Genomic DNA, 57,037 nt, shown 5'->3' on the forward strand with positions numbered 1-57,037 from the left:
GCGAACTCGGCTTCGAGATCGAGGCGATCCGTACCCTGCTGCGCCTGCAGGACGAGCCGGACCAGTCCTGCGCGGCGGCGGACGCCATCGCCCGCGATCACCTCGTCGCGGTGGAGCGGCGCATCGCCAGCCTCACCGCGCTGCGGGCCGAGCTCGCGCGCATGGTGGAAGGGTGCTCGCATGGCCATGTCTCGGAGTGCCGGGTGATCGAGATTCTCGCCGATCACGGCGAGTGCCGGCACCATCACGGGGGGCGGTTGGACGCGGCAGGCGGATTGTAGTGACACGCCCGGCGAACGCGGCGTCAATAACGGTATAAAACTACCCTACATGCACGGAGAACGTGTTTCTCCGGTAACACTTTCGTCACATCGACGTCGATTGCCGCATGGTCACTTCCGCAGCGGCGCCTGAGCAACTATGCCGACATTCAAACTAACTTCGACACAATTGCGCACTCTGGCCGCCCAGCGAGTTTCATGCACCGCCGTCGCTTCATCGCCGGTCTTGCCGCGAGCAGTCTTGGCCTGTCGATGGCACGCGCCTCGACGGACCAGGGTGCGCCGGCGGCGGAGTCGGCCGGCGTACCTTTGACGATCCTGCTGCCGGTGCCGGACGGCGGCGGGCTCGGCCGGCTTGGCCACCGGCTGGCCGACTGCCTCGGCAACACGGAGGTCGCCTCCCTCGTCACCGAGGGGCAGCCCAGCGCGCCCCACGCGATCACCCGCTTCATCGACGATTTTTCCCGGCGCGGCGACGTCGTGCTGCTCGCCGGCGCCAGCCTGATCGGCGCCGCCATCGCCGTACGGCAGGCCACCAGCCTCGCCGATCTCACGCCGGTGGCCCGGCTGACCACGGAATATATCGGCTGCGCCGTACGGCCGGATTCCCCCTTCGCCACCCTCGCCGACCTCGTCGCCGCCATGCGCGAGACGCCGGACCGCGTGTCGTTCTGCGGCGGCTCGCGCGGCAGCTTCGACTACATCCTCGCCGCCATGATCAACCGCCATGCCGGCCTGCCGGCGCGCCAGCTGCGCTACCGCTCCTTCATCGGCGGTGTCGGCACGATCGACGCGGTGCTCGCCGGCACGCAGAGCTGTGCGTGCGGGGGGGTCGGCGAATTGCAGGACCATCTGGCGGCGGGCCGGATCAGGCTGCTCGGCCTTGCCGCGCCGCAGCGCCTGCCGGGACTGCCGGCGGCGACGCTGATCGAGCAGGGCCTCGATATCTCCCTGGCCAACTGGCGCGGCGTCTTCGCCCCGCCGGGCATCGCCGGGCCGGCGCTCGACCGGCTGATCGCCCGCATGGACGCGACGGTCGGCGGCGGCGACTGGCGGGCGACGCTGTACCGCTACAACTGGACCGGCGACTATCTCGCGGGCGAGGCCTTCGGCGCCTTCGTGCGCGAGGACACGCAACGCCTGCGGGCGCTGCTGTCGCAGTTCGGTCTTTAGCCCGCCTCAGGCGGCAGCCGGTTCGGGCGCGCGCGGCTCGGCGACGAAGCAGGCCCGCTCCTCGCGCACCTCGCCCGCGATGAAATCCTCCACCTCGCGGACGCGCCTGAGGTCGCGAATGTCGGCATGGGTCACCAGCCAGTAGGACCGGCGGAACGCCATCTCCGGCAGCAGCCGCACCAGCTCGGGATGCGCCCGCGCCGCATAGTCGTGCAGGATACCGATGCCCGCGCCCGCGCGTACCGCCTCCATCTGGCCCACCACGCTGGCGCATTCCAGTCGCCGTGCCTCGATCTCGCGGAACGCCTCGAAATAGTCGAGCGCCGGCGAATAGACGAGATCGGCGACATAGGTCACGAGAAGCCGCCCGGCGACGTCGGCGAGCGTCTCCACCGGGCCGGTGCGTTCCAGATAGCGGCGCGCGGCATAGACGCCGAGCGTGTAGTCGGTGAGCTTGCGCGCCACCAGCCGCCCTTCCGCCGGCCGCTGCAGCGTCACCGCGATGTCCACCTCCCGCTTGGGCAGCGAGAAGCTGCGCGGCAGTGGCGCGAGCTGGATTGCGAGGCTCGGGTGCTCTTCCGCCAGCCGCCCGAGGCGCGGGGCGAGGAAATAGGTGCCGAAGCCGTCCGGCGCGCCGATGCGCACCGTGCCGGCCAGCGCAAGGTCGACATTGCCGAGCGTCGACTGCGCCTGCAGCATCTCGGTCTCCACCCGCTCGGCATGGGCGAGCAGGCGCTCGCCGGCGGCGGTCAACTCGCTGCCGGTGGTGCGCCGCTCGAACAGCTTGGTGCCGAGGCTCGCCTCCAGCGCCCCGAGCCGGCGGCCCACCGTGGCATGGTCGAGCCCGAGCTGGCGGCCGGCCGCCAGCATCTGCCCCGCCCGCGCGACGGCGAGGAAGATGCGCAGGTGATCCCAGTCCATGACGTCTCCCCTTGGCGGACGGGCTCTTGTCGAAATCCCGCACAACGGTTTGGGAAACATGGTCGTTGAAGTGCAGCCATTCGACAAGCACAACGTTGGCATCGGCTCAAGGGCGAGCAAGGAGACAAAGCTCATGGCGGTCATCGGTCACTATATCGGCGGCAAGGCCGTCAACATTGCGGGCCGTACGGCGCCGGTCTTCGATCCTTCCACCGGCGCGCAGTCCGGCGAGGTTTTGCTCGCCACCGCCGCCACGGTGGGCGAGGCGGTCGCCGCCGCCGCCGCCGCCTTCCCCGGCTGGGCGGACACGCCGCCGCTGACCCGCGCCCGCATCATGTTCAAGTTCAAGGCGCTGCTGGAGCGCGACATGGACGCGCTCGCCGAGGCCATCACCCGCGAGCACGGCAAGACCTTCGAGGACGCCAAGGGCGAGGTGACGCGCGGCATCGAGGTGGTCGAGTTCGCCTGCGGCATCCCGCACCTCGTGCGCGGCGACTTCACCGAGCAGGTGGCGCGCGGCGTCGACGTGTTCTCCGCCCGCCACCCGGTCGGCGTGGTGGCCGGCATCACGCCGTTCAACTTCCCGGTCATGGTGCCGATGTGGATGTTCCCGGTGGCGCTGGCCTGCGGCAACAGCTTCGTGCTCAAGCCCTCCGAGAAGGACCCCACCCCCTCGCTGATGCTGGCCGAGCTGCTGGCCGAGGCGGGCCTGCCGGCTGGCGTGTTCAACGTGGTGCAGGGCGACAAGGAAGCCGTCGACACGCTGCTCACCCACCCCGACGTCGCCGCCGTGAGCTTCGTCGGCTCCACCGCCATCGGCGAATATGTCTACAAGACCGCCGCCGCCGCGGGTAAGCGCGCGCAGGCCCTGTGCGGCGCCAAGAACCACCTCGTCGTCATGCCCGACGCCGACCTCGACAAGACCGTCGACGCGCTGATGGGCGCGGGCTACGGCTCGGCGGGCGAGCGCTGCATGGCGGTGTCGGTGGCGGTCGCGGTGGGCGGCGTCGGCGACGCGCTGCTGGAGAAGCTCGTGCCCAAGGTGCAGGCCCTCAAGGTCGGCCCGGGCCTCGATCGCGACAGCGAGATGGGCCCGCTGGTGACGAAGGAGCACCTCGCCAAGGTGCGCGGCTATATCGACGACGGCGTCGCCGCCGGCGCGAAGCTCGTCGTCGACGGGCGCGACCTGAAGCTTCAGGGCTACGAGAACGGCTACTTCCTCGGCGGCACGCTGTTCGACGAGGTGACGCCGCAGATGAAGATCTACAAGGAGGAGATCTTCGGCCCGGTGCTCTCGGTGGTGCGCGTGCCACGCTACGACGACGCGCTCAAGCTGGTCAACGACCACGAATATGGCAACGGCGCCGCCATCTTCACCCGCGACGGCGACGCCGCCCGCGCCTTCGACCGCGACGCGAAGGCCGGCATGATCGGCATCAACGTGCCCATCCCGGTGCCGGTGGCGTTCCATTCCTTCGGCGGCTGGAAGCGCTCGATCTTCGGCGACCGCAACGTCTACGGCATGGAGGGCGTCGGCTTCTACACCAAGCTGAAGACCACCACCGCGCGCTGGCCGACCGGCATCCGCGAGGGCGCCCAGTTCGTCATGCCGACCAGCGGCTGACACGACGACCAGCTATGGCCTGCGCCGCGCGGCGTCCGTCGCGCGGCGCAGGCTGCTGCCATTATCCGGCAGTGGCGGATGCGAGTAGGATCGCCGCATGTCCCGCTCCGAGCGCCTTTTCGACCTGTTGCAGCTCCTGCGCCGCCACCGCCATCCGGTGAGCGGGCGGGTGCTCGCGGACGAGATCGGGGTGAGCCTGCGCACCCTCTACCGCGACATCGCCGCCTTGCAGGCGCAGGGCGCGACCATCGAGGGTGAGGCCGGTGCCGGCTATGTGCTGCGGCCCGGCTTCCTGCTGCCGCCGCTGATGTTTCCGCCCGAGGAGATCGAGGCGCTTGTGCTCGGCTCGCGCTGGGTGGCCGGGCGCGCGGACGGCCGGCTTGCCGAGGCGGCGCTGTCCGCCCTCGCCCGCATCGGCGCCGTGCTGCCGGTGGAACTGCGGGCCGAAATGGAAGCTTCCGCGCTGTTCGTCGCGCCCGGCGCGCCCATTCCCGCCGATTCCATCGACCCGGCCCTGCTTCGCAAGGCGATCCGCACCGAGCGCAAGCTGACCCTCGCCTATCGGGACGCCGGCGGCGTGGCGAGCGAGCGCGTCGTCTGGCCCTTCGCGCTGGCCTTCTTCGACCAGGTGCGGCTGCTGATCGGCTGGTGCGAGCTGCGCGGCGACTTCCGCAGCTTCCGCACCGACCGCATCGCGAAGGCGCTGCTGATGGAAGCGCGTTACCCCGCGCGGCGGGCGGAGCTGATCCAGCGATGGAAGCAGGCGAAGCACGCGGCCGAGGCGCAGAAGCTCGACGCATGCTGACATAAATTGGCAGCATGCCCGCCTAGGGTGCCGCCTCGATCCATCGATGGGGGCCACCATGACCGATGCCAGCAACATACTTCTCTATGTGAACGACGCGCCGGCGAGCGCCCGCTTCTATGGCGCGCTACTGGAGCGCGAGCCGGTTGAACAGAGCGCGACCTTCGCCCTGCTGCCGCTGGCGCCGGGCATGATGCTCGGCCTGTGGCAGCGCGACGGGGTGACGCCGAGGCCGCATCTGCGCGCCGGCGGCAACGAGATCGGCTTCAAGGTCGCCGATCCCGCTGCGGTCGACGCGGCCTACGAAGACTGGGCGACGAAGGGGGTGCCGATCGCCCTGCCGCCGACCGACCTCCCCTTCGGCCGCAGCTTCGTCGCGCTCGATCCCGACGGCCATCGCCTGCGCGTCTATGCGCGGAACGGGGTGCGCTAGGCGCGGGAGGCGCCGCGCCTCAATCGTGCGTGCGGCCGAAGTCGGGCGCGGCGGTCTCCTGGCCGATCTCGATGATCGAGCGGCGGATGGCGCGGGTGCGGGTGAACAGGTCGAACAGCTTGTCACCCTCGGCCCAGCGTATCGCCCGTTGCAGCGCGATCAGGTCCTCGGTGAAGCGGCCGAGCACCTCGATCACCGCCTCGCGGTTGTTGAGGAACACGTCGCGCCACATGGTCGGGTCGGAGGCGGCGATGCGGGTGAAGTCGCGGAAACCGCCCGCCGAGTACTTGATGACCTCGGACTGCGTGACCGCTTCGAGATCCGCCGCCGTGCCGACGATGTTGTAGGCGATCAGGTGCGGCACATGCGAGGTGATGGCGAGCACCAGGTCGTGGTGCTCGGGCGTCATGGTCTCGACATTGGCGCCCATCGCCGTCCACAGGGCGGCAAGGCGCTGCACCGCCGCCGGGTCCGTGCCTTCCGGCGGCGTGAGGATCGACCAGCGGTTCTTGAACAGCGCTGCAAAGCCCGCATCCGGCCCCGAATATTCCGTGCCCGCCACCGGATGCCCGGGGACGATGTGCACGTTAGCCGGCAAATGGGCGCGCAGTGCGCTGACCACCGCCCCCTTCACCGAGCCGACATCGGAGACGATGGCGTCCGGCTTCAGATGCGGCGCGATGGCGGCCGCCACCGCCCCCATGGCGCCGACCGGCACGCACAGGATCACGATATCGGCGTCGCGCACCGCCCGCTCCGGCGTCGCCGCGACGAGATCGGCGAGGCCGAGCGCCAGCGCGCGGTCGCGCACGGCCTCCGCGCCGTCATAGGCGACCAGCGTGCCGGCCAGCCCCCGCGCCTTCGCCGCGCGCAGGATGGACGAGCCGATCAGCCCGACGCCGATAATGGTGAGCCGGCCAATGATCGGAGCCGACAGCGGCGGATCAAGCACCATCGCCGGCTCCCACCTTGCCGAGGAACTCCGCCAGCACCTCGACCAGCAGGCGGTTCGCCTCCTCGGTGCCGATGGTGAGGCGCAGCGCGCCCGGCAGACCATAGGAATCCACCCGCCGCAGGATCAGCCCGCGCGCGGAAAGAAAGGCGTCGGCGTCCTTCGCGGTGCGGCCTTCCACATCGGGGAAATGCACCAGCAGGAAGTTCGTCACGCTCGGCGTCACGGTGAGGCCGAGCGCGGTGAGCTTCTCGGTCAGCCACGGCAGCCAGGTTTCGTTATGCGCGATCGCGGCCTCGACATGGGCGGTGTCCTCCACCGCCGCGGCGGCCGCGGCAAGGCCGGGCGCGGAGACGTTGAAGGCGCCCCGGATGCGGTTGATCGCGTCCACCACCTCGGCCGGCCCGTAGAGCCAGCCCACGCGCAGCGCCGCCAGGCCGTAGATCTTCGAGAAGGTGCGCAGCATGACGACGTTGGAGCAGGTCGCCACCAGTTCGATGCCGGCCTCGTAGTCGTTGCGGCGGACATATTCGGCATAGGCGGCGTCGAGCGCCAGCAGCACGTTCGGCGGCAGGCCGCGCTGGAGGCGGCGCACCTCGTCAAAGGGAATGTAGGTTCCGGTGGGGTTGTTGGGGTTGGCGAGGAACACGACGCGCGTACGCTCCGTCACCGCCGCCAGGAGCGCGTCGACATCGGTGCGGTAGTCCTTCTCCGGCGCCACCACCGGCGTCGCCCCCGCCGCCAGCGCGGCGATGCGGTAGACGAGGAAGCCGTGCTGCGAGAACAGCACCTCGTCACCCGGCCCGGCAAAGGCGCTCGCCGTCAGCATCAGCAGCTCGTCCGAGCCGGTGCCGCAGACGATGCGCGCCGGATCGAGCCCATAGGCGCCGGCGATGGTCTCGCGCAGCTTCAACGACGAGCCGTCGGGATAGAGCTCCAGCGCGTTCGCCGACTGGAACGCCGCCACCGCCTTCGGGCTCGGCCCGAGCGGGGTCTCGTTGGCGGAGAGCTTGTGCACCTTCACGCCCGCGCCACCCTGCGACTTGCCGGGCACATAGGCCTCGATGTCCAGCACGCCGGGACGCGGGACGGGACGATTGGGAAGCGGGGCGGACGACATGACGGAACTCCGGCAGGCGCTGTCGAGGCGGGAGGATTGGGAGGCGATCAGCCTTGCGGCGTGTGGGTATAGCGGCTCGCATGGCTGCCGACGAGAGCCGCCGCGCGCACCGAGACCCCGCTGGCGCGCAGGGCCGCCAGCACCGTGTCGAGGCTGGCCTCGGCATCGAGCGGGATGGAGGCGAGCAGTGCCGCGCCGTCGAGCCCGCGATCGGGCACCGCGACGATCTCGGCGAGCGGGGCGAGGGCGCGCGCCGCCTGCCCGTTCCAGCCGGAGACGTGCAGGCTCCACACCTCGACTTCCGTCACCGCGCCGTCCGTCACCGGATGGGCGATGCAGAACACCGGCAGCCCGGCGGGGTGGTCGGCCCGCTCGACGAAGGGCAGGCGGGCGATGATCTTGGGCGCGTGCTCGCCTTCCAGCGCCGTCCACCAAGCCCCCGCGCCGGGCGCGGCGAAAGCCGGCACCAGACCGAGATCGCCGCGCGAGCGCGCCACCGCCGAAACGACGCCGCCCGCCCCCATATGGCCGATGAAGGGCACGGTGAAGCCGAAATGGAAGCGTGAGGTGTCGCGCATCGCCGGCTCGCCCGAGGCGAGATCGGCATGCACGGCATAGGGCGCCTGCACATAGGTGAAGGTGGAGATGATGACGCGCCAGATGCCCTCCACCGTGTCGAGCGGCAGGATGCCCCTGTGCCGGTCGACGATGCGCCGCATCATCGACGCCTCGCGCGCCGGGCGGAAGGCGGAGCCCGACTCGGCGCCGCGCGCCCGCTTCACCGCCACCAGCCGGTCGATGATCTGGCTGCGCTCGATCAAAAGCGCGTGCATCGCCGCGTCGATCCGGTCGATCTCCTCGCGCAGCACGCCGAGATCGGCCACCGCATCGGCGGGGGCCGGGGAAATCGCGCCGGACGGCGCCGCGGGAGCATTGGCGATCTTGTCCATCGGCGGATGTCCTAGAGCATTTCAGGCCCCGGTGGAATTGCCCGATGACGCCGCGCCGCCGGCAAAATCGGCGCATGGCCGATATTGACAAGAGGCCCCTGTAGGATCATCGCATCGTCCGGTAAAAAGAACTCTTCGTCCGGTAAGACGGTTGCAATGTCCGATACCACGGTGACACCAGAGATTTCGGCCCCCGATGCCGCGCTCGACAGCTCCCGGCTGGTCGAGGCGGCGCGCGGCGAGGCGGACCATCCCCATTCAGCGCTGGTGCGCTTCGGCGCGGAGCGGCCGCTCACGCTCGATTCCGGCGCCGTGCTCACCCCCTTCCAGATCGGCTACCAGACCTATGGCACGCTGAACGCGGCGCGCTCCAACGCCATTCTGGTCTGCCACGCGCTGTCGGGCGACCAGCACGCGGCGAATGTGCATCCCGTCACCGGCAAGCCCGGCTGGTGGGAAACGCTGGTCGGCCCCGGAAAGCCGGTCGATACGGATCGGTTCTTCGTCATCTCGTCCAACGTCATCGGCGGCTGCCTCGGCAGCACCGGGCCCTCCTCCACCAATCCGGCGACCGGCCAGCCCTACGGGCTCGACTTCCCCGTGCTCACCATCGCCGACATGGTGCGCGCGCAGGCCATGCTGGTGGACCATCTCGGCATAGACCGGCTGCTCGCCGTGGTCGGCGGCTCCATGGGCGGCATGCAGGTGCTGCAATGGACGGTGAGCTATCCCGAGCGCGTGGTCGCCGCGATGCCCATCGCCACGGCGGCCCGCCACTCGGCGCAGAACATCGCCTTCCACGAGGTCGGCCGGCAGGCGGTGATGGCCGACCCGGACTGGCGGGCCGGGCGCTATCTCGCGGAGGGCACCAGCCCGCGCCGGGGCCTCGCGGTCGCGCGCATGGCCGCGCACATCACCTACATGTCGGACTCATCGCTGCACCGTAAGTTCGGCCGCAACCTGCAGGACCGCGCGGGGCGCACCTTCTCCTTCGACGCGGACTTCCAGGTGGAGAGCTATCTGCGCCACCAGGGCGAGGCGTTCGTCGACCGCTTCGACGCCAACTCCTATCTCTACGTGACGCGGGCGATGGATTATTTCGACCTGGCGTCGGACTATGGCGGCGTGCTGGCCAACGCGTTCAAGGGAACGAAGACGCGCTTCTGCCTCGTCTCCTTCACCTCGGACTGGCTGTTTACCACCGCCGATTCGCGCGCCGTGGTGCACGCGCTCAACGCCGCCGGCGCGCCGGTCTCCTTCGCCGAGATCGAGAGCGACAAGGGCCACGACGCCTTCCTGCTCGACGAGCCGGAATTCTTCGCCATCGCGCGCGGCTTCATCGATTCCGCCGCTCGCACCATCGGGGTGAACTGATGTCGCCGCCCGACCAGCCCTCCCCGGCCGCCACGGGGCGCGACCTCACCATGCGCGAGACGGTGCGCGCCCCCTCCGGCACGCGCGTCGACCTGCTGCTGATCGCCGAGATGGTGCGGCCGGGCTCGCGCGTGCTCGACGTCGGCTCGGGCGACGGTGAGCTACTGGAACTGCTCGCTACCACGCGCGGCTGCGACGCGCGCGGCATCGAACTGTCGCGCGAGGGCGTCAATGCCGGCGTGGCGCGCGGCCTCGCCATCATCCAGGGCGACGCCGACATCGACCTCGCCGACTACCCCGACAATTCCTTCGACTATGTGATCCTGTCGCAGACCATACAGGCGACGCGCCGGCCGAAATGGGTGCTGGAGCAGATGCTGCGCGTGGGCACGCGGGCCATCGTCTCCTTCCCCAATTTCGGCTTCTGGCGCATGCGGCTGGACCTTCTCGTCAACGGCAAGATGCCGAGCACCGAGAACCTGCCCTATCGCTGGCACGACACGCCGAACATCCATTTCTGCACCATCCGCGATTTCGTGGATCTGGTGGCGGAAGTCGACGCGCGCATCGACCGCGCCATCGCGCTGGACGCCTCCGGCCATCCCGTGCGGTTCAACCTGCCCTGGGCCGTGTGGAACCTGCTCGGCGAGCAGGCGGTGTTCCTGCTGTCGCGGGGGAAGTAGGGCCAACAGCGCCGCCGAGGCGCGGCCTCACCCTCCTACCGGGCTGGGGACCAGCACCGGCTGCAGCACGCGCAGGCGCGAGCGGCGCTTGGTCGCCACCGGCTTGTAGACCTGCTTGGTCGCCTCGACGATGTGCACGCCGGCGAAGGGAAGCGAGGCCGTCGCGCCGACCCGCTCCCACGCCACCGCCGAGCGCAGGAACCAGTGCCGCGCAACGGGGGGCATATAGAGCGCCTCGCCCCAGCTCACCGGTGTGAACAGCGCCCCGCGCAGCAGGTCGGTGATCTGCGTGCGCGAGAACGGGCGGCCATGGCCGAACGGGTTGTTCTCGGTGCGCGCCCACACGCCGCGCCGGCTCGGCACCACGCAGAGCAGCCGCCCACCCGGCGCCAGCACGCGCCACACCTCGCGCAGCACCTCCTGCGCGTCGGGCGTCATCTCCAGCAGATGCACCGCGATCACCCGGTCGATCATGCCGTCGCGCAGCGGCAGCTCGCTCTCGTCGACCAGCGCGGCGAGCGTCGGCGCGGCGGAAGGCCAGCGCGTCACCCCCTGCGCGCCCGGCATGAAGGCGAGCGCGCGCTCGCACTCCTCGCGGAACACGCCGAGATAGGGCGTGGCATAGCCCATGCCGAGCACGGAGAGGCCGCGCACATTGTCGAAGCGCGCGCGGATGGCGCGCCCGACGAGGCGGCGCGTCACCACGCCGAGCGGCTGGGCATAGAAGCTGCGGAGACCGACGACATCGGGATACATGGATCAATCTTATAGCCGCATACGAAGACGCCTTGAAATCACCACCCTTTTAGGCCACATAGGCGGCGCATACGGAAACGTGTCCGTATTCGGGGCCGCGTCGCTCGATGTCCGCTTCGGCTTGGTGAGGAATTCCTCGCTCCGTTGGCCGCAGCTGTCTTCAGCCCCTGATCATCCGACAACGCCGACGTCCCAGGCTACGCGGGGTGTCTCACCGCCCCCGTGATTTGCGGTTCGCGCCCGAAGTGCGCGCGGACGCGATCGCCCATGAAAGAACCCTACTTGACCAGTTTCAACGAACTCGGCCTTGCCGAGCCGATCCTGAAGGCCCTCGCGGAAGCGAACCACACCACCCCCACCCCCATCCAGATGCAGGCCGTGCCGCAGGTGATCGCCGGGCGCGATCTCGTCGGCATCGCCCAGACCGGCACCGGCAAGACCGCCGCCTTCGCGCTGCCGATCCTCCAGCATCTCGTGGTCAACCGCTTCCGCCCCGAGCGCCGCTCGGCCCGCGCGCTGGTGCTGAGCCCGACCCGCGAGCTCTCCGGCCAGATCCTCGACAGCTTCCGCCTCTACGGCAAGCATGTACGCCCCTCGACCGCGCTCGCCATCGGCGGCGTGCCGATCGGCCGGCAGGCGCGTGCGCTGGCCGGCGGTGTCGACGTGCTGGTGGCCACCCCCGGCCGCCTCGTCGACCTGCTGGAGAACAATGCGGTCCGTCTCGACATGGTCGAGGTTCTCGTGCTCGACGAGGCCGACCAGATGCTCGACATGGGCTTCATCCACGCCATCCGCGCCATCGTCGCGCGGCTGCCGAAGAAGCGCCGCAACCTGTTCTTCTCGGCCACCATGCCGCGCGAGATCGAAAAGCTGGCGGAATCGCTGCTCACCGATCCGGTGCGCGTGGCGGTGACGCCGGTCGCCAAGACCGCCGACCGCATCGAGCAGAAGGTGTTCCTCACGGATCGCGCCGGCAAGCCGAACCTCCTCGTCGAGGTGCTGGCCGAGCCCACGCTCGACCGCGCGCTGGTGTTCTCGCGCACCAAGCACGGCGCCGACCGCGTGGTGAAGGGCCTGTCCGTTGCCGGCATCGCCGCCGAGGCGATCCACGGCAACAAGTCTCAGCCGCAGCGCGAGCGCGCGCTCGCCGCCTTCCGCCAGGGCACCGTCAAGGTGCTGGTGGCGACGGACATCGCCGCGCGCGGCATCGACGTGCCGGGCGTCAGCCACGTCATCAACTACGACCTGCCCAACGTGCCGGAGAGCTATGTCCATCGTATCGGCCGCACCGCGCGCGCCGGCCGCGAGGGCATCGCGATCTCCTTCTGCGACGGCGAGGAGCGCGCCTTCCTGCGCGACATCGAGCGGCTGATCAAGATCACCATCCCCTCGGTCGACCGTCGCGGCGAAAGCCGCCGCGAGGGCGCGGTGCGCCTCGAAGGCTTCCGCTCCGACGGCCCGCGCGAGGAGCGCCGTGACGGCGGTCGTGGTGAGGGCAACCGCAGCGAGGGCAACCGCTTCGGCGGCCGTGGCCCGCGCGAGGGCGAGCGCCGCGAAGGTGGCGAGCGTCCCGCCCGTCCGTTCCATCGCGGCCCGCGTCCCGAGGGACGCCCCGGCGAGGAGCGTGGCGGCTTCCGCCCCGAGCGCGCGGCGCAGGATGGCCAGCGTCGCGACGAGCCCCGCCGTGACGATTTCCGTAAGGATGGCCGCCGGCCCGAAGGCCGCCCCGACGCCCGCCACGAAGGAGGCCGTCACGAGGGTGCGCGCCATGAAGCGCCGCGTCATGAAGGGCCCCGGCAGGAAGGGCCGCGCGAGGGTCAGCGCCCGCCGCGCCGCCGCTCCTTCCGCAGTGCTCCCTGAATGAAGACCCGACCGCGCGCCGGCAACGGCGCGCGGTTGTTCGCGTTGTACTGGCGGGTTGTGGCCCGCTGCGTTATCTGAGCAAGACAAAAGCGGCCCGCCGGGGTATTGGCCTGTCAGCGAAGCGTGACGGCACTACTGGCGGCAGCCTGTACGAGGAGAGCCATTAATGGCGAAAGAGGAACTGCTCGAGTTCGACGGCACCGTGACGGAAGTTCTGCCCGACGGCAACTTCCGCGTCGTGCTCGACAATGAACACGAGATTCTCGCCTATGCGGCGGGCAAGATGAAGAAGAACCGCATCCGCACCATCGTCGGCGACCGCGTCGTCGTCGAGATGTCGCCTTACGACCTCGAGCGTGGACGCATCAATTTCCGCCACAAGACCGGTGGCCCGACCCCGCCGATCGGCAGCGGCCAGCGTCGCCCGCCCCCGGGCCGTCGCCGCTGATTCGCACCCTATCTCTGCGCACGCCTACCTCCGCGCACGCCACTCCGTTCGCCTGCCGGACCCGCCTCAGCGGGCCGGCCGTGCGCGCGGGGTGAAGCCGAGCGCCTGCGCCAGTCCTTCGGCCGGACCTGCCGGCTCGCTCAGTTCGAGATCTGCCGCCACATGGGCGATGTGCTCGCGCATCAGCCGCGCGGCCGCCTCCGGCTCGCCGCGCCCGATGGCGGCGACGATGGCGCCATGGTCGCCGCGCGGGCAGGCGGTGCGCCCGCCCTGCGCGTAGAGCAGGATCGAGAGCGAGCTCAGCGCCTGCAATTCGGTGAGCAGGCGCACGAAGACCGGGTTTCCCGCCACCTCCGCCAGCATCACATGGAACTCGCCGGTGAGCCGCACGAGGCTCGCGCGGTCGTCCGCCGCGCGCACCTCGTCCTCGCGGGCGATGTGACGGCGCAGCCTTTCCAGCCCATGCGCGTCGCAGCCGCAGGCGGCCGCCTGCGCCACTTCCGGCTCCACCACGGCCCGCGCTTCCATCACATGGCGCGCATCGGTGCGGCTGGGCGCGGCGACGAAAGCCCCGCGATTGGGATGCAGCTCGACAATGCCGTCCTGCGCCAGCCGCGCCAGCGCCTGCCGCACCACCGTGCGGCTCACCCCGAACAGTTCGGCGAGCCGGTCTTCGGTCAGCTTCTCGCCCGGCGTGAGGCGGCGCTCGAAGATCGCCTCGAGGATACGCGCGCGGATCACCTGCTCGGAGCGCCCCCGCGCGGTGGCGGGCGGCTCGGCGCCCGGAACCGGGCTGGATAGCGGAATGGGGCTGCTCATGGGTCCGTCGGCAAACAGGCCCGCCATTCATGCACGATTCCGGCCATCACGCCACGAGGACACCTCCGGTCGGCCGGCGCACTCAGACCGGCCAGTCGGCCAGCCGCCAGGCGGAATCCCAGAACATCCATTCGAGCTGGGTGGCGTGCCGGTAGGCGGCGTGCATGCGGGTGAGCTCGCCCGGCGAGGCGGCCGCCGCCGCCCTGTCGGTGGTGGCGATCACGGCCCGCACCGCCTCGTGGAACTCCTCGCCGGCATAGGTGTCGATCCACGCATCGTATGGATTGGGCCGCACCGCCCGGCCGAGAATGTCGCGGCCGATCTCGGCATAGATCCAGAAGCAGGGCAGCAGCGCCGCCAACGCCACCGGATAGGGTTCGGCATGGGCGGTGGCGATCAGGAAGCTCGAATAATGGTGGCACACCGGCGACATCGGGGTGCGGGCGAACTCGTCGCCGCTGACGCCGAAGCTCTCGAAGAAGTCCGCGTGCAGCGAGCGCTCGACGACCACGGCGACCTTGGCGGCCTCGGCGAACTGCACCAGCCCGTCCGGGTCGTCCGCCTTGCCGGCGGCGATAGCCAGCGCGCGGCCGAAGGCGATCAGGTAATGCGCGTCCTGGATCATGTAGTGCCGGAACTGCTCCGGCGACAGCGTGCCCGCCGCCAGCGCGTCGTTGAACGGCATGGTGCGGATCGCCTCGTAGGTCGGCAGGTTGCGGCCCCAGGCATGCGCGCTGAAGGAATGCGCGCTGAAGGTCGATCCGTCGCTCATCGGTGTCTCCTGCGGAAATGAAAAGGGCCGCTGCTGACAGCGGCCCGGATCATAAGGCTCTCACGCGCCGACGGAAGCTCAATGCGAGGTGCGCGAATCCGCCTCTATGGCCGCGGCCGCCGACTTGAGCTGCTCAAGGAAGAGCTGGCGGCTGGCCCTGGTGGCCTCGTCGCGCGCGTCCTCGACGTCTTCCTGCGCGTCCTTGATCATCTGCGCGAGGTTCTCGGCGCGGATCTCGGCGAGCGGGATGGCGGTCTCGGCGAGCACGGTCAGACCGGCCGGGTTCGCTTCGGCGAAGCCGCCGCGCACGAACAGCTTGCGGGGGGCGCCGTCGCCCTTGATGGTCAGCACGCCGGGCTTCAGCGTCGACACGAAGGGCGAATGGCCGGCGAGGATGCCGAACTCGCCCTCGGTGCCCGGAACGATGACCTCGGTCACCGAGCCGGAATAGACCAGACGCTCGGGGGAGACGAGTTCGAACGGGAAGGTGGCCATGGGTCCTCCAGGGGATGCGTCAGCGTCAGGGATCGACGCCCCGGGCCGTCACCGGCCGGGGCGCGCGGATCACGCCGCCTCGGCAGCCAGCTTCTTGCCCTTCTCGACCGCCTCTTCGATGGTGCCGACCATGTAGAAGGCCTGCTCCGGGAGGTGATCGTACTTGCCTTCCACCAGGCCCTTGAAGCCCTTGATGGTGTCGGCGAGGTCGACGAGCTTGCCGGGCGAGCCGGTGAAGACTTCGGCGACGTGGAAGGGCTGCGACAGGAAGCGCTCGATCTTGCGGGCGCGGGCCACGGTCGTCTTGTCCTCTTCGGACAGTTCGTCCATGCCCAGGATCGCGATGATGTCCTGCAGCGACTTGTAGCGCTGCAGCGTCTGCTGCACCTGGCGCGCGACATTGTAGTGCTCGTCGCCGATGATCAGCGGCGAGAGGATGCGCGAGGTGCTGTCGAGCGGGTCGACCGCCGGGTAGATGCCCTTTTCCGCGATCGAGCGCGACAGCACGGTGGTGGCGTCGAGATGCGCGAAGGAGGCGGCCGGGGCCGGGTCGGTCAGGTCGTCGGCGGGCACGTAGATGGCCTGCACCGAGGTGATCGAACCCTTGGTGGTGGTGGTGATGCGCTCCTGCAGCGCGCCCATGTCGGTGGCGAGCGTCGGCTGATAGCCCACCGCCGAGGGGATGCGGCCGAGCAGCGCCGACACTTCCGAGCCCGCCTGGGTGAAGCGGAAGATGTTGTCGACGAAGAACAGCACGTCCTGGCCCTGGTCGCGGAAATGCTCGGCGACGGTGAGGCCGGTCAGCGCGACGCGGGCGCGGGCGCCCGGGGGCTCGTTCATCTGGCCGTAGACGAGGGCGCACTTCGAGCCGGCCGAGGAGCCGCCATTCTCGTGCGGATCGACGTTCACCTTGGACTCGATCATCTCGTGGTAGAGATCGTTGCCCTCGCGGGTACGCTCGCCGACGCCCGCGAACACCGAGTAGCCGCCGTGCGCCTTCGCGATGTTGTTGATGAGCTCCATGATGAGCACGGTCTTGCCGACGCCGGCGCCGCCGAACAGGCCGACCTTGCCGCCCTTGGAATAGGGCGCCAGCAGATCGACGACCTTGATGCCGGTGACGAGGATCTCGGCCTCGGTCGACTGCTCGGCATAGGTCGGGGCGGGCTGGTGGATGCCGCGGGTGGTCTCGCCGACCAGCGGGCCGGCCTCGTCCACCGGCTCGCCGATGACGTTCATGATGCGGCCGAGCGTGGCGGCGCCCACGGGAACGGAGATCGCCGCGCCGGTGTCCTTCACCTCGGTGCCGCGCACCAGACCCTCGGTGGAGTCCATCGCGATGGTGCGCACGGTGTTCTCGCCCAGATGCTGGGCGACCTCGAGCACGAGGCGGTTGCCGTTATTGGTGGTCTCCAGCGCGTTCAGGATCTCCGGGAGGTGATCCTCGAACTGCACGTCCACGACGGCGCCGATGACCTGCGTGATGCGTCCGACCTTAGCCATGTTCGTCGTCCTTCCGGTGCCTAGCGGGTCCCTTGCCTCACAGCGCCTCGGCGCCGGAGATGATCTCGATCAGTTCCTTCGTGATCATCGCCTGACGGGTGCGGTTGTAGGTCAAAGTCTGCTTCTTGATCATTTCACCCGCGTTGCGGGTGGCGTTGTCCATCGCGCTCATGCGCGCGCCCTGCTCCGAGGCGCCGTTTTCCAGCAGCGCCTTGAAGATCTGCACCGCGAGGTTGCGCGGCAGCAGGTCGGCGAGGATCTCGGCCTCGCCGGGCTCGTACTCATAGACCGCCGCAGCGCCCGAAGCGGCCTCGGAGGGCGCCTCGAAGGTGGCGGGGATCAGCTGCTGCGCGGTCGGCGTCTGCGAAATGACCGACTGGAAGCGGCTGAAGAACTGGGTGGCGACGTCGAACTCGCCGGCGGCGAACATGGCGCCTATCTTGTCGGCGACCGCCTGCGCGTCGGCGAAGGTCACGCCCTTGTTGGCGCGCAGCTCGACGACGCCGACGATCTGCTTCTCGAACTGGCGGCGCAGCGCCTCGTAGCCCTTGCGGCCGACGCAGAAGATCTTGACCGTCTTGCCCTGACCCATCAGCGACAGCGCGCGCTCGCGGGCGAGGCGCACGATCGACGAGTTGAAGGCGCCGCACAGGCCGCGCTCGGCGGTCAGCACGAGGAGGAGATGCGTCTGGTCCTTGCCGGTGCCGGTCAGCAGCAGCGGCGCGTCCGGGCCGCCGGAGATGGCGCCGGCGATGTTGCCGAGCACGCTCTCCATGCGCTGCGCATAGGGGCGCGCAGCCTCGGCGGCCTGCTGGGCGCGCCGCAGCTTGGCGGCGGCCACCATCTGCATCGCCTTGGTGATCTTCTGCGTCGCCTTCACCGAAGCGATGCGATTGCGCAGATCCTTAAGGCTGGCCATGTGCCCGCGTGCTCCGCTCTGCCGTTCAGGCGAAGGTCTTCGCGAAGGCGTCGATGGCCTTCACGAGCTTCTCGGTGGTGTCCTTCGACAGCTCCTTGGAGGTGCGGATGGTGTCGAGGATATCGGCGTGCTTGGAGCGCAGCGCCAGCAGGAGACCCTGCTCGAACTCGCGAACCTTGGAGACCGGTAGCGCGTCGAGATAGCCGTTGGTGCCGGCATAGATCACCACCACCTGCTCCTCGACCTTCAGCGGCGCGAACTGCGACTGCTTCAGCAGCTCGGTCAGGCGGGCACCGCGGTTGAGCAGCTTCTGCGTCGAGGCGTCGAGGTCCGAGCCGAACTGGGCGAAGGCGGCCAGTTCGCGATACTGGGCGAGCTCGCCCTTGATCTTTCCGGCGACCTGCTTCATCGCCTTGATCTGCGCGGACGAGCCGACGCGCGACACCGAGAGGCCGACGTTCACCGCCGGGCGGATGCCCTGGAAGAACAGGTCGGACTCGAGGAAGATCTGGCCGTCGGTGATCGAGATCACGTTCGTCGGGATATAGGCCGACACGTCGTTGGCCTGGGTCTCGATGACCGGGAGGGCGGTCAGCGAGCCGGCGCCGTTCTCGTCATTGAGCTTGGCGGCGCGCTCCAGCAGGCGCGAGTGGAGATAGAACACGTCGCCGGGATAGGCTTCGCGGCCCGGCGGGCGGCGCAGCAGCAGCGACATCTGGCGGTAGGCCACGGCCTGCTTGGACAGGTCGTCATGAATGATGAGGGCGTGCATGCCGTTGTCGCGGAAGAACTCGCCCATGGCGGTACCGGCGAACGGCGCCAGGAACTGCATCGGCGCGGCGTCCGAGGCGGTGGCGGCGACGACGATGGAATATTCCAGCGCGCCCTGCTCTTCCAGCACCTTCACGAACTGCGCGACGGTGGAGCGCTTCTGGCCGACCGCGACATAGACGCAGTAGAGCTTCTGGCTTTCCGGGGCATCGCCGGCGTTCAGCGGCTTCTGGTTGAGGATCGAGTCGAGCGCGATCGCGGTCTTGCCGGTCTGGCGGTCGCCGATGATCAGCTCGCGCTGGCCACGGCCAATCGGGATCAGCGCGTCGATGGCCTTGAGGCCGGTCTGCATCGGCTCGTGCACCGACTTGCGCGGAATGATGCCCGGGGCCTTCACGTCGACGCGGCGGCGCTCGGTGTACTCGATCGGACCCTTGCCGTCGATCGGGTTGCCGAGGGCGTCGACGACGCGGCCGAGCAGGCCCTTGCCGACGGGGACGTCGACGATGGCGCCGGTGCGCTTGACGGTCTGGCCTTCCTTGATCTCGCGGTCGGAACCGAAGATCACGACGCCGACATTGTCGATTTCGAGGTTCAGCGCCATGCCGCGCGTGCCGTTCTCGAACTCGACCATCTCGCCCGCCTGGACGTTGTCGAGACCGTAGACGCGGGCGATGCCGTCACCGACGGACAGAACCTGGCCGACCTCGGAAACCTCGGCTTCCTGGCCGAAATTCTTGATCTGTTCCTTGAGGATCGCGGAAATTTCAGCGGCGCGGATACTCATCAGCGAACCTCTTTCATCGCATGGCGGATCGAGTTGAGTTTGGTCTTGAGCGAAGCGTCGACGAGCTTCGAGCCGATCTTGACCTTGAGACCGCCGAGCAGCGAGGGATCGACCTCGACGGCAAGCTTCACGTCCTTGCCGGTCAGCGCGTCGAGCGCCTCCTTCAGCGTGGCGGCGTGAGCCTCGGACAGCGGCTGGGCGACGGTGACTTCGGCCACCACTTCGCCCTTGTAGGCGGCAACCAGCGCGTCGAAGCCGCGGATGATCGCCTCGACGGTGAACAGCCGGCGATTGGCCGCCACGGTCTTGAAGAAATTGCCCGCGAGCCCGCCGATGCCGGCCTTGTCGAGGAGGGCGGCGATCGCCCTCTCCTGCTCCTCGGACGTGAACACCGGGCTGCGCACGAGGCGCTTGAGATCGTCGCTCTCGGCGATCAGGGCGGTGAACCGCGCCAGATCCGCCTTCACCGCATCGACGGCGCCGGCATCGCGGGCCAGCTCGAAAAGAGCCGTCGCGTAGCGCCCCGCCACTCCGGATACGTAGGTCTCGGCCACTGTGCCTCTCTCGGGGTTGTCCAGCGCGATGCCCGCGAAGGCGGAGCGTCAGCTTCCGGACTGGAAAGATACAGCCTCGGGGCGGCACAGGAGTTTCCCTTACCCACCCTCAAGGTCGGCGGTTCCCTAACACGGCTCCGGGCGTGCTGCAACACGAGGACGTGAGGGAGGAAGGGGGCCAAATGACGTAGCGGCCCCCTGATCGCCTGCGGGCACGCATATCACGACATTTCAAGGCTTTGCGGTCCCTGCGGCGCATTGCTGCACCGCCCTTGCGCGCCGGCGGCTGGCCGCGCGCCCGGCGCCGCGCGCGCCCCTGCGCGAGGATGTCGCGCTTCTGGCATACCAGAATTGTGGTGGCGCACCGGCGTGGTGCATCCGGCGCCCTCAGTCGCGCGTCACCCGCAGCGCGGCGGCGGCGGCGACGGGGCCCAGCACCATCGCCGCCAGAGACAGCCCGGCGAGGATGCGGAAGGGCGTGCCGAAGGGCACCGTGCCGCCGAGCGCGGTGGCGGTGGCGGCCACGCCGAAGATCAGCACCGGGATGGTCAGCGGCATTACCAGCACCGCGACCAGCAGCCCGCCGCGCCGGAACGCCGCCGCGAAGGCCGCGCCAATCAGCCCGAGAAAGGTGATGGCCGGCGTGCCGACCAGCAGCGTCAGCGTCAGCGCGCCGATCGAGGCCGGCTGCAGGTTAAGCAGCAGCGAGAGTACGGGTGCGGCGATCACCAGCGGCAGGCCGGTGGCGATCCAGTGCGCCAGCCCCTTGGCGGCGGCGACCAGCTCCAGCGGCAGGGCCAGCGTGCCGAGCACGTCGAGCGAGCCGTCCTCGGCGTCGGCGGCGAACAGCCGGTCGAGCCCGATCAGCGAGGCGAGCAGCGCGCCGATCCACAAGATGGCCGGCCCGATGCGCGCCAGCAGCACGAGGTCCGGCCCGATGGCGAAGGGTGTCACCACCACCACGGCGAGGAAGAACACCACGCCCAGCCCCGCACCCCCGCCCGCCCGCAGGGCGAGGCGCAGGTCGCGCAGCACGAGGGCGAGGAAGGCCCGGCTCATGCCGGCACCGGGGCCGGCTCGACGGTCGGCGAAGCCGGGCGCCAGGCGCCGAGGTCGAGCGCGTCGGATGGGCCGAAATCGAGCGGGGCGTGGGTGGCGGCAACAATCATCCCGCCTCTTTCGACGTGCGCGCGCGCGAGGGCGGCGAAGCGCGCCTGCGCCGACACGTCGAGCGCCGTGGTCGGCTCGTCGAGCAGCCAGAGCGGGCGCTCGGCAACGAGGAGGCGGGCGAGCGCGAGGCGCCGCTTCTGCCCGGCGGAGAGCACGGCGACCGGCAGCCGCTCCAGCCCGCCGAGCCCGACCTCCCCCATGGCCTCGGCGACGCCGAGCGCCGGGCGGCCGAGCAGGTCGCGCCAGAAGGCGAGGTTCTCCGCCGCGCTGAGCGAGGCCTTGTGGGCGTCGAGATGGCCGAGATAGTGCACCTCCTCGGCGAAATCCTCCGGCTCGGCGGCGCCCTCCAGCCGCAGCGCGCCGGCCGCCGGCCGCGACAGGCCGGCGAGAATGCGCAGCAGCGAGGATTTTCCCGTTCCATTGGGGCCGGTGACGATGAGCGCCCGCCCTTCCGCAAGGGAGAAGCCGAGCCCCTCGAACAACAGCCGCGCGCCGCGACGGCACGCAAGCCGTTCGACCACAAGGCGCTTCACGAATTCCACTCCCTTACCGCTGCCCCGCGCCGCACAATTTTCCGATGCGGCGCGCCATGCCCTCTAGGATCGGAGTTTGAAATGGCTCTATATAGAATTCTGAACGATGCGCCCCATGCCGCGACCAGGGCCGCGCGAGCTATAGCCCGCAACGCCTCCCACCTCAAAGGCCCGGCGCGTCCTTGTCACACCAATGCGGGGATCAGTCTGCCGTGACGTCGCTCGACAGCTTCAAAAGCCGTAAAACCCTCACCGTTGGAAGCAGGACCTACGTCTATTACAGCCTGCCGGATGCCGAGAAAAACGGGCTGGACGGGGTCTCCGCCCTGCCCTTCTCGATGAAGGTGCTGCTGGAGAATCTGCTCCGCTTCGAGGACGGGCGTTCCGTCACCAAGAACGACATCATCTCGATCAAGGACTGGCTCATCAACCGCGGCAAGGAAGAGCGCGAGATCGCCTATCGCCCCGCCCGCGTGCTGATGCAGGACTTCACCGGCGTGCCCGCCGTGGTCGACCTCGCCGCCATGCGCGACGCCATGGTGCACCTGGGCGGCGACCCCAAGCGCATCAACCCGCTGGTGCCGGTCGACCTCGTCATCGACCATTCGGTGATCGTCAACTTCTTCGGCAACAACGCCGCCTTCGGCAAGAATGTCGAGGAGGAGTACAAGCAGAACCAGGAGCGCTACCGCTTCCTGAAATGGGGCCAGTCGGCCTTCGACAATTTCCGCGTGGTGCCGCCGGGCACCGGCATCTGCCACCAGGTGAACCTCGAATATCTCGCCCAGACCGTCTGGACGAAGGACGAGGACGGCGCGACCGTCGCTTATCCCGACACCTGCGTCGGCACCGACAGCCACACCACCATGATCAACGGCCTGGGCGTGCTCGGCTGGGGCGTGGGCGGCATCGAGGCGGAAGCGGCCATGCTCGGCCAGCCGGTCTCCATGCTCATCCCCGAGGTCATCGGCTTCAAGCTGACCGGCCAGCTGAACGAGGGCATCACCGCCACCGACCTCGTGCTCACCGTCACCCAGATGCTGCGCAAGAAGGGCGTGGTGGGCAAGTTCGTCGAGTTCTTCGGCCCCGGCCTCGATCACCTCTCCCTCGCCGACCGCGCCACCATCGGCAACATGGCGCCGGAATACGGCGCGACCTGCGGCTTCTTCCCGGTCGATTCGGAAACCATCGCCTATCTCGACGAGACCGGCCGCACCGACGAGCGCATCGCGCTGGTCGAGGCCTATTCGAAGGCGCAGGGCATGTGGCGCAAGGCGGACACCCCCGACCCGGTGTTCACCGACGTGCTGGAGCTCGACATCTCCACCGTGCTGCCCTCGCTCGCCGGCCCCAAGCGCCCGCAGGACCGCGTGCTGCTCTCCGGCACCAAGCAGGGCTTCCTCGCCGCGCTGGAAGGCGAGTTCAAGAAGGCGGGCGAGACGGCCAAGCGCGTGCCTGTCGCCGGCACCGACTATGATCTCGGCCATGGCGACGTCACCATCGCCGCCATCACCTCCTGCACCAACACCTCGAACCCGAGCGTGCTGATCGCCGCCGGCCTGCTCGCCCGCAACGCGGTCGCCAAGGGCCTGAAGTCGAAGCCGTGGGTGAAGACCTCGCTGGCGCCCGGCTCGCAGGTGGTGGAAGGCTATCTCGCCTCCGCCGGCCTGCAGGACGACCTCGACGCGCTCGGCTTCAACCTCGTCGGCTTCGGCTGCACCACCTGCATCGGCAATTCCGGCCCGCTGCCGGAGGCGATCTCGGAAGCCATCAACACGAACGATCTCGTCGCCGGCGCCGTCATCTCCGGCAACCGCAACTTCGAGGGCCGCGTGAACCCGGACGTGAAGGCGAACTACCTCGCCTCTCCGCCGCTGGTCGTCGCCTACGCCATCGCCGGATCGCTGCAGATCGACCTGACCACCGAGCCGCTCGGCATCGGCTCGGACGGGCAGCCGGTGTTCCTCAAGGACGTGTGGCCGTCCAACCAGGAGATCGCGGCCTTCATCCGCGAAAACGTCACCAAGAAGATCTTCCTGGAGAAGTACTCCGACGTCTTCAAGGGCGACGAGAACTGGCAGAAGATCGCCATCCCGGTCGGCGAGACCTATGCCTGGGACGACCGCTCGACCTATGTGCAGAACCCGCCCTATTTCGAGGGCATGAAGATGGAGCCCGAGCCGGTCACCGACGTCATCAAGGCGCGGATCATCGGGCTGTTCCTCGACTCCATCACCACCGACCACATCTCGCCCGCCGGCTCGATCAAGGAAGCCAGTCCGGCCGGCGCCTATCTGCGCGACCATCAGGTCCGCCCGGCCGACTTCAACCAGTACGGCACGCGGCGCGGCAACCATCAGGTGATGATGCGCGGCACCTTCGCCAACATCCGCATCAAGAACCAGATGCTGACCGGCAAGGAAGGCGGCTTCACCAAGCACTGGCCGGATGGCAACGAGCTGCCGATCTACGACGCCGCCATGCTCTACAAGCAGGAAGGCGTGCCGACCGTCGTGTTCGCCGGCAAGGAATACGGCACCGGCTCCTCGCGCGACTGGGCGGCCAAGGGCACCGGCCTGCTCGGCATCCGCGCCGTCATCGCCCAGAGCTTCGAGCGCATCCATCGCTCGAACCTCGTCGGCATGGGCGTGGTGCCGCTGGTGTTCCAGAACGACGAGTCCTGGCAGTCGCTCGGCATCAACGGCGACGAGACCGTCACCATCCGCGGCATCGAGGGCGACCTCAAGCCGCGCCAGACGCTGATCGCCGAGATCGTCTATGCCGACGGCACCATCAAGAACGTGCCGCTGACCTGCCGCATCGACACGCTGGACGAGCTCGACTACTTCCGCAACGGCGGCATCCTGCCCTACGTGCTGCGCAACCTCGCGGCCTGAGGCACGGTCCCGGAAATGTGAGGCCGGCGCGGGATCGCTCCCCGCGCCGGCCTTTTCCTTTGGCGGTGCACCGCCCGTCCCGTTGCCCTGCGCCATTGCCCTTCCGGCTGCCGCTGCGGCATAGCGGCGACACCTTCCCGGCCTCGGCGGGGCGACACCCGAATGTGACTGGTCGGACCGCGCGCGCCGTCCTATTGGCTAGGTCGGATCCGGCCGGGACATCCCCCGGCGGGGTCCGTCCCTGGGCTCAGCGACGAAGCCGCCGCCGCGCGCACGCGGGGCGTCCGGCCGGCCGCTCTCCGTGCCCGCGAGCCCGCGACAAGGACGACACGCCGGACATGTCCGTTTACGCCGCCTCCGCCCGCCGCCCCGAAAGCCGCTTCGCTGGCCACATCGCTGGCCGTCTGCCCGGCTCCGCGCCGGCGGCTCTGGCGCGCTGCCTCGGAATGCTGGCGCTGGTGCTGGTGCTGCCGGTGGCGGCGCAGGCGGGCTCCCCCGCCGGGGACGACGCGGCCAAGCCCGTCGCCGCCGTGACCGCGCCGAAGGCGATGATCGAACTCTTCACCAGCCAGGGCTGCTCCTCCTGCCCGCCGGCGGACAAGCTGATGAGCGAACTGGCCGAGCGGCCGGACGTCATCGCCCTGACGCTCGCGGTCGACTACTGGGATTATCTCGGCTGGAAGGACACGCTGGCCAAGCACGGCCATTCGCTGCGCCAGAAGGCCTATGCCCGCATGCGGGGCGACGGCAAGATGTTCACGCCGCAGGCGGTGGTGAACGGGCGCGTCATGGCCATCGGCTCGGACCGCGCGATGCTGGAGCGCACCGTCGCCTCCATCTCCCGCCCGGCCGTGCCCGTGAGCGTGATGGCCGAGGGCGACCGCGTGCGCGTGAAGGTCGGCCCGGCGGGCGGCGCGGATTCCGGCGAGGTCTGGCTGTGCCCGGTCGCCTCGCGCATGAAGGTCGACATCGGCCGCGGCGAGAACGAGGGCACCAGCATGACCTACCACAATGTGGTGCGCGGCTGGGTGAAGCTCGGGGACTGGACCGGCGACGAGGCGCGCTTCGAGGCGACGCTGCGCCGCCTGCCCGGCGACCCGACCGATTCCGTCGTCGTCTTCGTCCAGTCCGGCTCCTCTACCGAGCCCGGCCCCATCCTCGGCGCCGCGCTCGAACCGCTGCCCTGAGCACACCCGATTCCCGTCGCGCTGGACAGAAAAAAGGCCCGGCGGTTAAGCCGGGCCTCAAGAGCAATTCGGGGATTGAACCTAGAACGTAACGTCAGGCCGGTCCACGAGCGCCGCGGGGGGCTGGGGGGCTGGGAAACCGATGCGCCACGTGCACCGGCCCAACGCTATGGTGAGACATTGGAAGCCAGCCACGGCATCGCAACGGCCGAATTCGGGCGGCCGTGTGAAATCCGTTAACGAGGCCGTGAACGGCGCGTGGCCGGGCACATCGGAGCCCGGTCATGCGAAAGGCGCTTGAAGGCGCCGGCCGCGAGGTGGATCATGACAGGCGAGTGACGCGTTCCGGACGGCGGGCCCCGCCGCCGCGCCGGACCAGCCGGAGGAGCCGCGTGGCGGAAACCGATCCCATAGCCTTGCCGGTCGGCACCAAGGTCGACCTTGTGACTTTCGACCGGCGCGAGCTCGACCTCATCCTCGACATTTACGGGCGCATGGTGGCGCTCGGCGAGTGGCGCGACTACGCCATCGACTTCTCCCGCGACAAGGCGGTGTTCTCCATCTTCCGCCGCGCCGCCGAGGTGCCGATCTACCGTATCGAGAAGGACCCGCGCCTCGCCCGCCGGCAGGGCGCCTACACGGTGGTGTCGCAGACCGGCCTCATCCTCAAGCGCGGCCACGAGCTTCGCCGCGTCGTCGCGGTGCTCGAAAAGCCGCTGCGCGCGGTCAACTGACGCCGCTGATCCCACCGAACCGACCGGAGAACATGATGCGCAGCCTGACCGTCGCCGCCACCCAGATGCGCTGCGACTGGGACATAGAGGCCAATATCGCCCGCGCGGAGGCGCTGGTGCGCGAGGCCGCCGGACGCGGCGCCAGGCTCATCCTGCTGCAGGAGCTGTTCGAGACCCCCTATTTCTGCCAGGACCAGCTCTACGAGTTCCTCGACCTCGCCGCCCCCTTCGAGGGCAACAGGCTGGTCGCCCATTTCGCGAAACTCGCGAAGGAGCTCGGCGTCGTGCTGCCGGTCTCCTTCTTCGAGCGCGCCGGGCAGGCGACCTTCAATTCCATCGCGGTGGTGGACGCGGACGGCTCGGTGCTCGGGCTCTACCGCAAGAGCCACATTCCCGACGGGCCGGGCTACACCGAGAAATTCTATTTCTCGCCCGGCGACACCGGCTTTCGCGTGTGGGATACGGCGGTCGGGCGCATCGGGGTCGGCATCTGCTGGGACCAGTGGTTTCCCGAATGCGCGCGCGCCATGGCGCTGCTCGGCGCCGAGGTGCTGCTCTATCCCACCGCCATCGGCTCCGAGCCGCACGATTCCGGCCTCGATTCCTCCGGTCACTGGCAGCGCGTGATGCAGGGCCATGCGGGCGCCAACCTCACCCCGCTGATCGCCTCCAACCGCATCGGCACCGAGCCGGGGCGCAACGGGACGCAGATCACCTTCTACGGCTCCTCCTTCATCGCCGGCCCCACCGGCGAGAAGGTCGCCGAGGCGGGCCGCACAGATGAGACCGTGCTCACCGCCACCTTCGACCTCGACGGCATCGCCCGCCAGCGCCAGAGCTGGGGTGTGTTCCGCGACCGGCGGCCGGAGCTCTATGCCCCGCTGCTGTCGCTCGACGGGCGCGCACCCACCCGCCGGATCGGATGAGGCTCGGATATCGATGAGCGAGACACTGACCACCCTGCCCGCCGCCGACGGCTTCCGCATGCCCGCCGAATGGGAGCCGCATGCCGGCACCTGGATGATCTGGCCCGAGCGACCGGACAATTGGCGCGAGGGCGCCGGCCCGGCGCAGGAGGCCTTTGTCGGCGTCGCCAGCGCCATCGCCCGCTTCGAGCCCGTCACCATGCTCGCCAGCGCGCGGCAATGGCGCCACGCCCGCGCCGCGCTGCCGCCTTCCATACGCGTGGTGGAAGCGGCCTCCGACGATTCCTGGTGCCGCGACAGCGGCACGACCTTCCTCACCGACGCGGCCAGCCGGCTGCGCGGCGTCGACTGGGGTTTCAACGCCTGGGGCGGGCTCTACGCGCCCTGCGACCAGGACGAGATGATTGCCGCCAAGATGCTGGAGATCGAGCGCGCCCCGCGCTATGCCGCCCCGCTGATTCTCGAAGGCGGCTCGATCCATGTCGACGGCGAGGGCACGGTGCTGACCACCGAGGAATGCCTGCTCAATCCCAACCGCAACCCGGACCTTTCCCGCGAGGAGATCGAGCAGCACCTGAAGGACTATCTCGGCGTCTCCCGGGTGCTGTGGCTCGGCGCCGGCCTCGTCAATGACGAGACCTCCGGCCATATCGACAACCTCGCCTGCTTCGTGCGCCCCGGCGTGGTCGCGCTGACCTGGTGCGAGGACCCGCTGGACCCGCAATACGCCATCTCGCGCGACGCCTATGAGCGCCTGTCGACGATGACCGATGCGCGCGGGCGCACCATCGAAATCGTCAAGCTGCCGCTGCCCGGCCCGCTCTACCGCGCCGCCGGGGAGGTGATCGACCTCGGCCCGCATGAGGGCTCGATGTCGCGTGGCCTTGGCGAGCGGCTCGGCGCCTCCTATGCCAATTTCTACATCGGCAACGGGCTCATACTGATGCCGCTGCTCGACCCCGCGCATGACGAGGCGGCGCGCAACATCCTCGCCGGCCTGTTCCCCGACCGAGAGGTGGTGGGCGTGCCGACGCACGAGATCATCCTCGGCGGCGGCAACATCCACTGCATCACCCAGCAGCAGCCTCTGGGCACGCCGGGCTGAGGCGGCGGCTTCCCTCCCACCGTCATCCCGGACGGCCTGCAGGGCCGATCCGGGATCGCGGGCAGGCTGGCGAGCGATCCCGGCTCTCGCTACGCTCGGCCGGGATGACGGCGAACGGGGTAGCGACGGGAAACGAGGGACCGCGCAAGTTACCCCTTTACCAGCTCCAGCCGGATCAGGCTCTCGCCGGTGGCGGCGATGGCCTCGTCCGCCGGGCGCGGGGTCCAGCCGAGGAGGCGCCGCGCCTTGTCGCTGCTAGCGTTGCGCACGATGCCGAGCTGCGGCAGCGCCGCCCGCGCCATCGGCACGAAGGGCGCGGCGAGCCGTACCATGAGGTCGGGCATCTCGAAGCGCGGCACGCGCCGCGCCGCCGGGCCGAGACGCGCCCGCAGCGTGCGCGCCACCTCGATCAGCGGGACGCAGTCCCCTGCCGTGGCGAGAAAGCGCTCGTCGGCCGCCTGCGGCGCGGTCATGGCGCGCAGATGCAGCTCGGCGACGTCGCGCACGTCCACCACGCCGAAATAGATGCGCGGGCAGGCCGGGATCGCCCCTTCCAGCATCGCCTTGACGAGCCGGGTGGAGGTTGACAGGTCCGGCCCCGCCACCGGCCCGAACACGCCGACGGGGTTCACCGCGACCAGCTCCATCCCGCCGCCCTCGCGGGCGACGAACTCCCACGCCGCCCGCTCGGCCAGCGTCTTGGAGACCATGTAGGGCTGCGCGTCGGCGCCTTCCGGATCGGTCCAGTCGCTCTCGTCGAAGCGCGGCTTGGGCGTCGCGTGGCCATAGCCGACGGCGGCGAAGGAGGATGTGACGACGACGCGCTGCACGCCGGCATCGCGCGCCGCCCGCAGCACGCGCACCGTGCCCTCCCGCGCCGGGCGGATCAGTTCGTCGGCATCCGCCGGCACGCCGGCGGGAAAGGGCGAGGCGACATGCATCGCATAGTCCACGCCGGCCGCCGCCGCGTCCCAGCCGGCATCGTCGAGCAGATCGGCGACGGCCACCGTGAGCCTCCCGCCCGCCTGTACACCGAGCGAGCCGAGTGCCGCCCGCAGCTCACCCTCGCGCGCCGGATTGCGCAGGCTCGCGCGCACCTCGTGCCCCTCGGCGAGCAGCCGGGAGATGAGGTGGGTGGCGATGAAGCCGGTTCCGCCGGTGACGAGCACACGTGCCATTGGGCCTCCTGCCATTGGGCCTCCTGCCGTTCAGCCGCGCGGGATGCCCAGCATCTTGATCGCGGCGCAGGCGGCGCCGAAACCATTGTCGATGTTCACCGTGACGACGCCCGGCGCGCAGCTCGCCAGCGCGGAATGGAGCGCCGCGCGCCCGCCCTCGGCGACGCCGTAGCCGACCGAGCTCGGCACCGCGATCACCGGCGCGCTCACCAGCCCACCCAGCACGGAGAACAGCGCGCCCTCCATGCCGGCGACCGCGATCACCACCCGGCAGGCGCAGATTTCCTCGATGCGCGCCATCAGCCGCCACAGCCCGGCCACCCCGACATCGGCGATCAGCAGCGCCTCATGGCCGGAAAAGGCGAGCGTGCGCGCCGCCTCGCGCGCCACCGGGAGGTCGGAGGTGCCGGCCGCCACGATGGCGACGGCGCCCGCTTCGGTCGGCACATCCCCGCCGAGCACGGCGCTGCGCGAGAGCGGGTCGTAGTCAAGGCTGTACCGCGTTTCCCCGTCCAGGGCGGCGAAGGCCTCCGGCTCCAGCCGGGTCAGCAGCAGGCGCGTGCCGCGCGCGCGCGCCTCACCGACGATGAATCCGATCTGCGCCGCGCTCTTGGCAGCGCACAGCACCGCCTCGGGCACGCCGGTGCGGGCGGCGCGCTGCCAGTCGAACTCGAACTCCATAGGCTCAGCTCCTGACGAACATCGCGCCGCGCCGATAGGCCCGCGTGCCGGCGAAGCTTCGCGCCTCCCCGGCGCACAGCTCCGTCATCAGCGCAGCGACGCCCGGCGCCTCGCCCATCAGGGCCTCGTCCAACTCGACGACGACGCCCTCACGGGTGATCCGGCAGCGCAGCGTGCCGCCGCCCAGCAGCGCAGCGAGGCGGCGCTCGGCGGTCTCGACGAAGGCGAGGTCTGCGGCGTCGATGGCGATGCCGGTCTCGACCCGGCTGGCAAGGCAGGGCTGCGCCGGCAGTTCGGCGATGTCCGGCAGGCCCAGCGCGCGGGCCAGCGCCCGCACATCGGCCTTGGTCATCCCCGCCTCGATCATCGGATGCACGACGCGGCGCTCGGCGGCGGCGGTGAGGCCGGGCCGGTAGTCGCCGAGATCGTCGAGATTGGCGCCGGAGGCGATGGGCCGCGCGGTCAGGCCGGCGATGCGGTCATAGAGATTGGTCTTGCAGAAATAGCAGCGGTCCACCGGGTTGTCGCGGTAGCGAGGATCGTCGAATTCGCCGGTGCCGGTGACGACGAGATCCCAGCCTTCCGCTGCCGCGAGGGCCCGCACCCGTGCGGTCGCCTCGGCCGGCACGGCGGGCGAGACGGCATGGATGACGGTGAGCGGAACCCCGTGACGATGTGCGAAGGTGGCCAGCGTGAGCGAATCGACGCCGCCACTCACCGCCACCGCGAGCGCCTCGAAACGGGCGAGCACCCGCGCCAGCGCCGCGCCCTCGGGCAGCGCATCCGGCAGCCGAGGCAGGACGGCCTCACGCATCGCGATCCTCCGCTGCCTGCCCCGACGGTGCTTCGGCGCGAACCTTGGCGGCGCGGCGCGCGGCCAGCGTGGCGCCGGTCAGCGCGTCGCTCTCCGCCTTCGCCGTCGCCCCGCCGGGCCGCGCCACACGCTTTACGTCGACGCCGGCGATCTCCCCGGCCGCGCGCGCCAGCGTCAGCCGGCGCTCCTCGGTGAGCCTGAGCCCGATGGTCGATGTCTGCTCGAAACAGGCGCGGGCCACCGCGTCGGCCGCATCGGGCCGGGCCAGCAGGCGGAAGGCGGTCGCCGGGCGCCCCTTCTTGCCCTGAAGCTGGCCGAGGCTCACGTCGAGCACCCCCGGCGCGGCGCGCAGCCGCTCAGCGGCGGTGCCGATCTCCTCGCCGGTCATGTCGTCGACCTCGAAGGCGATCACCGCCACCGTGTCGCGGTCATAGCTATCATCAGGCGACGCCTCTTCGAAGACGAGCGCGCGCAGCACGTTCGGCATGCCGCGCAGGCTTCGTGTGCCCGCCCCAGTGCCGCTGGCCATGAGCCGCCCGCCGGCGGGACGGCCGGGCCGCGCCAGATGCCGGAGGATCGCCGCGCCGGTCGGGGTCACGCGCTCGCCGGCCACGCCGTCGTCGCGCCAGTCGAAGCCCTCCAGCAGGGCGGCGGTGGCCGGCGCCGGCACCGGGAGCATGCCGTGCTGCGTCCTCACCAGCCCGCCGCCGAGCGGCAGCGGGGAGACGGTCCATTCCGCCCCGTCGAGCGCGGCGGCGAGGCTGCCGGCCGCCACCACGTCGAGCAGCGAATCCCAGTCGGCGATCTCGTGGAAATGCACGTCCTCGATGGCGACTCGATGGATCGCCGCCTCGGCGCGGGCGAGCAGGGCGAGGATCGCCGCCGCGTGCGCCGCCGTGCCCGGATGCAGCGCGGCGTTCGCGATGCGCGCGCGCATGTCGGGATAGGTGCCGGCATGGGCCGGCAACTCATTTGCCGGCTTCGCAACGGGCGCGACCGCCGCCTCGCCATGATCGTGAAGATGGCCATGGTCGTGGTCGTGAGCGTCCCCACGTGTCGGGGCATGATCCTGCGTGCGGGCATGGCCGCGAGCATGGGTGCGCCCCGCTCCGGCGCCCGCCTGCAGGCCGAAGCGCAGCGCCCGCACCGCGCCGCTTTCGCCCTCGGTGAGCACGGCGACGCCGACGCCCGCCGGCAGCACCGCGCGGGCATCGTCCATCACCCGCGCATGCAGCTCGGGAAACGCGTCGAGCAGCGCGGCGACGAACATGTCGCCGGCCACGCCGCCCACGGCGTCGAGATGAATGCGCTTCACGCCGACGGGATTCGTACCGCCGGCCGTCACGCCGCCGCCTGCCGCTCCCGGCAGACCGGGATCACATAGGGCCCCTCCGGCACGATGGCGAGCGAGTCGTCGCCCGAGCGCGCCAGGCTCTGCGCGATCGCCTCGTTGATGTCGGGCACGATCTCCACCCCCGTGACGCGGCGCTCCTCGTCGGTCAGCCCCGTCGTGTAGAGCTGGATGCGCCCCACCCGCATGGGCTTGAGCTGCATCTCGGTCTGCCACTCGTCGACATCGGCCAGCGTCTTGGCGGTCAGCGTGGCGAGGAAGCGCTCCGGCCCGAGCTCGACGAGGCGGGCCTGCGCCGCGCGGAACTCCTCGCTGCCGAAGCCTTCCGAGCATTCGGAGGCGATGATCAGCGTGCCGCCCGGGGCGAGGATGTCGAGCGGCGTCACCATGCCCTTGACGGTCTGGTAGTAGGTCTTGTCGAGCGGATAGCCGGCCGAGGACGTCACCACCGTGTGGAAGCGGCGCGGCACCTCGATGACGGTGGCGTCCTCGACATAGTCGACCGCCGCCAGATGGCTGGCGATGATCTCCCCGAACGACACGAAGACGAGGTCGCGCGCCTCGTCCAGCACGGTGTTGAGCGCATAGATCTCGCCGACCTTGCGCACGATTTCCAGCTGCTCCTCATGCAGCGGGTTGCCGACGAGGTTGCACTGCACCGCCAGCGGGTCTTCCATGAAGCGGGCGGAATGGAAGGTGCGGATGGTCTGGTGCCCGGCGACGCCCGGCGCCACCACCTTGCGCCCGCCCGACCAGCCGGCCATGAAATGCGGCTCCACCAGCCCGGTGGCGATGCGCAGATCCGCCTCGGCGAAGCGGCGGTCGATGAAGACCGGCGTGCCGCGCGTCGGCGTCGGCCCGAGATCGACATGGGCGGCCTCGTCGCGGGCGAAGTGGTTGACGACGCTCACCCTCTCCAGCACCCACGGATCGCCGATCAGCTCGGCCAGCTCCTCGCCCTCGTTGGGGCGGTGCAGGCCGGTCGCCACCAGCACGGTGATGGCATCGGCCGGAATGCCGCCGGCCAGCATCGCCTCGATCATCGGGCGCAGGAAAAGCCGGTTCGGCACCGGGCGAGTGATGTCGCAGACGAGGATGCAGGCGCTCTTTCGCCCCTTCACCAGCTCGGCCAGCGGCGCCGAATTCACGGGATGCGCGAAGGCGTGGCGGATCGCGGCGGCGTTGTCCGGCAGCTTCGGCAGATCGGCCTTGCGCAGCACGGTGGGGCGCGCCCGCGCCGGCAGGCTGAGCGGCAGCGTGCCGCGACCGAAGGCGAGTTCAAGAGCCGTGTCGTGCATGGTCGATCCTTAACGTTCGTCGCGGCGGTAAGCTCGCCTTCCCGTCCGGTTCAAAGATTATGATATCCCGCTGGAGGGCGGTCATAAACCGGCAAGGTGGCGAGGAGAAGCCGCGTTTATCGCTCGATGGACTTCATCCTGAGAGCCGAGACCCGTAGTCCCGAGCCGTAGAGCAAAATGCCCAAGAGTCTTGTGCTGGGTCCCGGCTCTGCGTTTCGCCTGCGGCGTCACTTTGTCGGGACACATAGCTGCTTGTTCCCCGGACAAGCTGCACGAAGTGCAGCGCTGATCCGGGGTCCAGCGCACGACTCTTCAGCAATTTACTCCCCGACTCGGCCAGTATGGGCCAAACTCTGAGGTGCTCGGCCAATGGCCGAGCCTCAGGATGAGCACGCATTGCGGAGTGGTCTCAAACCACCGCCACCGCCGGCTCGCCTTCCGCCGCCCGGCCGATGATCGCCGCGCGCGGATAGCCCGCCGCCTGCACCTGCTGGAGAACGCGCTCCGCCGCCTCCGGCGCCACCGCCACCAGCAGCCCGCCGGAGGTCTGCGGGTCGGTGAGCAGGTGGCGGCGCCACTCGGGCAGGCCGTCGGGCAGGCGCACCGCCTCGCCATAGCTCGCCCAGTTGCGGTGCGAGGCGCCGGTGACATGGCCGGACTGCACGAGCGCCGCCGCCTCGCCGAGCAGCGGCAGCGCGTCCGCCTCCAGCGTGAGCGCGAGACCGGAGCCCCGCGCCACCTCCAGCGCGTGGCCGAGAATGCCGAAGCCGGTCACGTCGGTCACCGCATGCACCGCCGCGTCCTTGCCGAGCTCGGCACCGATGCGGTTGAGCGTCGTCATCGAGCCGATCATCTCGGCATAGGCGGCATCGGCCAGCACGCCCTTCTTGAAGGCGGCGGAATAGACGCCGACGCCGAGCCCCTTGGTGAGGATCAGCACGTCGCCGGCATGGGCCGTGCTGTTCTTGCGGATCGTCTCCGGCCGCGCCGTGCCGATCACCGCGAGGCCGTAGATCGGCTCGGGCGCGTCGATGGAATGGCCGCCCGCCACCGGGATGCCCGCTTCCGTGGCGATGGAGACGCCGCCCTTGAGGATCTCGCGCACCATCGCCGGCTCCAGCTTGCCGAGCGGCATGCCGAGAATGGCGAGCGCCAGTAGCGGCTTGCCGCCCATGGCGTAGACGTCAGAGATGGCGTTGGTGGCGGCGATGCGGCCGAACTCGAAGGGATCGTCCACCATCGGCATGAAGAAGTCGGTGGTGGCGATCAGGCAGGTCTCGTCGTCGAGCTGCCAGACCGCCGCGTCGTCGCCGGTCTCGGTGCCGACCAGCAGCCGCTCGAAGGGCGAGCCCGGCGGCTGCTCGGCCAGCAGCTCGCGCAGCACCGAGGGCGCCAGCTTGCAGCCGCAGCCGCCGCCATGGGCGAGGCTGGTGAGGCGGAACGGAGCGGCGGCGTTCGGGGTGTCGAGCATGGTGCGAACCTCTGTCGGACGTCATCCCGGACGGCCGCGAGGCCGATCCGGGATCGCGTAGTGGCAGGAGAACGATCCCGGCTCTCGCAGCGCGCGGCCGGGATGACGATCAGGGGTGGATCACGCCGAGACTTCGCTCGCCTTGATCACGTAGGTGAACGCGTCGGGGTCGAGACAGTCATGGCGCAGGCTTGCCACCTCGGCCTGCGGGTACATCAGGAAGCCGAGCTTCGGCCCGTTCGAGCCCGGCAGGGCGATGTCGTGGCCGTCATTATAGGCGAGCCAGTTGCCTTCCCAGGAGCCGAACAGCGCCTTGCGGGCGGCCAGAACCTTGGCGTCGTCCATGGCGTTCTTGCCCGGCGGCTCCTCCAGCACGACCTTGCGCACGTCGGCCGGGTCGGTGGCCACCCAGCCGAAGCCGTCGAGCCACACCTCGGCGCGGCAGTGCTGCGCCTTGGAGATGGTCGGCGAATTGGCGCCGAGGCTCTTGTAGCCGAAGGCCGAGGGCGCGACGCGGATGCCGTAAATGTCGCGCGCGGGAATGCCGGCGGCGCGCACCAGCCCGACATAGAGCGCGTTCAGATCGGCGCATTTGCCGCCGAGATTGCCGCTCGCCAGCAGCGAGGCGACGTCGCCCGTGCCGCAGCCGCGCGTGGCGGCGTTGCGATAGGTGTTCTCGACCACCCACTCATAGATCGCGCGGGCCTTCTCGACGTCGCTGGTCTTGCCGGCGGTGATCTTGTCGGACGTTGCCTTCACGATGCCGTCGGTGGGAATGAGGTCGGTCGCCCCGGTGAACAGCTTGCGCTCGTCGGCCGAGAGCGCGGCGACGTTGCCCGGCTTGGCGAAGTCGGTCGCCCGGTCGCGGGTCGAGAAGCGCGAGGTGATCTCGACCGTGGGCTTCTCTTCGCCCTCGGCCCAGGTCAGGTGCAGCATCTGCGCGCCGTAATGCGGGTCCTTCTCGACCCGGGCGCTGGCGGCATTGGTCTTCCACGTGCTCTCGCCGGGCTTGAACCAGTCGGCGGCGGTGTAGGAGGGCAGCGGCACCCAGGCTTGGGCGGGGCCGTTCTTGCCGTCCACGGGCGCGACGTTCAGCGTCGTCACCACCTCGAAGTCGCGCCACTTGCCCGGAATGGGCGCGAACACGGCGGCAGCGGCGGGCGCCGCCGCCTGCGCGAAGGCGGACCCCGAAGCGAGGGTTGCGGGAACGGCGGTTGCGGCGGCGAGCGCGGCACCGGCCTTGAGGAAGTCGCGGCGGCTGGTCATGACAGGAGCTCCCGAAGCGTTGACTTGTTCATTCGTTGAGAGGCGGCAGCGTGCCGGCGTCGGCGGGGGCCGCCGGGTCGGAAAGGGCGTCGATCAGGCGGTCGGCGGCCGGGTCGTCCCAGTCGACCGGACCGGAGGCGTAAAGGCGCAGCGTGCCGGCCGCGTCGAGCACGAAGCTCGACGGCAGGGCGACGACCTTCCACGCCTTCATGGCGGCGCGGTCCTCGTCGAGCAGCACGGGGAAGGGCACGGAGTTGGCGTCGAAGAAGCGGCGCACCCGCAATTCGACTTCGCCGACATCGACAGCGAGGAGCGCCAAGGGCCGGTCCTTGCGGCGCGCCGCGAGCCGCGAGAGCCCGGCCAACTCCTCGCGGCAGGGCTCACACCAGGTCGCAAAGAAGTGAACGAGCACGGGTCGCCCGTGCAGCGCAGCAAGCGTCTGCCGCTCACCCGCGAGCGTCCGCAGCTCGTGAGGAGGCGGCGCCTGCCCATAGGCCAGTGGTGCGGCGGGCGGCACATCCGCAGCCGCCATGGGTACGCCGCCCAGCATCACTGACGCAAGGGAAGCCGCGACGAACAGAGAGAATGGCTTGATCTCGCCCCGGCACGCGGGAGCAATGCGAAGGATCACGACGCGGATGCTGCGACGAGACCGCGAAATCGTCAATCGGCCGATAGGAGAAGGCGATGCTTATTGCGGCGCAGCATTTCCGGAACGCACGGCCACCTCGGAATGCGTTGGTATTCCACGACTTTTCGAGGCTTCTTCAACTTTCGTTCGTTTGACATTGGACTAGCTAAAAAATAGCCTTGCGATTGGGAAAGCCTATCGGTCGACGGGCTTTGTGAGGTAACTCGGGAGGGCCTCGATGAATATGGAGCTCTCGCGCCGTACGTTTCTGAAAACGTCGGGTGCGGGGATCGCGGGCACGACGCTCGGTGCCTTCGGCTTCAGCGAAGCGGAGGCCGCCGTGGCCTCCGCCGTGAAGCCGTTCCACCTGGCGAACACGGCCGAAACGCGAAACACCTGCACCTACTGCTCCGTCGCCTGCGGCATCATCATCTATTCGAAGGGCGACCTCCGGAAGGGCGAGAAGGCCGACATCGTCCATATCGAGGGCGATTCGGACCATCCGACCAACCGCGGCACGCTCTGCCCCAAGGGCGCGGCGCTGCGCGACATCGTGAAGTCGGAAACGCGCCTCACCCAGCCGATGATCCGCAAGCCCGGCTCCGACCGCTTCGAGCCGATTTCCTGGGACGCCGCGCTCGACAAGATCGCCCGCGCGATGAAGGACGATCGCGACGCGAACTTCATCGCCACCAACAAGGACGGCGTGACGGTCAACCGCTGGCTCACCACCGGCTTCCTGGCGGCCTCGGCCACCACCAACGAGACGGCGTTCGCCACCTACAAGGTGGTGCGCTCGACCGGCATTCTGGCGTTCGACAACCAGGCACGCGTCTGACACGGCCCGACGGTGGCGAGTCTCGCCCCAACATTTGGCCGTGGCGCTATGACGAACGCCTGGACGGACATCAAGAACACCGACCTCGTCGTCATCATGGGCGGCAATGCCGCCGAAGCTCATCCGTGCGGATTCAAGTGGGTCACTGAGGCGAAAGCCAACCGTGGCGCCAAGCTGATCGTCATCGACCCGCGCTACACGCGCTCGGCGTCGGTCGCGGACTATTACGCGCCGATCCGGCAGGGCACCGACATCGCCTTCCTGATGGGCCTCATCAACTGGTGCATGCAGAACGACAAGGTGCAGTGGGCCTATACCAAGGCCTTCACCAACGCGTCCTATGTCGTGAAGGAAGGCTTCACCTATCAGGACGGCCTGTTCGCCGGCTATGACGAGGCCAAGCGCGACTATAATCGCGATACGTGGGAATACGAGATCGGCCCCGACGGCTATGCGGTGGTCGACGACACGCTGACCCATCCGCGCTGCGTGTGGAACCTGCTGAAGGCCCACGTCGCCACCTACACGCCGGAAATGGTCGAGCGCATCTGCGGCACGCCGAAGGACAAGTTCCTGAAGATCGCGCAGATGATCGGCGAGTGCTCCTCGCCGACCAAGACCATGACGAGCATGTACGCGCTCGGCTGGACCCAGCACTCCAAGGGCGCGCAGAACATCCGCGGCATGGCGATGCTGCAGCTCATCCTCGGCAATATCGGGGTGCGCGGCGGCGGCATGAACGCGCTGCGCGGCCATTCCAACATCCAGGGGCTGACCGATCTCGGGCTGATGAGCAACCTCATCCCCGGCTATCTCAACATCCCCACGGAAAAGGAAACCGACCTCACGGCCTACATGTCGACGCGCGCCTTCAAGCCGCTGCGGCCGAACCAGATGAGCTACTGGCAGAACTACCGGAAGTTCTTCGTCAGCTTCATGAAGTCCATGTACGGACCGGCAGCCACCGCCGAGAACGACTGGGGCTACCAGTACCTGCCCAAACTCGACGTGCCGAACTACGACATCCTGCGGGCCTTCGAGCTCATGAAGCAGGGCAAGATGAACCTCTATTTCTGCCAGGGGTTCAATCCGCTGCAGGCCTTCCCCAACAAGGCGAAGCTGGCCGAGGCGCTGGCCAAGCTGAAGCTGCTGGTCGTCATGGACCCGCTCCAGACCGAGACGGCGCGGTTCTGGGAAGATCACGGCATCTACAACAAGACCGACCCGGCCAGCATCAAGACCGAGGTGCTCCAGCTCCCCACCACCTGCTTCGCGGAGGACGAGGGTTCGCTGGTCAATTCCGGCCGCTGGCTGCAATGGCACTGGCCCGGCGGCTCGCCTCCCGGCGAGGCGCGCACCGACACCTTCATCATGGCGCAGATCCACCTGCGGCTGAAGGAGCTCTACCGCAAGGAGGGCGGAGCCTTCCCCGACCCGATCCTCAACCTCAACTGGACCTACAAGAACCCGGAGGAACCGACCCCGGAGGAACTGGCGAAGGAGATGAACGGGTCGGCGCTCGTCGACGTGTTCGATCCTGCCGACCCGACGAAGAAAGTGCTGGAGGCCGGCAAGCAACTGTCCGGCTTCGGCCAGTACCGCGACGACGGCACCACCGCCGGCGGCTGCTGGATCTTCTCCGGCTGCTGGACCGAGGCCGGCAACATGATGGCGCGGCGGGACAATTCCGATCCGGGCGATGCGGGCACCTTCCTCAAATGGTCCTTCGCCTGGCCGGCCAACCGCCGCATCCTCTACAACCGCGCCTCCTGCGACCTTGAGGGCAAGCCGTGGGATCCCTCGCGCAAGCTCATCGAGTGGGACGGCGCCAAGTGGAGCGGCTACGACGTGCCGGACATCGCGCCGACCGCCAAGCCGGCCGATGTGGGCCCCTTCATCATGAACCCGGAGGGCGTCTCGCGCCTCTTCGTGCGCAAGATGATGCGGGACGGGCCGTTCCCTGTGCATTACGAGCCGTTCGAGAGCCCCGTGGCCAACGTCATCGCCCCCAAGATCGTGGGCAATCCGGTGGCTCGCGTGTTCAAGGACGACTGGGAACAGTTCGCCAAGCCCGGCTCGCCCGAATTCCCCTATGCGGCGACCACCTACCGGCTCACCGAGCATTTCCACTACTGGACCAAGAACAACCATGTGAACGCGGTCCTGCAGCCGGAAGCCTTCGTCGAGATCTCCGAGGAACTGGCGAAGGAGAAGGGCATCGCGCTCGGCGGCTGGGTGCGGGTGTGGTCGAAGCGCGGCGAAATCCTCGCCAAGGCGGTCGTCACCAAGCGCATCAAGCCGATGACCATCGACGGCAAGACGGTCCACGTGGTCGGCGTGCCGATCCACTGGGGCTTCGTCGGCGCGGCCCGCAAGGGCTTCGGCGCCAATAACCTCACCCCCTTCGTGGGCGACGCGAACATCGAGACGCCGGAATTCAAGGCGTTCCAGGTGAACATCGAAGCGTCCACCGGGCCGGTGGCATAAAGGGAGGCGGAGCGATGTTTCCTGCGATTGCGAACCCGTCCGTCTCTCCCGACGCCGACAAGCCGCGCTTCGGTGAGAAGGACATCATGAGGCGCTCCGCCTCCGAGGTCACGCCGCCCGCTACGCGGCTGACCGAGGTGGCCAAGCTGATCGACGTCACCAAGTGCATCGGCTGCAAGGCCTGCCAGGCGGCGTGCCTCGAGTGGAACAACCTCACCGAGGAGATCGGCTTCAACCACGGGGTCTACACCAACCCCATGGACCTGACGCCCGACACCTTCACGCTGATGCGCTTCACCGAATGGGTGAACCCCGAGACCGAGAATCTCGAATGGCTCATCCGCAAGGACGGCTGCATGCACTGCGAGGATCCGGGCTGCCTGAAGGCCTGTCCCTCGCCGGGCGCCATCGTGCAGTACTCGAACGGCATCGTCGATTTCCAGCACGAGAACTGCATCGGCTGCGGCTACTGCATCAAGGGCTGCCCCTTCAACATCCCGCGCATCTCGAAGGTCGACCACACGGCCTACAAGTGCACGCTCTGCTCGGACCGCGTGGCGGTGGGCCAGGGCCCGGCCTGCCAGAAGGCCTGCCCGACCCAGGCCATCGTCTTCGGCACCAAGCAGGAGATGAAGGACTGGGCGGAGTTCCGCATCACCGACCTCAAGTCGCGCGGCTTCGACAAGGCCGGCCTCTATGATCCGCAAGGCGTGGGCGGCACCCATGTGATGTATGTGCTGCACCACGCCGACACGCCGTCCATCTATGCCGGCCTGCCGGACAATCCCCGCATCTCGCCGATCGTCGAGACCTGGAAGGGCGTGACCAAATATGTCGGCCTCGCCGTGATGGGCTTCGCCGCCGCGGCGGGCTTCCTCCACTACGTCGTCGCCGGCCCCAACAAGGTGGGCGAGGAGGATGAGGAGAACGCGGAGAAGCTGGTCGAGGGCAAGGCGCCCCCGCCGCCGGCCGATCCGACCCAGCCGGAAGGGAGGGTGTGATGAGCGCCATCGACCCCCACGCGCACGGGCATGCTCACATGCCCGACCATGCTCACCTGCCCGACGATGTCGAGCCGGGCGATGGCGTGCGCCCCGGCCACCCGGTGCAGGTGTCGCGCTACACGCTCGCCGCCCGCATCAACCACTGGATCACCGCCATCAGCCTCGTGCTGCTGGCGCTGTCCGGCATGGCGCTGTTCACGCCGAAGCTGTTCTTCCTCACCGGCCTGTTCGGCGGCGGGCAGTGGACGCGCGCCATCCATCCGTGGATCGGCGTGGTGCTGTTCTTCTCCTTCTTCATTCTGTTCGTGCGCTTCTGGCGCGCCAACCTGCCCGCCCGCGAGGACGGCACGTGGCTGGCGCGCATCAGCGACGTGCTGGGCGGGCACGAGGAGAGGCTGCCGGAGATCGGCAAGTACAATGCCGGCCAGAAATTCGTCTTCTGGTCGATGTCGGGCCTGATCATCGTGCTGATCGGCAGCGGCATCGTGATGTGGGACCAGTATTTCTACCCCTTCACCACCATCGAGCAGAAGCGCATCGCCATCCTCGTCCATGCGGTGGCGGCGGTGTGCATCATCTGCGTGTGGATCATCCACGTCTACGCGGCGATCTGGGTGAAGGGCACGTTCAGCGCCATGACGCGGGGCGAGGTGACGGGCGGCTGGGCTTGGCGCCACCACCGCAAATGGCTGCGCGAGCTCGTCGGCAAGCCGAAGGAACCGCGCGCACCGGCCGAGTGAGGCGCGAGCCATCATCCCGGAAAGGCCGCAGGCCGATCCGGGATGACGCGCCTCGGGATGACGATGCGGTGAAGGCGTGCCCCGGCGCGCCGCGCCGCCCCATATGACAGGGGCCTGCCCGGTCGCCGCGGCCGGGCCGGAAACCCTGCGCAGACCACGTGGCCCGTGCGGTTCGTGAGGAACGAATGTCGGTCGATATCAAACCCGATCCTTCGATGATCGGCGCGGTCTCCGCCCCGCCCTTCGCGGTCATGCCCGATCCCGCGACGCTGTTCGCCGCGCGCGCGAAGCGGCTGCGGATCTATGCGGCGGTCAGCCCGCTCAAGCCCTATCTCGATTTCGTCGCCGGCCTCGTCGAGGCGCAGCACGCCATCGTGCCCGCCCTTCCGCCGGTCGAGGCGCCGGATATCGAGGCAATGGAGCGCGCGAGCGGATTCGAGATGCCCCCGCTCGACCGCGCCCGCACCACGCTCGACGACACGCTGGAGACGACGCTCGACGCGCTGTTCGACGCCGCCTCGCGCATCGAGATGCCCGAGGAGGCGGCGCAGGCGCTCACCCGCGTGCGCCGGGCCGACGGCGCCGAGCGGGCCCGGATGGTGCGCGACGTGCTCGCCCACGACATGCCCGTCGAAACGCTGGCCGAGCATGTCTATGTCGCGGCCGCGCTGCAGGTGCACTTCGCCCGCCTCGCCGCCGCGCTCGACGCAAAACGTCTCGTGCCGGTAGGCGACGGCGTGTGTCCGGCCTGCGGCGGCCCGCCCGTCGCCTCGCTGATCGTCGAATGGCCGAACGCGCACGGCAACCGTTTCTGCGCCTGCTCGCTGTGCTCCACCCTGTGGAACTATGTGCGCATACGCTGCTGCTCCTGCGGCACCACCAAGGGCATCGGCTATCAGGAGATCGAGGGCAGTCCCGGCACCATCAAGGCCGAGACCTGCGACGAATGCCGCACCTATGTGAAGGTGATGTACCAGAACAAGGACGTCGCCATCGAGCCGGTGGCCGACGACATCGGCACGCTCGGCCTCGATCTGATGATGCGCGAGGGCCCCTATCGCCGCGCCGCCTTCAACCCCTTCCTGCTCGGCTATTAGGGGACGGCGATGGACGCGGACACCCGCCCCTCCCCCTCGCTGCGCGGCCTGCCCTCGGTGGACCAGGTGCTGAAGACCCCAGCCGCCGCGCCGGCGCTGGAACGGCACGGGCGCGCGCCTCTCACCCAGGCCGTGCGGGCGGCGCTCGCGCAGGCGCGCGAGGCCGTGCTTGAGGGCCGCCTTGCTGCTCCGCTCTCGCCTGAAGAGGTCGCGCTGGCGGCCGTCGAGGCGCTGGAACACCGCGCCCGCCCCAGCCTGCGGCCGGTGTTCAACCTTACCGGCACGGTGCTGCACACCAATCTCGGCCGCGCCCTGCTGGCGGAAGAGGCCATCGAGGCCGCCACTGCCGCCATGCGCGCGGCCGTGGCGCTGGAATTCGACCTCGCCGGCGGCGGGCGCGGCGAACGCGACGACCATGTGCGCGAACTGCTCGTCGAGCTGACCGGTGCGGAAGACGCCACCGTCGTCAACAACAACGCCGCCGCCGTGCTGATCGCACTCAACACGCTCGGGCAGGGCCGCGAGGCGGTGGTCTCGCGCGGCGAGTTGATCGAGATCGGCGGCGCCTTCCGCATGCCGGACATCATGGCCCGCGCCGGGGTGACGCTCATCGAGGTCGGCACCACCAACCGCACCCATGCGAAGGACTATGCCGGCGCACTGGGCGAGGCGACCGGGCTGGTGCTGAAGGTGCACACCTCCAACTACCGCATCGAGGGCTTCACTAAAGAGGTGCCGGCGCGCGAGCTGGCGGATATCGCCCACGCGAAGGGCGTGCCGCTCGTCAACGATCTCGGCTCCGGCACGCTGTTCGACCTCGCCCGCATCGGCCTCGCCCACGAGCCGACCGTGCGCGAGGCGGTGGCCGAGGGCGCCGACATCGTCACCTTCTCCGGCGACAAGCTGCTCGGCGGGCCGCAGACCGGCTTCATCGTCGGCCGTGCCGACCTCATCGCCCGCATCAATAGGAACCCGATGAAGCGGGCGCTGCGCGTCGACAAGATCCGCCTCGCGGCGCTGGAGGCGACGCTGCGGCTCTATCGCGATCCCGAGCGCCTGAGGGCACGCCTGCCGACGCTGCGCCTGCTCGCCCGCACGCGCGAGGAACTCGCGGCGCTGGCCGCCACGCTCATCGGCCCGGTTGGCGCGCGGCTCGGCGCCGGCTTCACGGTCGAGGTAGCGGACTGCGCCAGCCAGATCGGCTCCGGCGCGCTGCCGCTGGAGACCCTGCCCAGCACCGCGCTCGCCATCCGCCCGTCGAACGGCTCGGGCGGCGCGCTCAACGCGCTGCAGGCGGCGCTGCGCGACCTGCCGGTGCCGATCATCGGGCGCATCGCCGAGGGCGCGCTCCTGCTCGACCTGCGCTGCCTGGAGGACGAGGCCGGCTTCCTCGACAGCCTGCGCCATGTCGAGGTGCCGGCATGATCATCGGCACCGCCGGCCATATCGACCACGGCAAGACCGCGCTGGTCGGCGCGCTGACCGGCGTCGACACCGACCGGCTGAAGGAGGAGAAGGCGCGCGGCATCTCCATCGACCTCGGCTTCGCCTATCTGCCCACCGAGGCCGGCACACTCGGATTCATCGACGTGCCCGGCCACGAGAAATTCGTGCACACCATGCTGGCGGGGGCGAGCGGCATCGACTTCGCGCTGCTGATCGTCGCCGCCGATGACGGGGTGATGCCGCAGACCCGCGAACATCTCGCCCTCATCGACCTGCTCGGCATCTCGCGCGGGCTGGTCGCGCTCACCAAGGCAGACCTCGCCGACACGCCCCGCCTCGCCGGGGTCGCGACCGACATCGCCGCGCTGCTGGAGGGCACCGCGCTCGAAGGCGCGGACATACTGCCCGTCTCCGCCGTCACCGGCGCGGGCATCGACGCGCTGCGGACGCGTCTCGTCGACGAGGCCCGCGCCTTCGCCGCCCGCGGCAGCGAGGGCCGCTTCCGCCTCGCGGTGGACCGGTCCTTCACGCTGTCCGGGGCCGGCACGGTGGTGACGGGAACCGTGCTCTCCGGCCGGGTGCGGCTCGGCGACACGCTAACGGTGGCGCCGCAGGGCCTTTCCGCCCGTGTGCGCTCCCTCCACGCCCAGAATCGCAAGGCCGAGGAAGGCCGCACGGGGGACCGCTGCGCGCTCAATCTCGCCGGCGAGGGCGTCACGCACGACGCCATCCATCGCGGCGACATGGTGCTCGACCCCGCCCTCGCCGCGCCAACCTTGCGCATCGACGCCACGCTCCGCGTGCTGGCGAGCGAGCCGAAACCGCTCGGGCAATGGTTCCCGGTGCGCTTCCATCACGGCGCGGCGGAAGTCGGCGCCCGCCTCGTGCCGCTCTCCGCGGAGGCGCTGGCGCCGGGCGGCGAAGGTCTCGTGCAGATCGTGCTGGACCGCCCTGTCGCGGCGGCGTCCGGCGACCGCTTCGTCATCCGCGACACCTCCGCTCAGCGCACCGTCGGCGGCGGGCGCCTGCTCGACCTGCGCGCGCCGGCCCGCAAGCGCCGCACGCCCGAACGCCTCGCCCAGCTCGCCGCGATGGGGCGGGAAGATCCCGACGCGGCGGTGGCCGGCCTGCTGGACGTCGAGCCGTTCCATCTCGATCTCGACGCCTTCGCCCGCGACCGCGCGCTGGGGGCGGACGCCGCGGGGGACATCGCCCGCCGGCTCGGCCTCGTCGCGCTGCCGGCCGGCGGGGCGCTCACCGTGCTGTCCGCCGCGCGCTGGTCACTCTATGGCGAGGCGCTGCTCGCCGAGCTCGCCCGTTTCCACGAGGGGAATCCCGATCTCGCCGGTATCGGCGCCGAGCGGCTGCGCCTCGCGCTGGTGCCGCGCCTGCCCAAGCCGGCCTTCACAGAAGCCCTGCGCCGCCTTGCCGGCGAGGGCCGTCTGGCGCTGGACGGCGCCTGGGTGCGGCTGCCCGGCCACGAAGTGCGCCTCACCCGCGCCGACGAGCTGCGCTGGGAGATCGTGGAGCCTCTTCTCGGCGGCGCCGAACGCTTCCGCCCGCCGCGCGTGCGCGACCTCGCCGCGGCGACCGGGGAGGCCGAGGCCGACATCCGACGCCTGCTCAAGCTGCTCGCCCGCATGGGCCGGGTCGACGAGGTGGCGCACGATCATTTCTTCCTGCGCCCGACCGTCGCCGCCATGGTGGGGATGGCGCGCGCCCTCGCCGCCGCCGCCGCGGACCGTCAGTTCGCCGCCAGCGCTTTCCGCGACCGCATCGAGCAGGGCGAGCACGCGGTCGGCCGCAAGGTGGCGATCCAGATCCTCGAATTCTTCGACCGGCACGGCGTCACGCTGCGGCGGGGAGATCTGCGCCGCATCAATCCGCACCGGCTGGACCTGTTCGGCGCAATCGACGACACTGAAGGCACGGCGCGCCCCGCGCCGGCCGATACGGCTTCTGGAAGAGCGTTATCTCCGGTGAGGTATCCGGACTTCAAATCCGGAAGGGGCCGCGAGCCGGTCCCTGGTGGGTTCGACTCCCACTCTCTTCCGCCATCTTCCGATCCGGGGCGCTGAGCGGGCGCCCGCGATCCACTCGCACGGCCCGCTCGGCCGCACTACGCCTCCCAGCATCGACCTTCTCAGTTGCCGAAAACCCGCCGGGTACGTCGCGCGCGAGGGAAATTGCGAGAGCGCCCGCCCGCCCCTTCTGTGCGTGCATGCACGAAAGAACCGGCATAGGCGCCATCACATTGTCATCTACGCATAACAAACCACGTGCTACACAATTGCATCGAGCGGCGACGAACCGAAGCATACAGCACACCGGCACCGCCGCTTCGCTCTGTTTTCGCATATGACGTGCCGCGAAATCGAACGTAATGAAACCACCTTCCACTCAAGGGATCACGATCATGGGCTACGTTACCACCAAAGACGGCGTCGAAATCTTCTTCAAGGACTGGGGTCCGAAGGATGCTCAGCCGATCGTCTTCCATCACGGCTGGCCGCTCTCGTCGGATGACTGGGACGCCCAGATGCTGTTCTTCCTCGGCAAGGGCTTCCGCGTCGTCGCCAGCGACCGGCGCGGCCATGGCCGCTCGGCGCAGGTCAGCGAAGGCCATGACATGGATCATTACGCCGCCGACGTGAGCGCCGTGGTCGAGCATCTCGACCTGAAGAACGCCGTCCATATCGGCCACTCCACCGGCGGCGGCCAGGTCGCCCGCTACGTCGCCAAATTCGGCGAGCCGCAGGGTCGCGTCGCCAAGGCGGTGCTTGTTTCGGCGGTTCCCCCGCTGATGGTGAAGACCGAGGCGAACCCCGAGGGCCTGGCGCTCGAAGTGTTCGACGGCTTGCGCGCCGCGCTCGCCGCCAACCGCGCCCAGTTCTTCCTCGACGTTCCCGCCGGCCCGTTCTACGGCTTCAACCGCGAGGGCGCGCAGGTCTCGCAGGGCGTGATCGAAAATTGGTGGCGGCAGGGCATGATGGGCAGCGCGAAGGCCCATTACGAAGGCATCAAGGCCTTCTCCGAGACCGACCAGACCGAGGACCTGAAGGCGATCAGCGTCCCCACGCTCGTCATGCACGGCGATGACGACCAGATTGTCCCGATCGTCGCGTCGGCCCACAAGTCGATCAAGCTGCTGCAGAATGGCACGCTGAAGGTCTATCCCGGCTTCCCGCACGGCATGCTCACCACCCATGCCGACGTAATCAATCTGGACCTGCTGGCCTTCATCGAGGGCTGAACCTTCCGCCTTATCGCACGCGTCGACGATCATGGCCGCTCCCTGCCGGGGCGGCCATGGCTGTTTCTAGCCATCCGCCGACAGCGGCGGGCCGAGCGTCTTCAACGCCTCCAGCGTCGCGCGCAGGCCGCGTGGTAGCCGCTTGTCGCGGCGGATCGCCACCGCCAGCCGGCGCCCGAGCGGCGGAGAGAGCGGGCGGATGACGAGCCCGTCCGACCTGTTCTCGTGCGCCGGGAGCGCCATGGCCGGCAGCACCGAGACGCCGAGCCCGGCCGCCACCATCGCCTTGATCGCCTCGACGCTGCCCAGCGACATGACCGGGCGCACCTCCGCGCCGCCCTGTGCCAGCCAGCGGTCGACGAGGCGGCGCGTATTGCCGCCCGGCTCGTAGAGCAGCAGCGGTAGCGCCGCGAGATCGGCCGCCCGCACCCGCGCGGGAAGCGCGGTGCCGGGCGGCGCGAGGGCGAGGAAGGGATCGTCCAGCACCGGCTCGATCTCCAGCGCCCGCCCCGCCGCCGGCAGCGTCACCAGCCCGATGTCGACCGCATCCGCCTCAATGGCGCGCACGATGTCCGCGGTGTTGCCGGTGGTCACGATGAATTCGAGGCCGGGATGCTCACGCCGCAGCCGGCCGAGCACCGGCGGCAGCAGGAAGATGCTGGCCGTCGCGCCGGTGCCGAGCCGCACGCGGCCCGAGGTGCCGCCGGCATGGCGCGCCACCGCCGCCGCCATCGTCTCCACCGCCGCGTCGAGGGCGGGCAGATGGGCGAGCAGTTCCGCCCCGGCAGGGGTCGGGCGCGCACGCCGCCCGGCGCGCTCCACCAGCGTGGCGCCGAGGCGTCGCTCAAGCTGGCGCACCTGAAGGCTGACCGCCGGCTGCGTTAGCCCCAGCCGCTCGGCCGCCGCCGAGAAGCTGCCGAGCTCGATCACCGCCGCGAAGCTCTCGATATGGTCGAGATTGAGGTTTCTCATGCAAAGAATTTCTCATGCTCTGCATAATTTCTACAATCTTCCCTTATGGCGCGAAACGCCCGATGGTGCGTCTCGCCGCCCGTTCAGGGCTTTGTCGCGCGCCTGCCATCGGCGCCGCGCCACAAGCCCGCACCGCCAGCCGAGAAGGCCAACCGCCGTGTCCGAACCCGTTCCGCTCCTCATCCGCGACGCCCGCGACGACGACATGGCGCCCGTGCAGGCGATCTACGCCCACCATGTGCGGCACGGCCTCGCCAGCTTCGAGGAGGTGCCGCCCAGCCTCGCCGAGATGGCGACCCGGCGCGCCCATGTGCGCGCGCTCGGCCTGCCCTATCTCGTCGCCGAGCGCGGCGGCGCGCTCCTCGGCTTTGCCTACGCCTCCGCCTACCGCCCACGCCCGGCCTATCGTTTCACGGTGGAGGATTCGGTCTATGTGGCGGCGGGGCATGGCGGCGAGGGGATCGGCTCCGCGCTGCTCGGCGCGCTGATCGCCCGCTGCGAGGAAGGGCCGTGGCGGCAGATGCTGGCGGTGATCGGCGACAGCGGCAACACGGCCTCTCTCGCCCTGCATAGCCGGCTCGGCTTCCGCACGGCGGGCACCTTCCAGTCCGTCGGCTTCAAGTTCGGCCGCTGGGTCGATTCGGTGCTGATGCAGCGCCCGCTGGGGCCCGGTGATACGTCGCCGCCCGGGGAGCGCGGCGCGTGATCTCCCACCGCGCCGTCTTCTGCCTCGCGCTCGCCCAGCTCATCGCCTGGGGCACCACCTATTATCTGATCGGCGTCTTCGGCGCGGAAATCGGCGCCGAATTCGGCTGGAGCCGCGACGTCGTCTATGGCGGCTTCGCCGCCGCGCTGGCGGTCATGGGCCTGACCTCCACCCCCATCGGCCGGCTCATCGACCGCCATGGCGGGCACCGCATTATGGTGGCCGGTGCCTTCGTCACCGCGCTCGGCTGTGTCCTGCTCGCCGCGTGCTGGAATCTGGCGAGCTACTACACCGCCTGGCTGGCGCTCGGCCTCGCCATGCGGCTGACGCTGTACGACGCCGCCTTCGCCGCGCTGGCCCGCATCGCCGGCACGAAGGCCGCCCGGCCGATCTCGCAGATCACCCTGCTCGGCGGCCTCGCCTCCACCGTGTTCTGGCCGGTTGGCCATGAACTGGCGCAGGCCTTCGGCTGGCGGGGCGCGGTGCTGTGCTATGCCGGCTTCGCGCTGCTCACCGTGCCGCTCTACCTCGCCTTGCCGACAGCGCGCTCACCCGCCTCGCCGACGCCCGCCGGGAGCCTGGATACGGCCGCTCCCGCTGTCGACCCGCGCCGCCTCGCCTTGCTCGGCGGCCTCTATGCGCTGATCGTCGCCGTCGCCAATTTCCTCAATGCCGGCCTCTCCTCGCATCTGATCGGCATGCTCGGCGGGCTCGGCGTCGCCGCGGCGACAGCGGTGTGGATCTCCACCCTGCGCGGCATCGGCCAGTCGCTGGCCCGGCTCGCCGAAGTGCTCTCCGGCGGGCGGATCAGCCCGCTCATGCTCAACCTGATCGCCACCGCGACGCTGCCGCTCGCCTTTGCCGCCGGCTTAGCCTCTGGCGTGTCGCTCGCGGCGGCCGCCGCCTTCGCCTTCCTCTACGGCGCCGGCAACGGCGTGCTCACCATCACGCGCGGCACGCTGCCGCTCGTGCTGTTCGATCCGCGCAGCTATGGCGTGGTGGTCGGCCGGCTGATCGCGCCGAGCTTCCTCGTCTCGGCCGCCGCGCCGGTGGTGTTCGCGCTGGTCGGCGAACGCTCCGGCGCCGCCGGCGAACTGGCGCTTTGCCTCGGCCTCGCCGCGCTCGCCTTCGCCGCCGCGCTGGCGCTGCGGGCCCTGGCGCGCCGGCCCGGCTGAACGGTCTCCTCAGGCGAGCGCCGCTGCCGGCGTGCCGGAAAGCTCGGCCTCCTCCTCTTCCAGCGCCGCCCGCTGGCGCCGCGCCGCCGCCGCATCGGCTCGGCGCTTGTAGAGCTCATAGGCCAGCGCGCCGACGATCGTCACCGCCACGATGATGACGGCGAGCGCCGAGATGGCCGGCGTCGTGCCCTGCCGCACCCGGCCGGCGAGCACGGTGGTCAGCGTCTTGTCGGAGAGGATCGAGAAGGTCGTCGTGTTGTAGTTCTCGAAGGAGGACAGGAAGGCCAGCACCGCCGCCGAGGCGAGCGCCGGCTTGAGGAACGGCAGGAGGATATGGCGGAACACCTGCGGATAGGACGCGCCGAGATCGAGCGCCGCCTCCTCCTGCGCGCGGTCGAAGCGCTGCAGCCGGGCGAGGATGATCAGCATGCAATAGGCGGAGATGAAGCTCGCCTGCCCCAGCACGGTGAGCACCACGCCGTCATAGAGGAAGCGCGTGCCGGTCTGGCCGGTGAACTGGCGCCAGAACACCACGGTGGAGATGCCGATGATGATGCCCGGCGTCAGCACCGGCGAGACCACGATGAGGTAATAGGCCGAGCGCACCCGCGCCTGGATCTGCGTCATCACGATGGCGCCGGCGAGCCCGATGGGCACCGAGATCGCCACCACGAGGAAGCCGATCCAGATGCTCATCCTCAGGCCCGCCATCATGTCCTGATCGGCCAGCAGCAGGCCGAACCAGTCGAGCGTGAAACCCTCGATCGGCCAGACCTGCGGGTATTGCGGCGTGTTGAAGGCCGAGACTCCCATCACCGCCAGCGGGCCCAGCAGATAGAGGAAGAACACCACCGCGTAGACCGCGAACATCACGCGCTGCAACGCACCCGCCTTCATCGCGTGATTTCTCCAAGGCTGAGGCGGAACGCCTTGAGCACCACCAGAACGAAGACGATGCAGGTGACCAGCAGGATGAAGGCGTAAGCCGCGCCCTGCGGCCAGTTGAACGCCTGATAGAAGCGGTCATAGACGATGGGCGTGAACCACAAGGTGCGCGGCCCGCCCAGCACCAGAGGCGCGGCCAGCGCGCCGGCGGTGAGCATGAAAACCAGCGTGCAGCCTGAGGCGATGCCGGGCTTGGCGTGCGGCATCACGATGAAGGCATGGATGTGCCACCAGGGCGCGCCGAGGTCCCGCGCCGCCTCGACCTGATTCTTGTCGAGGCTCTCGATGGCGTTGTAGAGCGGGAAGATCATCATCAGGAGATAGGCGTAGCTCAGGCCCATATAGAGGCCCACATCGGCGCCGAGGAAGTCGATGGGCTCGCTGGTGAGGCCGATGCCCATCAGCATCTGGTTGATGATGCCGCCGGAAGAGAGCAGCACGCGGAAGGCGAAGGCGCGCAGGATCTCGTTCACCCAATAGGGCAGGATCAGCAGCAGCAGCAGCACGCGCAGCCGCGCCGGCGTGGCCGATTGCGCCATGTGGAAGGCGAGCGGGTAGGAGATCGCGAAGTTCAGCAGCGTGATGGCGATGCTGACCCCGATGGTGAGGAAGAAGGCCTTGATGTGCAGCCAGTTCCATTCGGCCGTCGAGGTGGTCGAGCCGAACAGGAAGTAACGGTAATTCTCCAGCGTGTAGAGGTCCTTCGGCCCGCCCATCTGGGCCGGCGGCAGCTTCGGGCGGAACGACATGTCCACCATGGCGAGCTGCGGCAGCAGGATGATGAAGAAGGCCCAGAAGCCGACCGCGACGACGAGATAGGTGCCCACCCCCAGCCCGTTGCGCTGGAAGAAGCCCGGCCCGGTGGCGATGCCGGCGCGTCGCTCATAGGCCGCGAGCAGGTAGAAACCGATGGCCACCGCGAGCGGCAGGCCGAAGACGAAGGCGAGGCCGCCGCTCATCTCAATGCCTTTCCGGCCGCGCCAGCAACAGCCCGTCCGCGGGCTGGAAGCCGATGCGCAGGTTCTCTCCCGCGCTCGGCAGCCCGACGCCGGCATTCGCGCCGATGCTGGCGGTGATCTTCTGGCCGGTCTTCGCGCGCAGCGTCACATGGGTGACGCTGCCCTCATAGGCGACATCCAGCGTCTCACCCTCGAAGCCGACGGTGGAGCCGTTGGCGCGAAGCTGCATCGCCTCGGGGCGCACGAAGAGCAGTGCCTCCTCGCCGGCGGCGAGACCCACCGGGTTGCGGCCCTTGAGCGTGCCGAGCGGCGTCTCCAGCGTGGCGATGTCGCCCTCCAGCGCCGAGATGCGTCCGCGAATGGCGTTGTTCTCGCCGACGAAGGAGGCGACGAACGGCGTGCGCGGCTCGGCATAGACGGCGCGCCCGTCGCCCACCTGTTCGATCACCCCCGCGTTCATCACGGCGATGCGGTCCGACATGGTCAGCGCCTCGCCCTGGTCGTGGGTAATGTAGATGAAGGTGATGCCGACGCGCTTCTGGATGGCGCGCAGCTCGGTGCGCATGTGCTGGCGCAGCTTGAGGTCGAGCGCCGAGAGCGGCTCGTCCAGCAGCAATACCGACGGCTCCACGGCAAGAGCGCGGGCGATGGCGACGCGCTGCTTCTGGCCGCCGGAAAGCTCGGAGACCCGCTTGTGGCCGTGCTCGGTGAGCGCCACCTGGATCAGCAGGTTCTTCACCTTCTCGTCGCGCTCATGGCGCGGCACGCCGCGCACGCGCAGGCCGTAGCCGATGTTCTCGGCCACCGTCATCATCGGGAACAGCGCGAGGTTCTGGAAGATCAGCGCGGTCGGGCGCTTGTTGGGGCCGATGCCCTTCATGTCCTGGCCGCCGATGCGCACCGCTCCCCGCGTGGGCTCGATGAAGCCGGAGATGGTGCGCAGCAGCGTGGTCTTGCCGCAGCCGGACGGGCCGAGGAAGGAGAAGAACTCGCCCGGCTCGATGGTGAGGTTGGCCTCCTTGACGGCGACGAAATCGCCGAAGGTGACGTTGACGCCTTCCAGCTCGACGGCAGCGGCCATGAATTCTCCACTTGCGAACAACCGTACCGGCGGTCAGAAGCCGGCTACGCAGTTTCAGCAGGCACCCGGCCCGCCATATATCCCGGCAGGCCGAACTGCGCCGAGAAGCATCCCGGAGCACGCCGGCGGCGCGTCCGGGATGACGGAAGCCGGCTCACGCCGCCAGAGCTCACGCCGCCTTGAACTTCTCGGCGTACTGGGTGCGCAGCTCGGCGTACCACGACGGCTCCGGCGGACGGCTCCACAGATTGTCGAGCGCGTTGCCGGGATAGGCCTCGGCGAAGTTCTTCTTGGCGACCTCGGAGAGGAACTTGTCCGAGCCCTTCACGACCGGGTTGTAGCCCGAGCCGTTGGCGACCATGGCCGAGATTTCCGGCGTGTGGATGAAGTTGATGAACTCATAGGCCTGCGCGGTGTTCTTCGCCGCCTTGGTCATCGACCAGCCGTCGATCCAGGTGATGGCGCCTTCCTGCGGCGCCATGTAGGTGACCGGCTTGCCGTCCTTCTTCAGCGACAGCGGCGGGCCGTCCCAGGTCTGGCCGATCACGCAGCCATTCTCCATGAAGCCGGACTTGGTGTTGTCGGCCGAATCCCAGAACTGCTTGACCTGCGCCTTGTTGGCGATGGCGAATTCGAGGATCGGGTCGTAGATCTTCTTCATCGTCGCCTCGTCCTTGAAGGCGTCGAGCATGCGGTTGGACGGCAGCTTGCCGGACTTGTCCCACCACAGGCCGATGCCGAGCAGCAGCGAGTGCGGGCGGCCCTGCATCTTGCCCTTGAACTCCGGCGCCCACAGCGTGCCGTAGGAGAGCTTGTCGTAGGTCAGGCCGGGGGCGAGGTCGGTGCGCCACGCGATGGCTTCCGAACCCCAGCAATGGGGCACGTGGTAGAGCCCGCCGTCCCAGGTCCACACGCTGGTGGAGCCCTCCATCATGGCCGGCAGCACCTGGTCGAGCTTCAGCTTGGAGAGGTCGTAGGGCGCGAGCACGTCCAGTTCCTTGAACTGGGGGGCACGGTCGCGGGTCGGGGCGCACAGGTCGAAGCCGTCGCCTTCCGTCGCCTGCAGCTTGTTGATCTGCTCCTCGTTCTGCGAGAACGGGGTGGAGTTCACCTTGATGCCGGTCTTCTTGGTGAATTCGGGGATCACCGGCTCGGGCAGTTCGTCCGCCCAGTTGAGGATGTTGAGTTCGCCCGAGGAGGAGAAGGCATCCTTCACCAGCCACGGGCCGGTCGCGGCGACGGTGCCGGCGGCAAGCGCGCCCTTGAACAGCACGCGGCGCGTGAAGCTGCGCGCCGCCAGCATGGTTTCGATGGACGAGTTGGGAGCTTCCGGCTTCTTCGTCACGACATGTTCCTCGCTCTGGCCGCCCGGCTGACCGTCATGGGCGGAATGGGCCGGGAGAGAGTGAGCACGAAGCGTGCCAGCAATGCGACATGTTGCACGGGTGCGACGCCCCGGCGGTACGCGCCCGACACGGCGCCCGCCGCGCCTCTCTCCCCGCCGCGCCGAGGGGGCGGCCGGCCGCCACCCGCATCCGGGACCGCTGGCGCCGAATTAGCCAGAATCGCCCGAATCGGCAGCAGCCGGCCCTCGCGCCTGCCGCGCGTTTCAGCACCGGGCGAAAGGCTTCGACTTTCGTTCGAGCCAAAAGCGCAAGAAAACGCGGCTCAAGCGCGGCTCGCCCCCCGCCTCCACCCGCGCGTCAGCCCAGCGCCGCCAGCAGCTCGCCGGCGAGCGCGTGCAGGTCGTCGCGGTGGCCGGTGCGGCCGGAGGGCACGTCCGTGGCGGAGGTCATCACGATGGAGACCCCGCGCGCGGGCGCCACATAGAGCATCTGCCCGCCATAGCCCCAGCCGTAATGCACGGGCATGCCCGCCATCTCCCGCGTGAACCAGCCATAGCCATAGGCGTCGCCGGTGAAGCGCGAGGCGGTGCGCGGTAGCCAGCACGCGCCGATCCACGCCTCCGGGATCACCGGATCGCCCGCCCGGTTGCGCCCGTCCTTGCGGCAGCACTCGGCGAAGGCGAGCAGCGAGGTGGGCCGCATCGCCATCTGGTTGCCGCCGAAATAGATGCCCTGCTTGTCGCGCTCCCAGCTCGCGATCTGGAAACCTTCGATGGGCCCCAGCCAGTCGCGCGCCAGCGCCAGCGTCGAGCGCCCCGAGGCGCGGGTGAGGATGGCGGAGAGGAGATGCGTCGAGCCGGTGGAATAGAGCATGGCCCCGCCCGGCGCGTCGACAAAGGGCCGCGCCAGCGCCGCCCGCACCCAATTTCCAGAGGCGATCCACTGCCCGTAATAGGGCCCGGAGGTGCGCTCCAGCCCCGCCTGCATGGAGAGCAGATTGCCGATGGTGATCTCATTGAGGCGCGGGTCGGGGTCGGCGGGCAGATCGGCCCTGAGCAGCGGGGCGACCTTCTGGTCCGCCCCTTCCAGCACGCCCTTGTCTATGGCGATGCCGACCAGCATGGCGAGGACGCTTTTCGAGGCCGACTTGATGTTGGCCGGCCGGTCGACCCGCCCGCCGGAATAGCCGCGCGCGGCGAGCGTCTCGCCGCCCTTGGAGACGAGCACGGTGCGCAGCGGCTTGAGTTCGCCGGCGCGGTCGAGCAGAGGCGTCAGCCGCGCGGCGGCGTCGGGGGGCTCACCTTGAGCGCGCGCGAGGCGCGGGGCGAGCAGAAGCAGCGGAGCGGCAAGCAGGGAACGACGGTGCATGCCGGGGAAGATAGGGCGGGATCGGGGGATGTGGGGTCACGATGGGGGGAGGATGATCGGTGGACTGCAGCAAAGAGAGATGCGCCGGGCCAATCTAGCCAATATCATATCTGCACATCTCCGCCGAATCGGCAGCCGCTTAATACAAGCGTCTCCGTCGGATTCCAAGGTATATATCTGCAATTCGCTCCCACCCCCCTCTAGAAATATATGAGATACCCTCTTCCTATGAGAAGGCGCCTCATATATGGTGCTCGCATGATACAGATCGTGAACCTTCAGGACCTTGAGGATCGGAAGCGCGAAATCCGCGCTGAGATCGAGAGGTTGCAGGCTGAATTCGAGGAGATCGAAGGCGCGATCCGTGTTGCAAGT

At 69.4% G+C, this 57,037-nt stretch carries 50 protein-coding genes, 1 tRNA gene and 1 pseudogene (1 of these 52 only partly in view); 24 read left to right on the plus strand and 28 right to left on the minus strand.

Going from position 1 to position 57,037, the window contains the following annotated elements:
- Positions 1-281 carry the 3' portion of a MerR family transcriptional regulator gene (locus MWN33_RS00780; protein ID WP_247198175.1) on the plus strand. Its footprint begins 181 nt before the window's first position, so 281 of the gene's 462 nt are visible here — the last part of the coding sequence; its start codon lies beyond the left edge, outside the window; the stop codon is at positions 279-281.
- Between the two features lie 198 nt (positions 282-479).
- Positions 480-1,454: a Bug family tripartite tricarboxylate transporter substrate binding protein gene (locus tag MWN33_RS00785; RefSeq protein WP_247198176.1), complete on the plus strand. Its 975-nt coding sequence runs from the start codon at positions 480-482 to the stop codon at positions 1,452-1,454.
- Between the two features lie 6 nt (positions 1,455-1,460).
- Here MWN33_RS00785 and MWN33_RS00790 read toward each other — a convergent pair whose 3' ends face one another.
- Positions 1,461-2,375 carry a LysR family transcriptional regulator gene (locus tag MWN33_RS00790; protein ID WP_247198177.1) on the minus strand — a complete coding sequence of 305 codons (915 nt, stop codon included), beginning with the start codon at positions 2,373-2,375 and terminating at the stop codon, positions 1,461-1,463.
- Positions 2,376-2,508: 133 nt separating this feature from the next.
- Between MWN33_RS00790 and MWN33_RS00795 the strand changes: the two genes are divergently transcribed.
- From MWN33_RS00795 to MWN33_RS00805, 3 genes are all read left to right on the plus strand, one after another.
- Positions 2,509-3,999: a CoA-acylating methylmalonate-semialdehyde dehydrogenase gene (locus MWN33_RS00795; RefSeq protein ID WP_247198178.1), complete on the plus strand. Its 1,491-nt coding sequence runs from the start codon at positions 2,509-2,511 to the stop codon at positions 3,997-3,999.
- Positions 4,000-4,096: 97 nt separating this feature from the next.
- On the plus strand, positions 4,097-4,804 hold the full coding sequence (locus MWN33_RS00800) for a helix-turn-helix transcriptional regulator (RefSeq protein ID WP_247198179.1): 708 nt from the start codon (positions 4,097-4,099) through the stop codon (positions 4,802-4,804).
- Between the two features lie 58 nt (positions 4,805-4,862).
- A complete protein-coding gene (locus MWN33_RS00805) occupies positions 4,863-5,237 on the plus strand; it encodes a VOC family protein (RefSeq protein WP_247198180.1) in 375 nt (124 codons plus the stop codon).
- Between the two features lie 19 nt (positions 5,238-5,256).
- On the opposite strand, the gene MWN33_RS00810 is transcribed toward MWN33_RS00805, so the two are convergent.
- Genes MWN33_RS00810 through MWN33_RS00820 form a run of 3 tightly spaced genes read right to left on the minus strand, consistent with a single transcriptional unit; the run spans position 5,257 to position 8,259 of the window.
- Positions 5,257-6,192 (minus strand): prephenate/arogenate dehydrogenase family protein, encoded by a 936-nt coding sequence (locus MWN33_RS00810; RefSeq protein WP_247198181.1) that lies wholly within the window; start codon positions 6,190-6,192, stop codon positions 5,257-5,259.
- On the minus strand, positions 6,182-7,309 hold the full coding sequence (gene hisC / locus MWN33_RS00815; RefSeq protein WP_247198182.1) for a histidinol-phosphate transaminase: 1,128 nt from the start codon (positions 7,307-7,309) through the stop codon (positions 6,182-6,184). The genes MWN33_RS00810 and hisC overlap by 11 nt, the downstream gene beginning before the upstream one ends.
- Before the next feature lie 47 nt (positions 7,310-7,356).
- Positions 7,357-8,259 carry a chorismate mutase gene (locus MWN33_RS00820; protein ID WP_247198183.1) on the minus strand — a complete coding sequence of 301 codons (903 nt, stop codon included), beginning with the start codon at positions 8,257-8,259 and terminating at the stop codon, positions 7,357-7,359.
- A 156-nt stretch (positions 8,260-8,415) separates the two neighbouring features.
- On the opposite strand from MWN33_RS00820, the gene metX reads away from it, so the two are divergent.
- The gene (metX, locus tag MWN33_RS00825) at positions 8,416-9,633 is read left to right on the plus strand and encodes a homoserine O-acetyltransferase MetX (RefSeq protein WP_247198184.1); all 1,218 of its coding nucleotides are present in this window, start codon (positions 8,416-8,418) and stop codon (positions 9,631-9,633) included.
- A gap of 50 nt (positions 9,634-9,683) precedes the next feature.
- Positions 9,684-10,316, plus strand: coding sequence for a methionine biosynthesis protein MetW (gene metW / locus MWN33_RS00830; RefSeq protein ID WP_247199746.1), 633 nt, complete (start codon positions 9,684-9,686; stop codon positions 10,314-10,316).
- Positions 10,317-10,343: 27 nt separating this feature from the next.
- Here metW and MWN33_RS00835 read toward each other — a convergent pair whose 3' ends face one another.
- Positions 10,344-11,072 carry a class I SAM-dependent methyltransferase gene (locus tag MWN33_RS00835; protein WP_247198185.1) on the minus strand — a complete coding sequence of 243 codons (729 nt, stop codon included), beginning with the start codon at positions 11,070-11,072 and terminating at the stop codon, positions 10,344-10,346.
- Between the two features lie 267 nt (positions 11,073-11,339).
- On the opposite strand from MWN33_RS00835, the gene MWN33_RS00840 reads away from it, so the two are divergent.
- Both MWN33_RS00840 and infA read left to right on the plus strand, forming a co-directional pair.
- A complete protein-coding gene (locus MWN33_RS00840; RefSeq protein ID WP_247198186.1) occupies positions 11,340-12,932 on the plus strand; it encodes a DEAD/DEAH box helicase in 1,593 nt (530 codons plus the stop codon).
- A 169-nt stretch (positions 12,933-13,101) separates the two neighbouring features.
- Positions 13,102-13,383, plus strand: a complete 282-nt coding sequence (infA, locus tag MWN33_RS00845; protein WP_013168254.1) for a translation initiation factor IF-1 — start codon at positions 13,102-13,104, stop codon at positions 13,381-13,383.
- Between the two features lie 66 nt (positions 13,384-13,449).
- Here infA and MWN33_RS00850 read toward each other — a convergent pair whose 3' ends face one another.
- From MWN33_RS00850 to ccmA, 9 genes are all read right to left on the minus strand, one after another.
- Positions 13,450-14,202, minus strand: coding sequence for a GntR family transcriptional regulator (locus MWN33_RS00850; RefSeq protein ID WP_247198187.1), 753 nt, complete (start codon positions 14,200-14,202; stop codon positions 13,450-13,452).
- Between the two features lie 82 nt (positions 14,203-14,284).
- Positions 14,285-14,974, minus strand: a complete 690-nt coding sequence (locus MWN33_RS00855; RefSeq protein ID WP_247198188.1) for a TenA family protein — start codon at positions 14,972-14,974, stop codon at positions 14,285-14,287.
- A 78-nt stretch (positions 14,975-15,052) separates the two neighbouring features.
- Positions 15,053-15,469, minus strand: a complete 417-nt coding sequence (locus tag MWN33_RS00860) for a F0F1 ATP synthase subunit epsilon (RefSeq protein ID WP_247198189.1) — start codon at positions 15,467-15,469, stop codon at positions 15,053-15,055.
- A 69-nt stretch (positions 15,470-15,538) separates the two neighbouring features.
- Positions 15,539-16,972, minus strand: coding sequence for a F0F1 ATP synthase subunit beta (gene atpD / locus MWN33_RS00865; RefSeq protein ID WP_247198190.1), 1,434 nt, complete (start codon positions 16,970-16,972; stop codon positions 15,539-15,541).
- A 37-nt stretch (positions 16,973-17,009) separates the two neighbouring features.
- Positions 17,010-17,891, minus strand: coding sequence for a F0F1 ATP synthase subunit gamma (locus MWN33_RS00870; protein WP_247198191.1), 882 nt, complete (start codon positions 17,889-17,891; stop codon positions 17,010-17,012).
- 25 nt (positions 17,892-17,916) lie between these two features.
- Positions 17,917-19,449 carry a F0F1 ATP synthase subunit alpha gene (gene atpA, locus MWN33_RS00875; RefSeq protein WP_247198192.1) on the minus strand — a complete coding sequence of 511 codons (1,533 nt, stop codon included), beginning with the start codon at positions 19,447-19,449 and terminating at the stop codon, positions 17,917-17,919.
- Complete coding sequence (locus tag MWN33_RS00880; RefSeq protein WP_425531961.1) at positions 19,449-20,033, minus strand: F0F1 ATP synthase subunit delta; 585 nt, start codon at positions 20,031-20,033, stop codon at positions 19,449-19,451. The genes atpA and MWN33_RS00880 overlap by 1 nt, the downstream gene beginning before the upstream one ends.
- 357 nt (positions 20,034-20,390) lie before the next feature.
- Positions 20,391-21,062, minus strand: a complete 672-nt coding sequence (gene ccmB, locus MWN33_RS00885; RefSeq protein WP_247198194.1) for a heme exporter protein CcmB — start codon at positions 21,060-21,062, stop codon at positions 20,391-20,393.
- Positions 21,059-21,706, minus strand: coding sequence for a heme ABC exporter ATP-binding protein CcmA (ccmA, locus tag MWN33_RS00890; protein WP_247198195.1), 648 nt, complete (start codon positions 21,704-21,706; stop codon positions 21,059-21,061). The genes ccmB and ccmA overlap by 4 nt, the downstream gene beginning before the upstream one ends.
- Positions 21,707-21,918: 212 nt before the next feature.
- On the opposite strand from ccmA, the gene acnA reads away from it, so the two are divergent.
- From acnA to aguA, 5 genes are all read left to right on the plus strand, one after another.
- Positions 21,919-24,603 (plus strand): aconitate hydratase AcnA, encoded by a 2,685-nt coding sequence (acnA, locus tag MWN33_RS00895; protein WP_247198196.1) that lies wholly within the window; start codon positions 21,919-21,921, stop codon positions 24,601-24,603.
- 338 nt (positions 24,604-24,941) lie between these two features.
- Positions 24,942-25,790 (plus strand): DUF1223 domain-containing protein, encoded by an 849-nt coding sequence (locus MWN33_RS00900; protein ID WP_247198197.1) that lies wholly within the window; start codon positions 24,942-24,944, stop codon positions 25,788-25,790.
- Between the two features lie 392 nt (positions 25,791-26,182).
- On the plus strand, positions 26,183-26,524 hold the full coding sequence (locus MWN33_RS00905) for a DUF2794 domain-containing protein (RefSeq protein WP_247198198.1): 342 nt from the start codon (positions 26,183-26,185) through the stop codon (positions 26,522-26,524).
- A gap of 35 nt (positions 26,525-26,559) precedes the next feature.
- Positions 26,560-27,450, plus strand: coding sequence for an N-carbamoylputrescine amidase (gene aguB, locus MWN33_RS00910; protein ID WP_247198199.1), 891 nt, complete (start codon positions 26,560-26,562; stop codon positions 27,448-27,450).
- A 13-nt stretch (positions 27,451-27,463) separates the two neighbouring features.
- Positions 27,464-28,555 (plus strand): agmatine deiminase, encoded by a 1,092-nt coding sequence (aguA, locus tag MWN33_RS00915; RefSeq protein ID WP_247198200.1) that lies wholly within the window; start codon positions 27,464-27,466, stop codon positions 28,553-28,555.
- Positions 28,556-28,704: 149 nt separating this feature from the next.
- Here the strand turns inward: aguA and MWN33_RS00920 are convergent, their stop codons facing one another.
- The 8 genes from MWN33_RS00920 to MWN33_RS00955 all read right to left on the minus strand — a co-directional run bounded on the left by MWN33_RS00920 (position 28,705) and on the right by MWN33_RS00955 (position 37,146).
- Positions 28,705-29,733, minus strand: a complete 1,029-nt coding sequence (locus tag MWN33_RS00920; protein WP_247198201.1) for an SDR family oxidoreductase — start codon at positions 29,731-29,733, stop codon at positions 28,705-28,707.
- Positions 29,734-29,763: 30 nt separating this feature from the next.
- Positions 29,764-30,414 (minus strand): nickel pincer cofactor biosynthesis protein LarB, encoded by a 651-nt coding sequence (larB, locus tag MWN33_RS00925; RefSeq protein WP_247198202.1) that lies wholly within the window; start codon positions 30,412-30,414, stop codon positions 29,764-29,766.
- Positions 30,415-30,418: 4 nt separating this feature from the next.
- Positions 30,419-31,228 (minus strand): ATP-dependent sacrificial sulfur transferase LarE, encoded by an 810-nt coding sequence (gene larE / locus MWN33_RS00930; RefSeq protein WP_247198203.1) that lies wholly within the window; start codon positions 31,226-31,228, stop codon positions 30,419-30,421.
- The gene (larC, locus tag MWN33_RS00935) at positions 31,221-32,543 is read right to left on the minus strand and encodes a nickel pincer cofactor biosynthesis protein LarC (RefSeq protein WP_247198204.1); all 1,323 of its coding nucleotides are present in this window, start codon (positions 32,541-32,543) and stop codon (positions 31,221-31,223) included. The genes larE and larC overlap by 8 nt, the downstream gene beginning before the upstream one ends.
- Positions 32,544-32,569: 26 nt before the next feature.
- Positions 32,570-33,877, minus strand: coding sequence for a nickel-dependent lactate racemase family protein (locus MWN33_RS00940; RefSeq protein ID WP_247198205.1), 1,308 nt, complete (start codon positions 33,875-33,877; stop codon positions 32,570-32,572).
- Positions 33,878-34,286: 409 nt separating this feature from the next.
- Complete coding sequence (gene selD / locus MWN33_RS00945) at positions 34,287-35,348, minus strand: selenide, water dikinase SelD (protein WP_247198206.1); 1,062 nt, start codon at positions 35,346-35,348, stop codon at positions 34,287-34,289.
- Positions 35,349-35,468: 120 nt separating this feature from the next.
- Positions 35,469-36,614 (minus strand): transglutaminase-like domain-containing protein, encoded by a 1,146-nt coding sequence (locus MWN33_RS00950; protein ID WP_247198207.1) that lies wholly within the window; start codon positions 36,612-36,614, stop codon positions 35,469-35,471.
- A 28-nt stretch (positions 36,615-36,642) separates the two neighbouring features.
- Positions 36,643-37,146: a TlpA family protein disulfide reductase gene (locus tag MWN33_RS00955; RefSeq protein WP_247198208.1), complete on the minus strand. Its 504-nt coding sequence runs from the start codon at positions 37,144-37,146 to the stop codon at positions 36,643-36,645.
- Positions 37,147-37,483: 337 nt separating this feature from the next.
- On the opposite strand from MWN33_RS00955, the gene fdnG reads away from it, so the two are divergent.
- From fdnG to MWN33_RS00995, 8 genes and pseudogenes are all read left to right on the plus strand, one after another.
- On the plus strand, positions 37,484-40,570 hold the full coding sequence (gene fdnG / locus MWN33_RS00960; protein WP_247198209.1) for a formate dehydrogenase-N subunit alpha: 3,087 nt from the start codon (positions 37,484-37,486) through the stop codon (positions 40,568-40,570).
- 14 nt (positions 40,571-40,584) lie between these two features.
- Positions 40,585-41,571 carry a formate dehydrogenase subunit beta gene (gene fdxH / locus MWN33_RS00965; RefSeq protein WP_281493552.1) on the plus strand — a complete coding sequence of 329 codons (987 nt, stop codon included), beginning with the start codon at positions 40,585-40,587 and terminating at the stop codon, positions 41,569-41,571.
- 38 nt (positions 41,572-41,609) lie between these two features.
- Entirely contained in the window at positions 41,610-42,314 is a 705-nt protein-coding gene (locus MWN33_RS00970) for a formate dehydrogenase subunit gamma (RefSeq protein ID WP_247199748.1), read from the plus strand.
- Positions 42,315-42,499: 185 nt separating this feature from the next.
- Positions 42,500-43,411, plus strand: coding sequence for a formate dehydrogenase accessory protein FdhE (fdhE, locus tag MWN33_RS00975; protein WP_247198210.1), 912 nt, complete (start codon positions 42,500-42,502; stop codon positions 43,409-43,411).
- 9 nt (positions 43,412-43,420) lie between these two features.
- Positions 43,421-44,836, plus strand: a complete 1,416-nt coding sequence (gene selA, locus MWN33_RS00980; protein WP_247198211.1) for an L-seryl-tRNA(Sec) selenium transferase — start codon at positions 43,421-43,423, stop codon at positions 44,834-44,836.
- Positions 44,833-46,674: pseudogene (gene selB, locus MWN33_RS00985) on the plus strand (selenocysteine-specific translation elongation factor); the annotation flags it as partial. The gene selA and the pseudogene selB, both read left to right, overlap by 4 nt.
- Before the next feature lie 144 nt (positions 46,675-46,818).
- Positions 46,819-46,914 (plus strand) — tRNA-Sec (locus tag MWN33_RS00990).
- Positions 46,915-47,273: 359 nt separating this feature from the next.
- A complete protein-coding gene (locus MWN33_RS00995) occupies positions 47,274-48,110 on the plus strand; it encodes an alpha/beta fold hydrolase (RefSeq protein ID WP_247198212.1) in 837 nt (278 codons plus the stop codon).
- 66 nt (positions 48,111-48,176) lie between these two features.
- Here the strand turns inward: MWN33_RS00995 and MWN33_RS01000 are convergent, their stop codons facing one another.
- On the minus strand, positions 48,177-49,082 hold the full coding sequence (locus MWN33_RS01000) for a LysR family transcriptional regulator (protein ID WP_247198213.1): 906 nt from the start codon (positions 49,080-49,082) through the stop codon (positions 48,177-48,179).
- A gap of 157 nt (positions 49,083-49,239) precedes the next feature.
- Here MWN33_RS01000 and MWN33_RS01005 point away from each other — a divergent pair, with 157 nt between their 5' ends.
- Together MWN33_RS01005 and MWN33_RS01010 are read left to right on the plus strand one after the other, a co-directional pair.
- Entirely contained in the window at positions 49,240-49,788 is a 549-nt protein-coding gene (locus tag MWN33_RS01005) for a GNAT family N-acetyltransferase (RefSeq protein ID WP_343312262.1), read from the plus strand.
- On the plus strand, positions 49,785-50,963 hold the full coding sequence (locus MWN33_RS01010; RefSeq protein ID WP_247198214.1) for an MFS transporter: 1,179 nt from the start codon (positions 49,785-49,787) through the stop codon (positions 50,961-50,963). Before MWN33_RS01005 ends, MWN33_RS01010 begins: the two co-directional genes overlap by 4 nt.
- 9 nt (positions 50,964-50,972) lie before the next feature.
- Here the strand turns inward: MWN33_RS01010 and MWN33_RS01015 are convergent, their stop codons facing one another.
- From MWN33_RS01015 to MWN33_RS01035, 5 genes are all read right to left on the minus strand, one after another.
- Entirely contained in the window at positions 50,973-51,860 is an 888-nt protein-coding gene (locus tag MWN33_RS01015) for an ABC transporter permease (RefSeq protein ID WP_247198215.1), read from the minus strand.
- Positions 51,857-52,867: an ABC transporter permease gene (locus MWN33_RS01020; RefSeq protein WP_247198216.1), complete on the minus strand. Its 1,011-nt coding sequence runs from the start codon at positions 52,865-52,867 to the stop codon at positions 51,857-51,859. The genes MWN33_RS01015 and MWN33_RS01020 overlap by 4 nt, the downstream gene beginning before the upstream one ends.
- A gap of 1 nt (position 52,868) precedes the next feature.
- On the minus strand, positions 52,869-53,948 hold the full coding sequence (locus MWN33_RS01025; protein WP_247198217.1) for an ABC transporter ATP-binding protein: 1,080 nt from the start codon (positions 53,946-53,948) through the stop codon (positions 52,869-52,871).
- Between the two features lie 169 nt (positions 53,949-54,117).
- On the minus strand, positions 54,118-55,293 hold the full coding sequence (locus tag MWN33_RS01030) for an extracellular solute-binding protein (RefSeq protein WP_247198218.1): 1,176 nt from the start codon (positions 55,291-55,293) through the stop codon (positions 54,118-54,120).
- Between the two features lie 358 nt (positions 55,294-55,651).
- Positions 55,652-56,662, minus strand: a complete 1,011-nt coding sequence (locus tag MWN33_RS01035; RefSeq protein ID WP_247198219.1) for a serine hydrolase domain-containing protein — start codon at positions 56,660-56,662, stop codon at positions 55,652-55,654.
- Positions 56,663-57,037: the final 375 nt, after the last annotated feature.

Source organism: Ancylobacter koreensis, from assembly GCF_023016525.1.
Classification (GTDB): Bacteria; Pseudomonadota; Alphaproteobacteria; order Rhizobiales; family Xanthobacteraceae; genus Ancylobacter; species Ancylobacter koreensis.

Bases quoted from the DNA above. Each gene is read 5' to 3' on its own strand.
- MWN33_RS00785 (WP_247198176.1), top strand. From the start codon at position 480: ATGCACCGCCGTCGCTTCATCGCCGGTCTTGCCGCGAGCAGTCTTGGC.
- MWN33_RS00790 (WP_247198177.1), bottom strand. From the start codon at position 2,375: ATGGACTGGGATCACCTGCGCATCTTCCTCGCCGTCGCGCGGGCGGGG.
- MWN33_RS00795 (WP_247198178.1), top strand. From the start codon at position 2,509: ATGGCGGTCATCGGTCACTATATCGGCGGCAAGGCCGTCAACATTGCG.
- MWN33_RS00800 (WP_247198179.1), top strand. From the start codon at position 4,097: ATGTCCCGCTCCGAGCGCCTTTTCGACCTGTTGCAGCTCCTGCGCCGC.
- MWN33_RS00805 (WP_247198180.1), top strand. From the start codon at position 4,863: ATGACCGATGCCAGCAACATACTTCTCTATGTGAACGACGCGCCGGCG.
- MWN33_RS00810 (WP_247198181.1), bottom strand. From the start codon at position 6,192: ATGGTGCTTGATCCGCCGCTGTCGGCTCCGATCATTGGCCGGCTCACC.
- hisC (WP_247198182.1), bottom strand. From the start codon at position 7,309: ATGTCGTCCGCCCCGCTTCCCAATCGTCCCGTCCCGCGTCCCGGCGTG.
- MWN33_RS00820 (WP_247198183.1), bottom strand. From the start codon at position 8,259: ATGGACAAGATCGCCAATGCTCCCGCGGCGCCGTCCGGCGCGATTTCC.
- metX (WP_247198184.1), top strand. From the start codon at position 8,416: ATGTCCGATACCACGGTGACACCAGAGATTTCGGCCCCCGATGCCGCG.
- metW (WP_247199746.1), top strand. From the start codon at position 9,684: ATGCGCGAGACGGTGCGCGCCCCCTCCGGCACGCGCGTCGACCTGCTG.
- MWN33_RS00835 (WP_247198185.1), bottom strand. From the start codon at position 11,072: ATGTATCCCGATGTCGTCGGTCTCCGCAGCTTCTATGCCCAGCCGCTC.
- MWN33_RS00840 (WP_247198186.1), top strand. From the start codon at position 11,340: ATGAAAGAACCCTACTTGACCAGTTTCAACGAACTCGGCCTTGCCGAG.
- infA (WP_013168254.1), top strand. From the start codon at position 13,102: ATGGCGAAAGAGGAACTGCTCGAGTTCGACGGCACCGTGACGGAAGTT.
- MWN33_RS00850 (WP_247198187.1), bottom strand. From the start codon at position 14,202: ATGAGCAGCCCCATTCCGCTATCCAGCCCGGTTCCGGGCGCCGAGCCG.
- MWN33_RS00855 (WP_247198188.1), bottom strand. From the start codon at position 14,974: ATGAGCGACGGATCGACCTTCAGCGCGCATTCCTTCAGCGCGCATGCC.
- MWN33_RS00860 (WP_247198189.1), bottom strand. From the start codon at position 15,469: ATGGCCACCTTCCCGTTCGAACTCGTCTCCCCCGAGCGTCTGGTCTAT.
- atpD (WP_247198190.1), bottom strand. From the start codon at position 16,972: ATGGCTAAGGTCGGACGCATCACGCAGGTCATCGGCGCCGTCGTGGAC.
- MWN33_RS00870 (WP_247198191.1), bottom strand. From the start codon at position 17,891: ATGGCCAGCCTTAAGGATCTGCGCAATCGCATCGCTTCGGTGAAGGCG.
- atpA (WP_247198192.1), bottom strand. From the start codon at position 19,449: ATGAGTATCCGCGCCGCTGAAATTTCCGCGATCCTCAAGGAACAGATC.
- ccmB (WP_247198194.1), bottom strand. From the start codon at position 21,062: ATGAGCCGGGCCTTCCTCGCCCTCGTGCTGCGCGACCTGCGCCTCGCC.
- MWN33_RS00900 (WP_247198197.1), top strand. From the start codon at position 24,942: ATGTCCGTTTACGCCGCCTCCGCCCGCCGCCCCGAAAGCCGCTTCGCT.
- aguB (WP_247198199.1), top strand. From the start codon at position 26,560: ATGCGCAGCCTGACCGTCGCCGCCACCCAGATGCGCTGCGACTGGGAC.
- aguA (WP_247198200.1), top strand. From the start codon at position 27,464: ATGAGCGAGACACTGACCACCCTGCCCGCCGCCGACGGCTTCCGCATG.
- MWN33_RS00920 (WP_247198201.1), bottom strand. From the start codon at position 29,733: ATGGCACGTGTGCTCGTCACCGGCGGAACCGGCTTCATCGCCACCCAC.
- larB (WP_247198202.1), bottom strand. From the start codon at position 30,414: ATGGAGTTCGAGTTCGACTGGCAGCGCGCCGCCCGCACCGGCGTGCCC.
- larE (WP_247198203.1), bottom strand. From the start codon at position 31,228: ATGCGTGAGGCCGTCCTGCCTCGGCTGCCGGATGCGCTGCCCGAGGGC.
- MWN33_RS00940 (WP_247198205.1), bottom strand. From the start codon at position 33,877: ATGCACGACACGGCTCTTGAACTCGCCTTCGGTCGCGGCACGCTGCCG.
- selD (WP_247198206.1), bottom strand. From the start codon at position 35,348: ATGCTCGACACCCCGAACGCCGCCGCTCCGTTCCGCCTCACCAGCCTC.
- MWN33_RS00950 (WP_247198207.1), bottom strand. From the start codon at position 36,614: ATGACCAGCCGCCGCGACTTCCTCAAGGCCGGTGCCGCGCTCGCCGCC.
- MWN33_RS00955 (WP_247198208.1), bottom strand. From the start codon at position 37,146: ATGGCGGCTGCGGATGTGCCGCCCGCCGCACCACTGGCCTATGGGCAG.
- fdxH (WP_281493552.1), top strand. From the start codon at position 40,585: ATGTTTCCTGCGATTGCGAACCCGTCCGTCTCTCCCGACGCCGACAAG.
- MWN33_RS00970 (WP_247199748.1), top strand. From the start codon at position 41,610: ATGCCCGACCATGCTCACCTGCCCGACGATGTCGAGCCGGGCGATGGC.
- fdhE (WP_247198210.1), top strand. From the start codon at position 42,500: ATGTCGGTCGATATCAAACCCGATCCTTCGATGATCGGCGCGGTCTCC.
- selA (WP_247198211.1), top strand. From the start codon at position 43,421: ATGGACGCGGACACCCGCCCCTCCCCCTCGCTGCGCGGCCTGCCCTCG.
- MWN33_RS00995 (WP_247198212.1), top strand. From the start codon at position 47,274: ATGGGCTACGTTACCACCAAAGACGGCGTCGAAATCTTCTTCAAGGAC.
- MWN33_RS01000 (WP_247198213.1), bottom strand. From the start codon at position 49,082: ATGAGAAACCTCAATCTCGACCATATCGAGAGCTTCGCGGCGGTGATC.
- MWN33_RS01015 (WP_247198215.1), bottom strand. From the start codon at position 51,860: ATGAAGGCGGGTGCGTTGCAGCGCGTGATGTTCGCGGTCTACGCGGTG.
- MWN33_RS01020 (WP_247198216.1), bottom strand. From the start codon at position 52,867: ATGAGCGGCGGCCTCGCCTTCGTCTTCGGCCTGCCGCTCGCGGTGGCC.
- MWN33_RS01025 (WP_247198217.1), bottom strand. From the start codon at position 53,948: ATGGCCGCTGCCGTCGAGCTGGAAGGCGTCAACGTCACCTTCGGCGAT.
- MWN33_RS01035 (WP_247198219.1), bottom strand. From the start codon at position 56,662: ATGCACCGTCGTTCCCTGCTTGCCGCTCCGCTGCTTCTGCTCGCCCCG.